The sequence below is a fragment of the Virgibacillus oceani genome (genome assembly GCF_014638995.1).
Classification (GTDB): Bacteria; Bacillota; Bacilli; order Bacillales; family Amphibacillaceae; genus Virgibacillus_E; species Virgibacillus_E oceani.
Genome location: NZ_BMFR01000024.1, coordinates 1 through 40,970 on the forward strand (window position 1 = coordinate 1; position 40,970 = coordinate 40,970).

Here is a 40,970-nt window from a genome sequence, read left to right on the forward strand (position 1 = left end):
TGGCAAGGATAAGTGCTGAAAGCATCTAAGCATGAAGCCCCCCTCAAGATGAGACTTCCCATCACTTCAAGTGAGTAAGATCCCTCAGAGACGATGAGGTTGATAGGTCCGAGGTGGAAGCGTGGTGACACGTGGAGCTGACGGATACTAATCGATCGAGGACTTAACTATCTATTTTGATTCGTTGATAATCAAACTCTTATTTAGTTTTTAGGGTACAAAGTGTATGACTATAAAGATATGTCTGGTAGCAATAGCGAAGAGGACACACCTGTTCCCATACCGAACACAGCAGTTAAGCTCTTCAGCGCCGATGGTAGTTGGGGCTTTGCCCCTGCAAGAGTAGGACGCCGCCAGGCAATTTTTATATACTTTTTTGTTATAGAATGATTTAAATTGTACATAATATACTGAGTACATAGTAAAAATTCAACAATGACTTTTAATAATTTTCTTCAAAACTGTTAATCAAAATGATATAATTATTTTACATTGTTCCACAGTAGCTCAGTGGTAGAGCAATCGGCTGTTAACCGATCGGTCGTAGGTTCGAATCCTACCTGTGGAGCCATTTTATGCTTCCATAGCTCAGTCGGTAGAGCACTTCCATGGTAAGGAAGGGGTCAGCGGTTCAAGTCCGCTTGGAAGCTCTAGAGAAAACGCCTGTCCTGCAAGGGATTGGCGTTTTTATTTATTAAGAACAATTACAGATTTTCCGAACGAGAAAGCCCATTACGGTCTGATAGCACCTCCTTTAGGGGGGATAGTGAGGCCAAAATACGGAGTACCACCTTTAATCGTAAGGTTTTGTGGTGCTTTAAGTATTTGAAAATTCCACAATCTATTCATTTCCCACAAAAACTGTTATTCCACAAAAATGGTCAACCAGAAATAAATTCTAATTGACCTCATAATACGAACTGGTCAGTTACTTGGACACATTCGTTCGATAAATGCGCCCTTTTCAGGAAGACTGTTAAAGACAACAACTATTCAGTGAAAGCCAAACCATATCGATGACCTGGATGCCATTTTCGTAAATAGGTTGGTCTTAATGCCCAATAAAAAAATCCGGTCAATAAAAGTCATAATGAACCTGCATTTTTGATATAATGCTAATTGGATGACCCCTATTTCAAGAGTTTTATAACCTTCACCTCTTGTAGTTTATCAGAATAGCAAATACCTTTCCCTAAAACCTGAATCCGGATTAAAATGATGTTTATCATCTGCAAGTAATGATATTTATCACTACAAAATTAACCGTCCGGCATTTATGCTGTTTACAGGTTATAAATTGAGGAGAGATGAAAAATGAAAAAGGGTTTAAAGATCGGACTGTTCGTGGGAATCATCGCTGGAGTGGCGGGTATTCTGTTGAATATATTAATTGGTGCTTCGACAGGTCTTAATTTCGAGCAGATAAATCCAGTTTCGATTTTGATTGCTTCCATTGTATCAAATCTAATCGGTGCGATTATTTTTATAAAATGGCTTCAAAAAACAGGAAGGCCTGCATTGAATTACATTATGCTGACTGCCGTGGTCACCATATTGCTTACCTTAATGGATACAATCAGTCCCCCGGCACCAAAGTTTTGGATTATGGCATATCCGCTCCACCTTGTCGTCGCTTTATTTTCAATTTTCCTGATTCCAAGATGGCTGGGTGATAAAAGAGAGAGCACCACTCAGGCCGTTTCCGGGTAATCAATTTTCACAAAAGAAAAAAACAGGAATGACACTGTTGCACGGCCTCTTTCGTTGTATGATCACCATAAATTAAAAACAGGAAGCGATATATGATGAGAAAAAAGTTTCCACGTGAATTAATGACATTGGTTCTTCCGTTTATTTATCTGTTATTCGGACCATTCAATCAAGCATGGTTTGTGAATATGCTTTTATTCCTTGTCCTTGCCGCCAGTTTTTGGCAAGGGCTCGAGCATTCGAAGTATCGGCAGATTTTTATTGTCATTCAGCTTGTTTCAGTTTCTCTGATGGGGGCACTCTATTCGCCATGGAGCTTAGTTATGGGGTTTTATCCGGCCTTGGTCATGGGGATGCTCCCTTCCAAACGCCATATTACCCGGATGGTAGGGTTGATGGCGGCGTTCTTTGCCGTTGCTCTCTTTTATTTTTACCAACTGTCACATGTTCCATGGAGGTTCGAATGGGTACCGCTTGTAATTGTTCCTATGATTCTTCCTTACGTCTCAAAAGCAATACAACATTCAGTTGAGGTTAGTATGAAGCTCAAATATGCCAATGAAAAAATCGCCCATCTCATAAAAAATGAAGAACGGCAAAGAATTGCCAGGGATTTGCATGACACCCTGGGACACACGTTATCCATGATTGCGGTAAAAAGCGAACTGGTGGAACGATTAATTTCAGAGCATCCAGAACAAGCCATGGAAGAGGCACATAGCGTGCAGAATATATCGAGAACCGCTTTACTGCAGGTCCGTGAACTTATCAGTGATATGCAGGCGATCGATATCGAGGAAGAAATTGAGCACGCCACAGATATTCTTCAGTCAAAAGGGATTCAATTTATTCAACATGGAACCATTGACAATATGACTGCGGCACCGATTATCCGAAACATACTGGGCATGTGCCTGCGTGAGTGCATAACGAATGTCGTCAAACATAGTCACGCAAAAACCTGTACACTGAGTCTTTATGAGGAGAGAGGAAAATACGTGCTCATCGTACGGGACGATGGCATCGGAATAGCCATCGATAAAAATAGGCTTGAACAATACGGAAACGGGTTATTCGGAATGAAAGAAAGATTGCTGTTAATCGGCGGAAGGCTTGAAGTGAATTCCAATGTGGCGCATGGGACGGAAATTACCATTCATGTGCCCAAGGTTGAGAAGGGAGAGGTACGATGAGAATCGTCATTGCGGAGGATCAAGGGATGCTTCGGGGAGCGATCAGCAAATTATTGGCACTGGAAGAAGATATCGAGATTGTTGGAGAAGCAGATAATGGGGAGCAAGCCTTGGAACTAATTCGTACCGAGAGAGCGGATATCGGTGTTTTGGATATTGAGATGCCTTTATTAAGCGGGTTGGATGTAGCTGAAAAACTTAGGTGTGAAAGCCTTGAATGCCGGATCGTAATCGTGACCACCTTCGCGAGAAGCGGATATTTTCAACGCGCCGTCAAAGCAGGCGTACAGGGTTATTTATTAAAAGATGCCCCGGTTTCAGAACTGGCGGAAGCCCTGCGTAAAATCGATGCAGGCGGACGGGTGTTCAGTCCGCATCTAACCTTTTCCTTGATGGAAGAAAACAACCCGCTTACAAAGAGGGAATCTGAAATTTTGTTGCATCTGAAGAGAGGCGATTCGGTTAAAGAGATCAGCCAAACTCTGTATCTCTCCCCAGCCACGATCCGCAACTACATTTCCGAAATCATTCAGAAGCTGGAAGCAAGGAACCGGATGGACGCTGTCACTATCGCTGAAAATAAAGGATGGTTGGAAAAACCGATTTTGTAAATGAAGGAGGTCAAAGGGATGGAGAAATTTTTTGAAAAAGTTGCTGAAAATGTCTATGCCTTTTTATTATGGGATGATTCCTGGCATTCGTTTAATAACTGCTATGTCGTCATCGAGAAAAACGGTGTGACTCTCATAGATTCCGGAAAAACAGAACACTTTACTCATCTGGAATCATCCTTGAGTGAGATCGGTATCAGGATCTGGGACATCACAAAATTGATTGCGACTCACGGACACAAAGACCATATTGGCGGTTACGCGAATCTTCATAACACAAAAAAGGTCATCCATCCTAATGATTTAGCACTGCTGCCGTCCGATGCACGTTCCATTTTTAACCCCGACCTGGATCAGGTCGGTAACGAATTCGAATGGGTACATCTCGGACATCATACGAAGGGCTCAATTGCGCTTTACCACTGTAAAAGCAAGGTTTTGTTTTGCGGCGACCATGTCTGTTTTTTTGGAGAACCATTGCCGAACGATCAAATTGTCACGGAAAAAGAAATCATAAATGATCATGTGCAATCATTTTTGGCGGGTTTTGCTTCGAATAAAGAAATGAGGGAAAAAGAGGATTTTAAGGGGCTTATGGAAGGATTGAAAGAATTGCTTCGCTTTGATGCCAAATTTCTTTGTACGGGCCATGGGGTGATTGTGCAAGGCGATATCAGGGATTGGATTAACGAAATCCTTAGGAACATCAAATGATTTGGAATCAAGAAGACTTGATTGAGGAGGAATAGCAATGTTTAAAAGCAGAACTCCCCCAATTCGTGATAAAAAGGGAGCGATTTTGGAAAATAGTATGACCACACTGGAGGCTGTTCAAATTGGCGGGGTCAAACAATGGGTTTTGATTCGTGGAGAAAACAAAGATTGTCCGCTTCTTCTTTTTATTCATGGGGGGCCTGGTTCCGCGCAGATCGGCTTTATTCGAAAATATGAACAAGAGTTGGAAAAACATTTTATTGTCGTGAACTGGGATCAGCGTGGAGCCGGTAAATCAGGAAAGAATATCAACCCATCGACTATGAATTTAGCGAGGTTTGTTGAGGATGCCCATGAATTAATTACCTATTTGTTATCAAGGTTTGGGCGGAAAAAGTTATTTCTTGCAGGGCATTCATGGGGTAGTATTTTGGGCACCCTAACATCTCAACAATATCCCGACAGCATTCATGCCTACATTGGTATTTCCCAGCTGGTTCATATCGACTTGAACGAGCAAAAAAGCTATGCTTATGCTCTTAAACGGGCGCGGGAGGTTAATCATCAAAAAGCTGTCTCTGCCTTATCCAAAATCGGAAAACCTCCCTATCCAAACTTCAAAGTAATGATGAAACAGCGAAAATGGCTGCTTAAATTCATCCCTGAGGAACTTTCACCTGATTATTTACTACGTGCAATTCCTTCATCGACAGAATATACATTGAAAGACTGGTACTTCTTTTTCAAAAATGTGATGAAATCAAATAAGATGCTTTGGGATGAATTTCTTGAGGTTAATCTCTTTGATAAGGTTCCCGAAGTAGATGTACCTGTTTACCTGTGCGAAGGATGTTACGACTATCAAGCACCTTTTGAACTTGCGCAGCAATACCTCGAACAATTACATGCTCCAAGGAAGGAAATCTTTTGGTTTAAACATTCGGGTCATTCTCCACATATAAGTGAATCTAAAAAGTTTTCTGATGTTTGTTCATATATTAAACGAGTAAGCTTATGAAGGATTATCAAAGAATATTCGGGAGATATAGGTGAAACGAGATTGTGCCGCAAACAGGCGCGTTTGTTTAACAGTTGGTTTTAAAAAAAACGCTTGGATTATATCCAAACGCTTTTCGGATTGTATGTAACCTATCCTCTGTTTTTGCAGTGCAATCCCACTTACGGCCCAGCTTACTTCTGCCTTTAAAAAGATTACGATAATCTGTTTTGTATAGAATTATATGACTCCCAATCCTGCATCATATTTAGAATCAATCTTATTATATCCCGCATTCTTATTTCTCCGCATTCCTTTTTATCTAACAGGCTGCACAAAGCTATAAGGTCCAGTAATTTTGCCTTTTGAAGCCATTTTTCCGGTAGTATGCCTCTATTATTTTGATAGCTTAGAATGAATGAAGCTAGAAACTGAGTATGTCTTACATCTTCATATCTAAGCATATTGCCTATATCCATTAAGGGTGTACCACTGAAAGCATATTCCCAGTCCAGCAGACCAGTAATACTTATACTCCTAGTACTAGTTTCAGCCAAGATATTTAAAGGGTTAAAGTCACCATGTACGAGTGAGTTTTGAGTATTGAGACAGTCAATTAAATGGGCATGCTTTTTGGCAAATTGATAAATTCTCTTAGCTAAATCTGGGCTCAGACGTGTAGCGGCACGACCTTTTATAATACTATCTTTTATGTACATTAATAAATGATTTGCATCCAGTTTTACGTGATCCTGTATATGCAGGTTTTCATTAAAGAAGCCCGACGATGGAAATGTGACACTATGTACTTTTGCTAATAAACTCCCCGCTTCTTTCGCTGCATTTGAAATTAAATTTTGATTCCCCTCATTTAGTAATTCGGAAAGCTGGTATCCTTGAATCCAGCTTAATAAAACGTATGGATAGTCTAAATTTGTGCAAGAAGAATCAGAATAAAGCGGATTAGGTACAGGAACTTTGTCTTTTAAAATAGTTAAAATTTCCCTTTCAATCTCCATGCTGCTGTTATTTTCTTTACTATATATGCGAAGTACATAACTTTCATTTGCGTCTGTTGTTATTCTCAAATTAGAATTATTTAGACCTCCACTTAATACTTGGATTTGAAGGATCCTTTGATCTTTAAAGAATGGTTTTAACATCTTATGAACTGTAGCTTTATCAGGGGTTATCAATGGGTACGTGCGCTCCCAAGCAGTCTTCATCTGAATGCCTCCGATTTAGTTTGTTTCTTAATATATTAACACAGGACCCCTACTATAAAATGTTCTCCCTTGATTCTTCTCACTAAGAACGAATATAACTAAATGCTAACAGACAAAGATTACTAAAATAATAACTTTCTGAACTAAGTCAATTCCAATTGAACGGAAAAGTGGTAGCCTAATTTTTGTTATAATCTTGAGAATGTAAGTAGCCAACATTATTATTTGACTTAATTTTAATGTTTGGAATGGGTAATCCCCAACGTTTATAACCAAATTTCATCCTTTATAAAACTGTGTAGAACTTAAATTCTTGCACATTCGCCGGAATTAATGTTTTGAAAATAAAAATATTAATTTAGCCCTTTACAAAGATGTTAAATCTGTATATAATAAAATTCGTTGGTTTCTGACAAGATAGCTTAAAATGTTTTTAATTCGACAATTAGCCAATTATGGCCCGTTGGTCAAGCGGTTAAGACACCGCCCTTTCACGGCGGTAACACGGGTTCGAATCCCGTACGGGTCACCAAAAACGGAGGATTAGCTCAGCTGGGAGAGCACCTGCCTTACAAGCAGGGAGTCGCAGGTTCGAGCCCTGCATCCTCCACCATGCCGGCCTAGCTCAATTGGTAGAGCAACTGACTTGTAATCAGTAGGTTGGGGGTTCAAGTCCTCTGGCCGGCACCATTTTTCCATGTATAAAATAGAAAAAGTTAGATAGAATAAATGCGGAGGGGTAGCGAAGTGGCTAAACGCGGCGGACTGTAAATCCGCTCCCTCAGGGTTCGGCAGTTCGAATCTGCCCCCCTCCACCATATGATTGTTGGGCTATAGCCAAGCGGTAAGGCAGCGGGTTTTGATCCCGTCATTCCCAGGTTCGAATCCTGGTAGCCCAGCCTTTTTTTATTTTTACGGGTTATTTGAAACCATACATGTAAATATTACCGGACTGCATAATGACATTCTGAAAAGTCATCTTAATATGTGCGGTAAAGCAGCACAGTTATATTGACCGAAAATTCTTTACGTAATACAGGCAATCATTACATTTTTGAATTTACTGGAATTAGACTTGATGAACAATCTTATTATGGAAGCAATACTAACTTCAATGAGCCATTAGCTTAGTCGGTAGAGCAACGAGCAATGCTTCTGCCGGAATGTTCCGCGAGTAACCCCGATGTACATTACTTCCTAGAATATGCTAGAAGAAGCAGGGGTCCGACTAAATGTGCATTCTTTATATGAAAGTGAGTTTAAAGTTTAACTTCAATGAGCCATTAGCTCAGTCGGTAGAGCATCTGACTTTTAATCAGAGGGTCGAAGGTTCGAATCCTTCATGGCTCACCATTTATAGTAAAAGAATTCTAGCATATGTACAAAATCCATAGTATAATTAGAGAAACAAGGTCGTTATGATAATCAACAACCTTGTTTATTTGCATTTTATGCTGTTTTTTTACATAATAGATACAGTAATTTTTTTATAAAAAATATATATTTAAAATAAAACACATTTAATCTTGGAACACTAAAGGATGATATGCAATGAAAACTTCCAGAATCCCTGGGTTTTATAAAAAGACCGTCGATGAACGCAGAGAATTGATATCCACAATTCATTCGATCGATGAAAAGGATAAAAGCAATTTTACAGAACCATTACCACTGGCTACAGCTGATAATATGATTGAAAATGTTATTGGAACTTTTCCATTACCTTTTGGTTTAGGATTGAATTTTTTAGTTAATGGGAAAGAATACGTAGTACCGATGGCGATTGAAGAACCATCAGTTGTTGCGTCGGCGAGTTACATTGCTAAAATAGTTAGGGATGCTGGGGGGTTCACTGCAGAATCCACAGGGAGAACTATGATAGGCCAAATACAAGTTGTTGGCTGTTCAGATCTGGAATCCGCAAAAAATTCTCTATTGAGTGAAAAAGAGGCATTATTGAATGATGCCAATGCGTCCTATCCCAGCCTTGTTGCAAGGGGTGGCGGTGCTGAGGATCTAGAGGTGCGGATCATAAATGAAGATTCCGATTCCAGGTACGGTCAAATGCTGGTTGTTCACATATATATAAACACATGTGATGCAATGGGAGCTAATATCATTAATACGATGGTTGAATCATTAGCACCTACTGTAGAGCAATTGACGGAAGGAAAAGTATATTTACGTATTCTTTCCAATTATGCTGATCGCTGTCTTGCCCGCGCTAAGTGTGTGATTCCGCCAGAATTGCTTGAGACTGGTGAATTTACAGGGGAAGAAGTACGTGATGGTGTCGTTCATGCATATGAATTTGCTGCATCTGATCCGTATCGTGCGGTTACCCACAACAAAGGAATCATGAACGGAATTGATCCAGTTGTTATTGCAACGGGAAATGACTGGCGTGCAGTGGAAGCGGGGGCACATGCATATGCCTCACGCCATGGACAATACAGCTCCATGACAATGTGGTCTGTTGATGGGGAAGGTAATTTAGTCGGTGAACTTGAATTACCTATGTCTGTTGGAACAGTAGGTGGATCCATTCGTGTTCATCCAATGGCGCAGCTTTCCCATAAATTATTAGATGTGGAGTCAGCAGAAGAATTGGCACAGGTAATTGTTGCGGTTGGACTCGCGCAAAACTTAGGTGCGTTAAAGGCACTTGTGACCGATGGTATTCAAAAAGGTCATATGGCATTACATTCTCGGTCTGTTGCGATGGCGGCAGGTGCTACTGGGGAGATGATTGATATTATTGCTGAACGATTAATTCAAGAAAAACAAATCCGTGTTGGAAAAGCTAAAGAATTGGTGGCAGAATATATAAAATGAGTGCAGAAAAAGCAACAACGTCAGAACAAACAGCTATAGGAATAGCTCATAGTAAATTGATTTTAATTGGGGAACATGCAGTTGTACACGGACAACCTGCTATCGCAATCCCTTTTCCATTAGTAGGTGTAGAATCGGTAATCGATAATGTTCCAGGAGCAGTAAAAATTGATAGTACATTTTATCATGGACCGCTTGAATCCGCTCCAGAATCATTAGCAGGGATTGTGAACTGCATTAAGGCAGCCCTTAGAGAGTTAAATTTACCGTGCAAGGATTTACTTATTCGTATTAAATCATCCATACCGCCTGGCAAGGGTCTTGGATCTAGTGCTTCGGTGGCTATTGCTGTGATTAGATCATTATACGCATATGCCGATCAGCAATTGTCTGAGGAAGAATTATTAAAGCTTGCTAATATATCAGAAACGTATGCACACGGGGCTCCGAGCGGGATTGATACCTTAACGATTACCTCTGGTTCACCTGTCTGGTATGAGAAAGAACGTCCGTTTTATTTTATACAGCCTAAAACAGACTTCCATTTCGTTGTAGCTGACTCCGGAAGAATGGGTGATACAAGGCTTGCGGTTGAGTCTGTTGCGGATTTGTTTAAGTCTGCTCCTAAGAAGATCCAAGCAAGCCTTAACAAGATTGGGGAAATCACGCATCAGGCTAGAAGAGCATTGGAAAAGGCCAGCAAACATCTTTTAGGAAAGACGTTAAATGAGGCACAAAAAGAACTGGAAGCACTTGGGGTTAGTGACGCTGGACTGAACAGACTGATCTACCTTGCCAGAAGAGAAGGTGCATTAGGTGCGAAGCTTACTGGAGGCGGAAATGGTGGCTGTATTATAGCTCTAGCACGAAATGAAGAACATTCCCGTCAGCTTTCGGATAAGTTAAGAAAATTTGGAGCACATGCAGTATGGCCGTTTGTTTTAAGAAAGCAAAATTAATTGTATAAAGCTAGCAGTGTTGAAAAGGGGATACGTAATGAAGGCAACAGCTAAGGCACATACAAATATTGCCTTGATCAAGTATTGGGGAAAGCGTGACGAATCATTGATATTGCCTATGAACAATAGTCTTTCTTTAACATTGGACGGATTCTACACAACGACTACCGTTTCGTTTAAAGAAGAGCTTACAGAAGATAGGTTCTTTTTAAATGATCACCCCATTAAAGGTGAACAGTATAATCGTGTTACTAAATTTCTTAATCTGATTAGGGACTATGCACAAAGGACAGGTCTTTATGCTGAAGTTTCATCGACTAATCACGTACCTACAGCAGCCGGTTTTGCGTCTTCTGCTTCCGGTTTTGCTGCATTAGCTGCGGCGTCTACTCGTGCGCTTGATATGCAAATTACTGAACAGGAGCTTTCGCGATTAACCAGGCAAGGTTCGGGCTCTGCCTGCCGTTCTGTATATGGAGGTTTTGTTGAGTGGGAACAAGGAATGGAAGATGACGGCTCTGATTCTTATGCGGTTCAGGTAGCACCTAAAGACCACTGGGATGTTCGCGTTGCAGCAGTAGTTTTATCAGATACAATGAAAAAAGTATCCAGCCGGGCTGGTATGAAACGTACAGTTGATACATCGCCTTTTTATTCCAGCTGGGTGAGCAGCATTCCGGATGACCTCACACAAATCAAAAAGGGTATTGATGATTGTGATTTTGAAAAGGTGGGCCAGATTGCTGAAGCAAATTGTCTTAAAATGCATGCCACCACACTTGGGGCGAATCCTCCCTTTACTTATTGGCATGATACTACAATGGCAGTAATGCAGGAAGTAAGAGCGATGAGAGAGCGAGGAATTCCGGCATTTTTTACAATTGACGCTGGTCCTAATGTAAAGGTGCTTTATCTGCCGCAGCATGAAGCGGCAGTTCAAAAATATCTCCGAGAAATACCTGGTGTACATGATGTAATTGTAAGTCGTTCAGGTCAAGGAGTAACCTATTTATAGGGGTTGAAATTATTGTCGAATTTACCATTGACCATTCAAGTGCCAGGTAAATTAATGATTGCAGGGGAGTTTGCCGTTCTTGAACCTTACCATAACCTAGTTGTAATGGCGGTTAATCGTTTTGTATATGCAACAATTTCACAAAACGATGCTAATCGCCTTTCCTTATTGGATTTTCAGCTTCTTGACCTTGAATGGAATTATTCAGATAACAGAACCAATATTGTAACTAATGACGAACGGGTCCGTTTTGTCGAAGAAGCTATGACAATCGCACTTAACTATCTGAAAGAGAGCGGCATTACGCCTGGAAAGTTTAACCTTTCTATCAAAAGTGAACTAGATGACGAGTCGGGGGTTAAGTATGGGCTAGGGTCAAGTGCTGCTGTCGTAACATCCGTTATTTCCGCTATCTTACATAAATTTCTCCGCAATGAGCCGTCAGCTGCGTTAATATTTAAGCTTGCCTCTATTTCCCATGTTAAAACACAAGGGAACGGTTCGGGAGCTGATATTGCTGCTTCATCCTATGGCGGATGGCAGCGTTATACGTCATTTCAGGCTGAATGGCTAGCAAATCAATATAAACAGGCAGGTTCACTTACAGGTTTGCTGGGAGAAGATTGGCCGTATTTTTCTGTTGAGCCAATAGTGTTTCCAGAAGATGTATATATGTGTATTGGCTGGACTGGAAAACCTGCTTCGACAGCAAATCTAGTTACTGAAATTCGCAAGCTAAATGAGAATAATGCTACTTTGTATAAGCGGTTTTTACAGGGTAGCACAGATGCTGTAGAAATATTTTTGCAGGGCTTTCGGAAAAAAGATGTTGACCTTCTGTTAAAAGGTACGAAGCTAAACAGAAATGTACTTTCTGCTTTAGGCAAAAATGCTGGGGTAGAGATCGAAACCCCTTTATTAAAAACGTTATGTGATTTAGCAGAGCAACATGGTGGAGCTGGAAAGCCCTCGGGAGCCGGTGGCGGAGATTGCGGGATTGCATTTGTTCCAAGCAAGGAAAAAGCAGAGCAATTAATGATGGCATGGCAGGAAGTGGGTATAAAGCCATTAGAAATAAGACCAAATCCCCATGGTGCTAGAGTAATTAAATAGAAACTTAGGTATTGTCGAAATAAGACAGTACCTATTTTTTTTATGTTAAACTAATTACAAAATTGTCTGATAGGGAGATGGATCAATGGAATTTAACGTAAATACAACTGCTTTTAAAAATGCTGTTTTTAGCGTTAGCCGGATTATCCAGGCAAAAACTGCACAATCTGAATTAGCTTCTTTAAAAATTTCAGCTGACACAGAAGGAATTATCATCGAAGCTGTTAATTCCGTGCTTACTATGAAACGATTTTTACCATGTATGGATAATGAAGGTCAAATTATTCACGTTATCAGATCAGGAAGCATACTTATTTCTCCTGCATATTTTGTTGAACTCCTTAAAAAACTTCCCGGGAAAATACATATGAAGGTAAATGAGAACTTTCAACTAAAGATTGAATCGGAAAATATTAGTACAACATTAAGCGGAATGGACCCTTCTGCATTTCCTAATCAACCGTTTTTAGAACAGGCGACCATGATTCAAATTCATACAGATACGCTAAGGAAAGTGATTGAACAGACACTATTTGCTGTGTCGCATCATGATGCAAATCCGGCATTAACAGGTGTTAACTGGGTTTTTGATAAAAAGAAATGGTATTCCATAGCGACTAATTCTCAAAGGCTAGTATTAACTAGACAATCCCATGCTGGAAAAGAAATTAATGGTTCGTACACAATACCTGCAAAGGCTTTAGCTGAGTGCCTGCATTGCTTTAAAAACGATGACAAAGAAATTACGATTACTTTTTCCAATCGGTTTATTCTTTTTCAAGGGGGAGATATTCAATTATATTCAAAACTAATCACAAGCTCATTTCCTAATGTTGGAAAGCTTATTCCTGCAGAAACAAATACAGAGATTATTGTTGAAACAGCTGAATTCTTAAAAGGAATTGACCGTATGATTTTATTAGCTTCTTCAAAGAAAAATCATAATGTTGCAATGAAGGTCGGTGGGAAAAAGACAATTACACTTAAATCGGATGCGGGAGAAATAGGGGAAATTAAAGAGAGTCAAGCAGTGATTCAAGTAGCTGGAGATACTGATTTTCATATTATTTTTGACGGAGAGTATATGAAACAGTCACTTCAGGCAATAGAAGATACGTCTATTAAATTAATCTTGTCAGGTCCCTATCGTCCAATTCGCATAGAGCCTTTGGAGGGTGATTCATATCTTCATTTGATTTCTCCCTTAAGGGGATAAAATTAGTTTGGAAGGTGATGCAATGAGTATTGTAAAAGGAATAAATCATTTGCTTTTCTCAGTATCGGACCTGGACACATCTATCGAATTTTATGAAAATGTGTTTGCCGCAAAATTGCTCGTAAAAGGACGAACAACCGCGTATTTTAATGTGAATGGTATTTGGCTTGCATTAAATGAGGAAAAGGATATCCCAAGAAATGAAATTAAGGAATCCTATACACACCTTGCTTTTTCAATCGATGAAGCGGACTTTGAGATAGTCTATGAAAAGCTGCAAATGCTAAATGTTTCTATTCTTTCTGGAAGAGAACGTGATAAACGGGACAGGAAGTCTATCTATTTTACTGATCCGGACGGCCATAAATTTGAGTTTCACACAGGAACATTGCAGGATAGGCTGGATTATTACAGGGAGACAAAACCGCATATGGAATTTTTCTGATTTCTGACTTCCTGCCTCTAACCACTGTATATATATACACCAAAATGTCGAGTTGAGTCATTCGCTATTTTTTGGCTAAAATAAGGGATAGAGGAGGGCTATAAACTATGAATAGGAATATGTCTATTATTGGCGTGCCAATGGATTTAGGTCAAAGCAGACGCGGTGTCGATATGGGACCTAGTGCAATACGCTATGCTGGTGTTGTTGAAAAATTAGAACGCTTACAATTTGATGTTAATGATTTAGGAGATATTACGATCAATCGTCCAGACAGTAAGAATGATAAACAAGAAGGCAATTTACGTAATTTACCCCAGGTAGCGGAGGGAAACCAAAAGCTAGCAGAAATGGTTGATCAGGAAATAGAAAAAGATCGTTTTCCATTAGTATTAGGTGGAGATCATAGTATTGCAATCGGGAGCTTAGCTGGTATTTCCAAGCATTACGAAAATCTTGGTGTGATCTGGTACGATGCACACGGTGATCTGAATTCCGGTGAAACTTCACCTTCAGGAAATATTCATGGCATGCCGCTTGCAGTTAGCTTAGGTATTGGCCATGAAAAGCTGACGAACATGCTGGATTATCAGCCAAAAATTAAACCAGAAAATATTGTAATTGTCGGTGCTCGCTCCCTTGATCCGGGTGAAAAAGATCTCATTAAAGAAAAAGGAATCAAAGTATATTCAATGCATGAAATTGACCGCATGGGAATGACAAAGGTAATGGCTGAAACAATTGATTACTTGAAGGATCGTACGGATGGTGTTCATCTTAGCCTTGACTTTGATGGATTGGATCCTTCTGAGGCACCAGGCGTGGGAACTCCAGTACTTGGCGGAATGACGTATCGTGAGAGTCATCTAGCAATGGAAATGCTAGCAGAGTCGGATATTCTAACATCCGCGGAGTTTGTCGAAGTAAACCCAATCTTGGACGATAAAAATAAAACAGCGACAGTTGCTGTCGGATTAATGGGATCTTTGTTTGGCGAAAAATTAAAATAGGTATAACAAAAGACAACAAATTTCTATTATAATGATATTTGTTGTCTTTTGTTGTAATTGGATTAGTTTATATTTCGTGATAGAAAATTGGCGCTTCATCCGTTAGGGCTTAATAGCCAAAATGAAGGTCAAGCACTTACTTCCCCGATATATTCATTCAAAAGCTTGTCAAGCTGTTTACTAGATTGTACGACAACATCTGCGGTTAACCCATAGGAACAACTTAAAGTGATCATTTCTTCACGACATTGCTCTATTTTTTCCAATAATATAGATTTATTCACAAAAATGTCCTCCTATCTAGTATAATATAGTATGAAAATACCCATATATTTGAAATTGTAAACTCAGAAAATAATTTTAAAAATAAGTGAAACCTTTTTGCAGTATTATTCGTAACATAAATACCGCATTGTTAGCGGAGGTACTTAGCATGGAATTTATGATTAAAGAGAAAATTAAACAGGTGAAAAAGGGCGATCAGGCAGCATTTGAAGATGTTGTCGCCTTTTATCAGAATAAAATTTACCAGCATTGTTACCGGATGCTTGGTAATGTACACGAGGCGGAGGATATAGCGCAGGAAGCTTTTGTTCGGGCATATGTTAATATCCATTCGTATGATGACAAACGAAAATTCTCTACGTGGCTATATCGTATCGCCACTAATTTGACAATCGATCGCATACGAAAACGAAAACCGGATTATTATCTCGATGCTGAGATTAAGGGTGCAGATGGTTTGGATATGTACTCACAGCTTGAGACGGATAGTCCATTGCCGGAAGAGGAAGTGGAAAGTCTGGAATTAAAAAGCTATATTCATCATGAAATTTCCGAGTTGCCACCCAAATATCGGACAATAATTATATTACGATATTTAGAGGACTTTTCACTAAAGGAAATTAGTGACATATTGGATATTCCACTTGGAACAGTAAAAACTCGGATTCATCGGGGACGGGAAGCATTACGGAAAAAGCTTCGTCACGTGTAAAGGAGTGAATTCACTTGAATTGTAAAAAAGAAGCAGTCGAGCTTATGCATAAATATTTAGATGGGGATTTGACTAAAGCGGAAGAAGCAGGTCTCATTCAACATCTCGAAACATGTGAGGATTGTCAAAAGCACTTTCATGAATTAAAACGGACTATTACATGGATTCAAAGTACGGGGCAAATAACGGCACCATCCAATTTCACACAAAACGTTATGGCCAAATTGCCTAAGGAAAAGAAACGTGTCAGTTACATGCGTTGGTTTAAAGCACATCCGGTACTGACTGCAGCTGCAATATTTTTTATCTTTATGTTTAGTGGCGTATTTTCTGCTTACAACCATGACAGTCAATTAATTGTATCGAAACAGGATGACTTAATTATTAAAGGAGATACCGTGGTCGTTCCTGAAGGTGTAACTGTTGCAGGTGATTTAGTAGTTAAAAATGGCGATTTGAGAATTGATGGTACGGTAGATGGCAACGTTACTTTAATTAATGGGAAGCTTCTTGACAACTCGATTGAAGGAGAAGGCCTCATGGCTTCAGTTGGTGAGGTTAACGGAAAAATAGAACAAGTTGACCAGGTGTTTGAATGGATGTGGTACCATTTGCGTAACATATTTGAAAGCATTTTTTCCGTAGACAACAAGTAAATGCAGCATATAGATTTTTAACCTAGGTATCCCTAGGTTTTTTTGTTTCAATCTCCCATAAAGTTTGTGAAAATATGGTATAATATATACTGTTATTATATGCAGATAGGAAGAATTCTTATGGACAGAAGGAAGTGTGAACATGCTTGATGGGGGATTTGAATTATTGGACCTTCTTAGAATTGGTGTTGATATTGCTCTCGTCTGGTATGTTTTATATAAATTAATCATGCTGATCAGAGGAACGAAGGCAATACAGCTCCTTAAAGGAATTATTGTAGTTTTGGCTGTGTGGTTGTTAAGTATTGTGTTTAACCTCCAAACCATTCAGTGGATCACAAGTAGGGCGATAACATGGGGGATACTAATAACTGTAATATTGTTTCAGCCAGAACTTAGAAGGGCCCTGGAAACGCTTGGTCGGGGAAATATATTTGCCAGAAATACGAAATCGGAAGAGGAAATTCTGGAACAAAGGGTAGAGGCAATCGTGCAGGCTGCAAATTATATGGCAAAGCGGCGTATTGGAGCACTGATTACCCTTGAACGTGAAACTGGCATAGGTGATTATGCAGAAACAGGTATACAAATAAATGGCAGTCTGACACATCAGTTACTTACAAATATATTTACACCAAATACACCATTGCATGATGGCGCTGTTATTATGCGCGGTGATGAAATTGTAGCAGCTGCCTGTTATTTACCGCTATCTGAAAGTCCATTTATCTCTAAAGAACTAGGAACAAGACACCGTGCAGCAATGGGGATCAGTGAGGTAACAGATGCTATTACGATTGTGGTATCAGAGGAAACAGGGAATATTTCCTGTACCAAAAACGGTGAGTTACATAGGGATTTGGATCAAGAGAACTTAAGAGATTTCCTGCGCGAAAATTTATTGTTAACATTAAAAGCCCCTGAAGGAAAGTTATGGAATAGAAGGGGGAGAAAAAATGGATAATTGGTTTAAAAGCAAATGGTTTGTCAGAGCTGTTTCTCTAGCCTTCGCGATAGTACTTTTCATTTTTGTGAATGGTACTATAAATAATGAAGGTGATGATAAACGATTTGAATTACCAGGGACTTCAAGCGACCTGCAGACTGTAAAAGATGTGCCAGTAGACATCCGCATTGACAAGAATTTTGTCGTGAGCGGTGTTCCAGAGTTTGTAGACGTTACCTTTGAAGGCTCTGAGAGTGATTTGGCAACAACAGTAAAACAAAAAAGCTTTGATATATATGTTGATTTACAAGGTCTTGGTGAAGGAGAGCATTCGGTTGAGATTCAATATGAAGATGTTCCGGATGATTTGCAGGTATATATTGAGCCAAAGACAATTGATGTTGTAATTGAGGAACGTGCTTCAAAAGAGTTTACTGTTAATGTAGATTATATCAATATGGATCAGCTTCCCGAAGGATATGAAATTGGTGAAGCGGAAGTAAACCCATCGACAGTTACCATAACAAGTTCGAAAAGTGTTGTCGAACAGATTGCAATTGTGAAAGTATTTGTCGATGTGAAAGATCTAACTGAACCAATTAATAATCGGGAGGTTCCCGTAAACGTATATGACAGTCAAGGGAACGAATTAAATGTAAATGTGGAGCCTCAAAATGTTGAGGTGTCTGCAGATGTGGACAACCCAAGCAAGACAGTTCCTGTTAGTGTCGCAACAAAAGGAAAACTGCCAGAAGGTTATTCATTAACGACCATATCCACTGATACAGAGGAAGTTGAAGTATTTGCGACAAATGAAGTATTAGCAGATATAAAAGAAATTTCCACAAAGGATATTAATTTATCGGAAATAACCGAGTCAGGAACAATGGATGTAGGATTGGAATTGCCGGATGGTGCAACGATTCCTGATAAAGAAACGATAGAGGTCACTGTTGAGCTTGAACAAACAAAGACGATTGAGGATATCCCGGTTGAAGTTCAAAACACGAACGATGGACAAGAAGTATCGTTTGTCGAACCAGAAAGTCCAAGCATGAATATTACAGCTATTGGCGATCAAAAGGATGTAAGCAAGCTATCTGCTGAGGATGTTACGTTAACTGTAGATGTAGAAGGTTTAAAAAGCGGTGAACATACAATTCCAATCACAATAAAAGGTCCAGAAAATATAACATATGAAAGTGAATTTGGAGAGATCACTGTTAGGATTGCTTAACTGCAGCGGTAGAAACGTAACTTTAAACATCAGGATCGTTGGTAAAAAGACATTGCTCTCACTTTGTAAGAGTTGGTTAAATGGGAAAGAAGGAGAGATACAACATGGGTAAATATTTTGGAACAGACGGTGTTAGAGGAGTTGCCAATAAGGAGTTAACACCTGAATTAGCATTTAAATTAGGACGATTTGGCGGATATGTTTTAACAAAAGAGACGGAAAAACCAAAAGTGTTAATTGGCAGGGATACACGAATTTCCGGCCACATGCTTGAAGGAGCATTGCTTGCGGGATTGCTGTCGATTGGCGCCGAAGTGATGCGCCTAGGTGTAATCTCTACACCGGGGGTTGCTTACTTAACTAAAGCAACAAAAGCCGAAGCAGGTGTGATGATTTCTGCTTCTCATAACCCTGTTGAAGATAACGGTATTAAATTTTTCGGACCAGACGGTTTTAAACTAACGGATGCACAAGAAGATGAAATTGAGCTGTTGATGGATGGGGAGGATAACCTTCCTCGACCAGCCGGTGCTGATCTTGGGCAGGTGAATGACTATTTTGAAGGCGGGCAGAAGTACATATCCTTCCTAAAAGATTCCGTTGACAATGACTTTGCTGGGTTAAAAATTGCCTTGGATTGTGCGCATGGTGCAACTTCCAGCTTGGCTCAACATTTATTTGCTGATTTAGAAGCGGATATTTATACAATTGGTTCGTCCCCGGATGGATTGAATATCAATGATGGGGTAGGGTCAACACATCCGGAAACATTACAAGCCTTCGTTATGGAAAAGGATGCCAACATTGGACTTGCATTTGATGGTGACGGAGACCGTTTAATCGCTGTTGATGAAAAAGGTAATATTGTTGACGGAGATCAAATCATGTACATTTGCGCAAAGTATATGAATGAGAAAGGATTCTTGCGCCATAATACAGTTGTTTCAACGGTTATGAGTAACATTGGTTTCTATAAAGCGTTAGAAGCTAATGGAATGCGCAGTGACAAAACAGCTGTTGGTGACCGCTATGTAATGGAAGAAATGCGAAATGGCGGATATAATCTTGGCGGAGAACAATCTGGCCATATTATTTTCCTTGATTATAATACAACCGGAGATGGCATGTTATCAGCGCTTCAGTTAGTAAATGTAATGAAAGAAACTGGAAAGCCATTATCCGAGCTAGCTGGAGAGATGGAAATTTATCCGCAGGTGCTGAAAAACGTAAGGGTAACTGATAAGCAAAAAGCATTGTCCAGCCCGGAAATACAAGCGGCAATCAATTCAGTTGAAAAGGAAATGGCTGGTCAAGGACGTGTTCTTGTCCGCCCATCTGGAACAGAGCCGTTAGTTCGTGTAATGGTGGAAGCAGAAACAAAGGAAGATTGTGAACGCTATGTAGATCAGGTTGTGAAGGTTATTGATGATTTACTGGGGATGAAGGAATAAATTCGGAATAAACTGCCCTTATCGTTATAAGGGCAGTTTTTTTGTAAGCAAGGAGGAATGGGTCGGCTTGATTACGATATTAATAGTTGATGATGATGTACATATTCGAGAATTATTACGATTTTATTTGCGGAAAGAAGGCTACAATATAATAGAGGCTGCCGATGGTCTAGATGCTTCAGGTCTTTTGGAAAAGGAACATATTCATCTGGCAATTGTCGATGTAATGATGCCAAATATGGATGGTTATCAGCTTTGTGAAGAAATTCGTACTGTTTATGATATTCCCGTTATTATGCTTACTGCAAAGGGTGAAGTCACAGACAAGGAAAAAGCCTATCTAGCAGGTACGGACGATTATGTCGTCAAACCATTTGAGCCAAAAGAGATCTTATTTCGTATAAAGGCGCTGCTCAGAAGGTTTCGAATGATTAATGAGGAAATAATCAAGTTAGGTAATACTGTAATTAATCGCAACAGCTATGAAGTTCAATCACAAGGAAAAACGTTAATCCTGCCTCTGAAGGAATTTGAATTATTAGCCCAATTGGCAAGCTATCCAAATCGCATATTCTCCAGGGAACAATTGATTGAGCTTGTTTGGGGCAATGATTATGAAGGAAACGACCGGACTGTTGATGTTCATATTAAACGACTTCGTGAACGCTTTGCAGGAAATACAAAGGATTTTACCATTCTGACAGTCAGAGGAATGGGTTATAAACTGGAATTAGCTGATTAAGCATGGTTGTAATTACATGTTCATCTTCTGTTCATAAATGAAACATACACTTAAACTGAAAGCGGCCGTTAATTGGTCGCTTTTTATATAAAGGCTCGGAGGAAGTTATGATGAAAACCTTGTATGTAAGAATTATTGTTACAACAATGATTATTATGATCAGTAGTGCTTTAATAGCATTTGTCATTTCAAATGTATATTATCACTATTACTTAAAGCCAAAGAATGATCAAAAAATAACTCAAATTGCAACGAATATTGTGGACATTTATAAACATAACAATAATGAACGAATCGAGAATTATTTAGGGCAAATGACAGACTTGGGTTACACATTCTATCTTGTTGACGAAGCTGGAAATGAAACGCATATTGGTATGAAATTTGATGACGAATCGATTGAGCATGAAAAGGTAGTCGATGTGCTAAATGGAAAAACGTATCACGGAATTGCTAATTACCCGTGGAAACTATTTATTACTGGTTTTTTTAGTAATGAATTAAAAAATACTGTCGGGGTTCCAATTACCATCGATGGAGAAAATCATGCACTGTTTGTACGGGCAAATACACAGCAGCAATTTGGAGAAATTCGAAAGCTTCTAGCCATATTGCTTGTGCTGCTGTTGTGCATCAGCTTTATATTAGTGTTATTGAGTACACGTTATATTGTGAAACCAATCCGAACACTGACAGAGGCAACAAAAAAAGTTGCTGGAGGAAATTACCATTTAAAATTACCGGTTAAACGACAAGACGAAATAGGAGATTTGGCAAACCATTTTTCACAAATGAGTAACAGCTTAGAAAAAGTAGAAGAGAAGCGCCAGGAGTTTGTTTCAAATGTATCACATGAAATTCAGTCTCCATTGACTTCGATTCAAGGTTTTTCCCAGACATTAAGACAGGAGAATCTATCGGAGAATGAGCGTATTCAATATTTAGAGATAATTGAAAAGGAAACAAAGCGACTTTCTTTGTTAAGTAAACAGTTACTTACTTTATCTGTGCTGGATAAGGATTTAAAAACGGAAACACTTTTGTTTAGTCTGACAGATCAGATTAAAGAAGTAGTTTTAACAACACAATGGCAGTGGCGGGAAAAGGAACAAGCCATTGAAATGGAGCTTGATAGCGCGAATGTCTTTGGCGATCAGAAATTACTGCATCAAGTATGGATGAACTTACTTGCAAATGCAATTCGCTACACAAATCCAGGTGGCACGATAACGATTAAAGCAAATGAGGACAGGGAGGGTGTGCACGTAGTATTCTCAGATACGGGAATAGGGATTGAAAGCACCGATCTTCCTAATCTGTTTGATCGCTTTTATAAAGCGGATAAGTCACGTAATAGAGCAGACTCAAGTACAGGACTTGGATTAGCAATCGTTAAAAAAATAATTGAGTTGCATGATGGAACAATTATGGTTGAAAGTGAACCTGGAAAGGGATCGGAATTCCGCGTGTTTTTGCCTAAACCGTAACCACCTGTTCATATTCCATTCATATTCGTCCTTTATAGTAAAGGTATAGAAAAGGAATGGAGGTAATCACGATGTTTTTGGCATTACGTGAATTAAAATATGCAAAGTTACGTTATGCGTTAATAGGGCTTATTATGGTTCTGATTGCGGGTTTAATTTTCATCATTTCAGGGTTGACGAAAGGACTTGCTGCAGACAATGCATCTTCTATTCAAAATTTACAAGCGGATTACCTTGTGCTTGAAGATAGTATTGAACAGCAATTAAATCGTTCATCCATTCCAGCATTGGCGGGGGATGATATAAAAAATATAGATGGAGTAAAAGATGCAAGCCCACTGACATTGCAAATGATGTCAGTTGGATTTCATGGTTCCGAACAGAAACTCGATGTTGCAATGTTCGCAACTGAAGCGAATGGTATGCTTGTTCCACCTGTTGCAGAAGGAAATGGTTTAGATCAAGACAACGGAATTCTTATTGATAGCTCGTTAAAACGTGAGGGTGTAAAAATCGGTGACACGTTAACTGCAGGAAATAATAATACAGAATTGATTGTCAAAGGGTTTGTTGAAGGACAGCGTTATAGCCATACTCCTGTCGTTTTTATTTCCGAGGAAATATTTTATCAAATGATGGGGAATAATGACGATTCAGCAAATATGGTAAATGCAATTGCGCTGAATTTTGACGAAACAAATGGCGATGCAATTCAATCTAAACTATCAGATGATTTTGTACTAACAAGTAAAGAGGAAGTACTTACTAATGTTCCGAGCTATTCTCAGGAACAGGCATCACTGACAATGATGATCGTATTCCTGTTTGTTATATCTTCGTTTGTACTTGCTGCATTCTTTTATGTCATTACATTACAAAAACGTGATCAATTTGGAGTATTAAAAGCATTGGGAGCTAGAACAATGTACTTAATACGCAGTTTAGTTGGCCAAGTACTTTTTCTCTCCGTAATATGTATCGGGTTAGGAATACTTGTGACATATGGGATTAAACTGGCACTACCAGCTGGCATTCCGTTTCAATTAACAGCAGAGGGTATGATGCAATATTCATTGTTAATTTTAACGATGGCAGTTATTGGTTCACTGCTATCGCTATTTCAAATTGCAAAAATTGATCCAGTTGAAGCAATTGAGGGGGGAGCAAATTGAGTTATACACTTAAATTGGCAAAAATCTCAAAGGTATATAAAGATGGCCCAAAGGAATTTAAGGCACTAGATTCAATTTCATTAAATGTAAAGGCTGGTGAGTTTGTTGCTGTGATTGGACCATCAGGGTCAGGAAAGAGTACATTGCTATCCATTGCAGGGGCATTGTTATCACCGACAAGCGGGACAATTGCAATAGATGGTGAGGATTTATCGGAGCTTACCCAAAAACAGATTACAGCACTGCGATTGAAAAAGTTAGGATTTGTATTTCAGGCGGCTAATCTTATTCCGTATTTAAAAGTTCGTGATCAATTAGGGCTTATAGGGAAGCTTGCGAAAAACAAAAGGGCATTCACAAAACAGCAGTAGCTTCTGAAGGACTTTGGTTTAGATGAACGGATGGAGCACTATCCAAATGAACTTTCCGGGGGACAGCGGCAGCGTGTAGCGATAGCCCGTGCGCTGATAAACGACCCAAAACTGATTTTTGCAGACGAGCCGACAGCAAGTCTTGATTCCAAGCGTGGTCGTGAAGTGGTGGAGATGCTTGCTGACGAAATAAAATCCCGTGGAAAGTCAGGAATTATGGTTACGCATGATGAGCGTGTGCTTGATTTGTGTGACAGGGTGATTGAAATTAGAGACGGGAAATTGGTCAGCTAGATTTAAATGTGCCGGGAAGTATCATTACTTCCCGGCACATTTTTTTCGTTGTTCGTGCTATGAGTTGTTGAATGCTTGTGCTATTTCCTTTTCCGCTAATTCCTCATTAGCGGATTCCAATTTTTTGTGTTCATCTACCGAATCTCCAGCAAAATTATCCTCTGACTGAAAGGGATGATTGGCATTTAAGCCATTATGAATTCCAATTTCCCCATCGGTATTTGCCTTTGTTGGAATTGGGAATTTCTTTTTGGGCATGTCCTTCATTAGCTTCACCTCACAAATAGTTTGTGTTTACAAATCTTAATTATGATTTTTTCCTATCATCCTGTCATAAAATAAGATATAATTTAATTATCATACAATGTAGACTATTCAAAAATTAAATTAGGGGGAATATGATGCTACAGTTTCCAAAACCAACCGTTGAGCAATTTTTTAGAACGTATGCAATCACAAATTTTGCAGTAAGTAAGGATGAGAAGCGAATTGTATTCAGTTCGAATTTAAATGGAAAAATGAACCTTTGGGGAATGAATTTGCCTGACAGGTTTCCTTATTTATTTGCGCATGTTGACCAGTCTTGCAGTTTTATTAAATTTGATTCGGAAAATCGTTTTGTTTTAGCGGGATTTGATAATGACGGGGATGAAAATCATCATATTTATGCAATTCCTGCTGATGGGGGACTTCCACAAGCATTAATCACTGGTGATGCAAATGAAAAGTATTTCTTTTCCCATTTAAGTGATGATGGTGAGCGGGTTTACTACATAACATCTGAGGAAAATCCATCGTTTTTAAATGCACGGGTACGTAACTTAGGAGATGGCTCTGACAAACTATTGAATACGGGAGAAATATCGCCAACCGAACTGGCAGCGGTATCAGATAATGAAGAAGCGTTTGTATATTTGCGTGCGTTTGCTAATACATACGTGACCGGTGTTGTGAAATCCGATGGTAAAGAACATAGCTTAACTCCCGATCCGAAAAACGTCCACGTAACTTTTGATCCGGTTTTTGTTGATGATACAACAGTTTACTTTATCACTAATTATGAAAGTGAATATAGCTATGTGGCAAAATTTGATCTTGCTGCAAAACAGTTTACATCTGAAGTAACAATTGACCATGAGAGTGTACAGACATTGAAATATGATAAAAAGCATCATGCACTTTACCTTGTAACAGAGGATGGTGTTCAAGACAGACTTTATCGGTATGATTTGTCAGATGGCGATTTGAAGAGTTTATCATTGCCTATTGATGTGGTTAGTCAAATTCAAATAACACCATCAGGTTCATTATATGTTTTGGGAATTAGTGCTACAATTTCCCATAATATTTATCATTCAAACGATGGAGAAAAGTGGCAGCGTTTGACGAATAATACGGTATTAGGAGTAACCAGTGAAGACATGGTAGAGCCTGAGGTTGTCTCTTATAAATCGTATGATGGCATGGAAATTGAATCGTTATTATTTAAAGCTAAGCCTGAAAATGATAATGGGCATACAATCTTTTGGCCGCATGGGGGACCGCAAGCCGCTGAAAGAAAAACATTCCGTTCGATGTTCCAATGTTTTATTAACCGTGGGTATAGCATTTTTGCACCGAATTTTCGGGGCAGCACAGGCTATGGCTCATCCTTTGTAAAATTAGTTGAACAGGATTGGGGAGAAGGACCACGACTGGATTGTGTTGCTGGAATTGAATGGCTGTTCGCTAATAACATTGTCGATCGCGATAAATTATTCCTTGTTGGCGGAAGCTATGGCGGCTATATGACGTTGCTGCTGCATGGCCGCCATTCTGAGTATTTTAAAGCATGTGTTGATTTATTCGGGCCATCCGATTTATTTACATTTGTGAACTCAGTGCCTCCACACTGGAAACCAATAATGGATCGCTGGCTTGGCGATCCTGAGCAGGATAAAGAACGGTTTATACGGGATTCACCTGTAACATATCTAGAAGGTATGACGAAACCGATGCTTGTTATTCAAGGGGCTAAAGATCCTCGGGTAGTAAAAGAAGAGTCAGATCAAATTGTTGCTAAATTACAAGAAAAAGGCCGTGAAGTTGAATACCTTGTGCTGGACGATGAGGGACATGGATTTTCCAAAAAAGAAAATGAAATTGAGGTTTACATGAGAATGCTTGATTTTTTAGCGAAATACCAAGATAAAGAACAATACGTATAGGATTAAGTTTGCAGGAGGGGCTTGGTTGTTTGGTTCCTTCTGCATTTTTGTTTGAATTAATATGGAAAAATAAGTTAATACGATCCGATTCTGCATAAATACGATCCAAATTCATGAAATACGATCCGATTATAGTGGAATACGATCCAAAAAAGGAAAATACGATCCAATTAACCTGTAATACGATCCAAACCTTAAAATGATATGAACATTTAAGTCGGTAATTACATACATTAAATAATACCACCCCTAAAAATAATGATTGACCAACTTATTTATTATCGGTTAAAATGATATGGACGCTTTTTGAAGTTGTTTCATTATGTGGAATGAAGTAAATCAAGAAGGGTGGACAATTCAGTCAAATATAGAAAGGTGGATAGATGTTACAAATGAATGGAAAGCGCCTGAACTATTTTCTGGACGGTGAGGAAGATAGTTGACGAGGTGGAGGCTAATCGAAATTCTCGGCGGATTCCTCCCGATTGCACATCTCAATCGATACGTTTTTCCTTCAAAGCAATGGGGCAACCTGTTGTACAAAAGGAGAGGCAAGATGATAGATAAACAATCACGAGAAAGGGGCAGCAAAACGCTCCGGAACAGAAATAAGAGGCGGAAGGTCGAAAGCGGAATGAAAAGGGCTAATCGCTGCTTTTCTTCCTTATTGACTTTTGCCTTCTCGATTTACAAAATATTAGTCGAGTCATCTATGGTCGTTTGTTGCCCCTTTATTACGAGGAGGAAACAACGATATGTGTGGAATTGTAGGATATATTGGACAAAATGATACTAAAGAAATATTACTAAATGGACTAGAAAAATTAGAATATCGTGGCTATGACTCAGCTGGAATCGCGATGTTAAATGATAATGGAATGAACCTTTTTAAGGTAAAAGGGCGCATCGCAGCGCTAAGAGACAGAGTAGATAACAGTATTTCTGCAACAATGGGAATTGGTCATACACGCTGGGCGACACATGGTGTTCCAAGCGAAGGGAATGCGCACCCGCACCAAAGCGCGTCTGAGAGATTTACCCTTGTTCACAATGGTGTTATTGAAAATTATCAAGATTTGAAGAAAGAATATTTGAGTGATGTTACATTTGTTAGTGAAACAGATACTGAAGTAGTCGTTCAGCTAATTGAAAAGTTTTTTGAGAAACATCAGGATACTGTCGAAGCATTCCGCCAAACAATCAGTTTATTAAAGGGCTCGTATGCGATTGGCATGATTGATGCAAAAGATCAGGATACACTTTACGTAGCAAAAAATAAAAGCCCATTATTGGTTGGATTAGGTCAAGGGTTTAATGTTGTTGCAAGTGATGCAATGGCTACTTTAAAAGTAACGGATCAATATCTTGAAATTTTTGACCAGGAAATTGTACTTGTGAACCGCAGCTTTGTTGAGGTTCAAAAGCTTAATGGGACTGTCGTTGATCGTAAACCTTATACAGCTCAGATTGATTCAAGTGATATTGAAAAAGGAACATATCCGCACTTTATGCTGAAGGAAATCGACGAACAACCATTTGTAATGCGTAAAATTATTCAGGAATACCAAGATGAAAACAACCAAATTAAACTTGATCAAGATGTACGCGAGGCAATGAAAGCATGTGACCGTGTTTATATTGTTGCATGCGGCACTAGTTACCATGCCGGTTTAGTTGGTAAAGAATTTATTGAGAAACTAGCAAAAGTTCCAGTTGAAGTCCATGTAGCAAGTGAATTTTCGTACAATATGCCACTTCTATCGGAAAAACCGTTATTTGTGTTTATTTCACAAAGCGGGGAAACTGCCGATAGCCGTGCAGTATTAGTAAAAATTAAAGAAATGGGATATCCAGCACTAACGATTACAAATGTGCCAGGATCCACCCTTTCTCGTGAAGCGGATTATACGTTAAATCTTTATGCAGGACCTGAAATTGCTGTAGCATCAACAAAAGCGTACACTGCTCAAATTGCAGTATTGGCTATTTTGGCTGTAGACACAGCTCAGGCAAAAGGTATTGAATTAGACTTTGATCCATTGCAAGAGCTTGCGATTGTTGCAAATGCTATGGAGGTTTTAACAGATCAAAAAGAGGCAATTGAAGATCTAGCAAGAAATTATTTAGAGACTACACGCAATGCCTTTTTCATTGGAAGAAGCAGTGACTATTATGTGTGTTTAGAAGGTGCATTAAAGCTTAAAGAAATCTCCTATATTCAAGCAGAAGGTTTTGCTGGAGGGGAATTAAAACACGGAACGATTGCACTCATTGAAGAAGGTACACCAGTTATTGCGTTAGCGACACAAACGGATGTAAATTATGCCATCCGCAGCAATGTGCAAGAAGTTGCTGCACGCGGGGCTAATGCTATGGTTATTAGCATGAAGGGCTTAGAGCAAGATAGTGATGCATTTGTTCTGCCGCATGTGCATGAATTATTAACTCCGCTTGCAACTGTCGTACCATTACAGTTATTGGCATATTATGCAGCATTGCATCGAGACTGTGACGTTGATAAGCCTCGTAATTTGGCGAAAAGTGTTACGGTGGAGTAGATAGTACGAAAAAAGGTTTGTTTTTGTGGATTTAAAAAAGTTCGACTGTTTTACCCCTTTGGATATGATTGTCTAAAGGGGTGTTTTTATGTTTAGAGTCTTAGATTCCGGTCTAATGGTATATGTAACAAGCTCCGGTTGGTTGAGTACCACGAATATTATTGGACAATGGCCAATTCAATAAACCTTTATATTTATTGATTCACAGCAAACATCATGGCTTATTCAAGAAGCCCAATTAAAAAAACTAAGGTGCAGATTATAGTAACTGCTGATATAGTTAAAGTACCTTATGCGATCATATGCAATAGTAATAATATCGGGATGTTCTCTAGAGCATCTTTCACATTTCTTTTTTATGGAGGCGATTACGTGGATCATGAAGATTATAAAGCATATTTGAAGCAGCAATTTTCCCATGAGATCCGACCGTTACAATCAGTTAATGAAGTTATCTCCGCATTTCAAAAAAAATTAGATATTGTCGAAACGGAATTATCAGAATCCGAATCTATTTTCTTAAAAATGACAATGATTAACTATATTTATGTACACATAAAAAATTCTATAACATCTAACTTGGGTAACTTAAATTTCATTTCGTATGAAGTAGTAAGAAATGAAAAAAGTGATCATTACTACAATCATATGAGGATTTCGTCTGGTAATGAAAGAATACTTGTCATTATTGAACCCCAGTTAAATGAAATAACCTCCAATTGCGAAGAACTAAAAGTGGATATGATTATCGAACGTGGAATCGACACATCTCATGTTAATCAAGATACAGATGAGTTTTTTGCATATCTAATGCTTTTTGATTCTCATAATGAGAATCATTGACTACGACAGGGGATAAAAAGACAACATTTTATAGAAAAGTGAAAGATTTACAGGAAAGTTAATTCTCGATTTTAAGAGTCTATTCTATGGACTCTTATTTATTTTGGATTTCCCTATCCTGAATAGATAGATTAAGTAGTTCATTGAGTTCCTGGCTTAACTTAATTGTTTTTTTATCCGTAAATCCGTTGGTCAACCCATTTTGGATCATTTCATTTCTCTTCAGTTCTATTTCTAAAGATAATGTGGAAACTTCAATATTGGAAAAGCTGCTCCTTTTCAGACGAAGGCTTAAAAGATGTTGATATTTTCCGATTAAATGAAGGAAGGAATGGCGATTGTTTAACAACATAGGCAGAAAATGATCAATCAACTTTTTTTCAAAATGGATTCCTCTGTTTTTTGTAAAATACGGCTTTGTGAAGTGTTTTTGATTGAACTTTATTATAATTCCTACATTTTATCTGTCCTGGCAAGGAGATTAATCTAAACTGATAAATAGAAGCCGTACGCTCTCCTGCTTACATAGTTTAGATTACTCTCTCGTTCCTCAAGGTTTAAAGTAGTTGTTAGGACATGAATAAAAAAAGCAGGAAATAATGCTTCTTACTTTTCAAATAGCTGGGAAACAAGTTATGATAGTTACTTGTCATAATAAAAGTATCTTTTTTACAGATAGAATGAGGTGGGTATAATGGCATCCCAAACTTATAACCGAAAAACAATTGTATCCTTGTTATTGGCCGGGGCATTTATAGCAATCTTAAATCAGACAACGATGATTACGGCGATCCCTCCGATTATGAAGGAAATGCATATCAGTGCCAACACGGGCCAGTGGTTAACAACTGTTTTTATGCTCGTCAATGGTGTGATGATTCCTGTTACAGCATTCTTAATTGAACGCTTTACAACACGGCAGCTCTTTATTTCCGCAATGAGCATTTTTGCCTTTGGAACATTAATATCCGGGATTGCGCCGAACTTCGGTGTTCTTTTATTTGGACGAATTGTGCAGTCAGCTGGTGCGGGGATTATGATGCCACTGATGCAAACGGTCTTTTTGTTAATTTATCCGATTCATAAGCGAGGTGCTGCGATGGGATTGGTTGGCCTGGTTATCCAGTTTGCTCCAGCAATTGGCCCTGCTCTGTCAGGCTGGCTGATTAGCGCTTATTCCTGGCGCGTCATGTTCTTTGTTATTCTGCCTATTTCCCTTTTGCTTATTGGCATTGCTGCGCGAGTCATGCAAAATGTTACAGAGCTGACACGTCCGAAAGTCGATATCTTATCTATTATTCTATCATCGTTTGGTTTTGGAGGATTGCTTTATGGCTTCACTTGTGCAGGAAACTTTGGCTGGGGAAATTTCACAACCATACTCACCTTAACAATAGGCGTGATTGCTTTGTTTCTGTTTATTGTGCGGCAGCTGCGGCTACCCCACCCAATGCTGGAATTCAGGGTATTTAAATATTTTATTTTCACATTGACGACTGGCATTGGGATGCTCGCGTTTATGGGGCTCATTGGGATCGAAACCTTGATTCCGCTTTATATGCAAAATATGCGGGACTTTACAGCAATGGAGTCCGGGTTGGCTATTTTACCCGGGGCACTCATCATGGGTTTGATGTCACCGATCACGGGACGTATTTTTGATAAAATTGGTGCTAAGTGGCTGTCGATTACGGGATTAATTATCATGACTCTCACGACATTGCCATTTGCATACCTGACGACTTCTACCTCGTTTGCTTATCTCACCATCTATTATGCTATTCGGATGTTTGGATTGTCGATGGTGATGATGCCGGTGACAACGGCTGGGTTGAATCAATTGCCTAAACGGTTAATCGCACATGGGACAGCGATGAATAATACCATGCGCCAGGTCTCTGCTTCGATTGGAACGGCGATTCTTGTGACGGTTATGACTACAACGGGAGAAGAGGCGAAGCTGGACTCTAAGATCTTAAACCCAATGATTTATGGTGTGAATGTCGCCTTTATTGTGATCACTGTGCTTTCCGTTGTTGGCGTCATTTTGGCTTTTTTTATCAAGAAAACCTATCCTTCAGAGGAAGCGGGCAAATTAGTGGATGAAAAAGCCCGGTAAAAGAGGTTAAGTTATATCCTGCTTTAAAAATTGTAGTTGTGAATGAGGTTATAAATGTCACAGCTCCGAACATGTTTTGTTTACGATTTCGATAATATAATGCTATAGGCCAGTTGCAGTTAAAGCATTACTACTACTGGTTTTTTATTATTGAAAGAATACGTTTTCAATCTGCAATTAAAATCCGACGGCACTATAGCTGCAATGGGTTGGAATAATTATGGCCAACGTGTTGCGTCTAACTGCAAAGCAAATACTTTATTTCGTATCTTTTTCATCATTTATGATATCTTTTGTAGCATTTTTAAATTCATTTAATGCCCTGCCAACGGATTTCCCTATCTCCGGCATTTTAGATGGGCCAAAAACGATTAATGCAACTACAAGAATTACAATTAATTCGGAAAAGCCAATATTACTTAACATATATCATCACTCCGAAGGGTATTATTTGCTTACTCCATCGTATTAATAACTTCTAAATTATTTTAACCTTATTTTGCAATTTAATCTACTATTAGAACAGAAGCACAAACAACAAACATAACAATTGCATTTTTCGTTTAAAGAAGTTTAAAGACTAGTTTTTAACTTGTTTCTTAATTAGCTAAACCAAATCGTTTTTTTATTTTACGGCATTTTTTTAAATAATAAATGAACTAATGCAAACAAACTTATATATCCCAATAGTGGGTACAAAACCGTAACTAATTTCCCATACCCCACCTGACTTACTAGAAATATGACAAGCAGGATAATCAATACAGTCTGCTGATAACGGAGACCGAACGTTGACTTTAATTGACGTGTTATCCCAAAAACGTTCCCAACCACGGAATTGAAGATCTCCCCATAAATTACAAATAAAAAGAGTACATGAATAAAAATTCCAAAACGTTTAATTATCCCGGCTATCGGAATTTCATGCGTAAATGTTTCCGGAAATGCAGACAATGAAAAATGATTTATTAATAATAAAAAAAAGAGTATTAGTCCACCCCAAAACCCTCCCCACCTAAGAATACGTTCATCACGTATTTCATTCCCAAGTGGTACAAGCACGACTTGTGCGGTAATAATGTTAAATGCGGAATATGTAAACGGGGAAACAGCCCATGATAAGTCCTCTGATACATGCCCTGGAATGACTTGCTCCATTAGTTTATGAGGGTTTTGGCCGAAAATCGCAAACACCACAAACAGGCTGAAAATAATCATTATAGGAACGGTATACGAGTTGATTGCAAAAATGCCTTTCAAACCCTTCAATATTACGATATAACAGAGAATAAGCGTAACAATAATCCCAGTTTGATAAGGAAGACCAAGTTGTTCATGAAATACAGCACCTGCACCTGACAACAGGACAGAAGTAACACATATAATGACTATAAAAACGAAAATATTAACAATTTTTCCGATCTTTATACCAAATAAGTAATCGTTAAATTCACGAAAAGAATAAGCCTGAATACGGGCGGAAATCACCATAATTTTCGTTCCAGCTATAATAAATAAAATTCCACTTATAGCGATTCCCAGGGTTCCTAACGATCCGTTTAAGCTAAAAAATGTAACAATTTCTTTTCCCGATGAAAAACCAGCACCAACAACTGTTCCAACATATGTTGCTGCCAAAATTAATATAGAAATTCGTTGATTCATTATATATTCACCTCATCATATCTTATCTTATGATGATTAGGGGTATAAAAAGACAAGCTTTCCCTATTTAGATTAAAAATAGGTCCAGCGAAACTTTCATAAATTTTAATGGGCAGAATAAAAAAAGGTTCCCCAAAGTAATGAGATCCTTATGTTAAAATAGCTAGAGAAGAACGTATGGCAGATGTTTAAGGACTAAAAGTATATAAATGGAGGGAACAATATGGAAGTTTTTGCGGAGTTTTTAGTGAATATTGGGAATGTGGAACATAGAAATCGTACGGAGGAAATATTGGATTGGGTAACGAATAATTTCCCAAATTTGAAACCAGAAATTAAGTGGAATCAACCTATGTTTACCGATCATGGTACATATATTATTGGTTTCAGTGTAGCCAAGCATCATTTGGCGGCAGCCCCTGAAAGAGCGGGGATTGTTCACTTTTCCGATGATATTGTGCAGGCAGGGTATACTCACAGTAAAGAGTTAATACGTTTCCCATGGGATCGCTCGGTTGATTTCGCATTACTTGAGAACATAATTGAGTTTAATATTTTAGATAAGGCAAACTGATCAACTTTTTGGCGGAAATAGGCAACCCCCCGTGTACTTTTCAGGAATTTGTGGTATATTTCAAATAGAAGTTCATATAATAAAAAACCATTCTCTCGATAGGGGATTGGCGTTATCTAATGGTTAATTAGAAAAAAATAGCCCTTACCCATCTGCGAACAGGGGGGGCTATTTTTTTGCGTTCAAAATAGCGACAACAACTGCGATCAGCAGGTCGTCCAAAACGTTCAATTCAACTGATTGACGTTAGAGATGCAGCAACATGGGTGTATACAATGGCGGAAAATAGAAAAACTGGCACGTTCAATGTTACAGGACCCGATTATGAATTGACGATGAAGAAGCTTTTAAACACATGTAAATTGATTGCAAACAGTGATACAGAATTAGTGTGGGCAGATGAGAAATTTTTAGTTGATCATCACGTCCAGCCGTGGACAGAAATGCCGTTTTGGATACCTGAACATTTCACTTTAGAAGGAGAAACAGAACCATGGAAAGGTGCGGGGAGTATCAGCATACAAAAAGCACTAGACGCCGGGCTTTCCTTCAGTCCACTTGAAGATACGATTCAGAATGTATATCAATGGGAGAAGGCAAGACAAAATTCAGAATGGAAGGCTGGAATATCACGTGAAAAAGAAAGAGAGCTGCTAGAAGCCTGGTCTAGGAAATAGAAAGCAAAACACGATTAGTAATAGCTAACTGACTGACTTTAGTATTATATTTGGCTATTCCGGATTTATGGCACCAGTATTAATGAATGTCTTTATTTTTGGCAACCGATAAAATTTTGGTATTCTTGATGTTGCGTTATTAAGATAAACTAAAAGAATTGATGTTTTTTGTTCAGTAATATAGAAAACTAAAAGTAAAGATAAAAAGGAGAAAAATAAAATGAATGAAAGTTTCACTAACATGAACGCACCTCCGACACCTAAAGATTATAATAATTTACGATTGGAGGGTGGTATAAGCGGGAAGTCCCAGGATGCTGCAGCAATTGGATTGAAAAATTCTTTGTTTGCTGTGAGTATCTACGATGAAACAATACTAATTGGAATGGGGCGCGTTATCGGTGATGGTGGGGCCTTTTTCCAAATAGTTGATATTGTAGTAAAGCCTAGTTATCAAGGGCGGGGACTAGGAAAAGTCATTATGAAAGAATTAACGAATTACTTGGATAAAAATACATACCCAGGTTCTTATGTTAGCCTAATAGCGGATGACCCAGCTAACAAGCTTTATGAACAGTTTGGGTTTAGGTATACCTATCCAAGGTCACACGGTATGTGCAAAATGTATTGAGTCAGCGGGAGTGAAAATATAATGATATGTTTTATACGTCTGAATTTTTCACAGACTTTTAAAATATATGTTAGGTCAGCTTCGGAACACATAATGCTAAACAACTTTATTTAGTACCAACGATCAATTACATTAGCAGTTTCTATTGGATTATCCCAATGAACCATAGGAAAAACATGCTGACCTTCCACATTAATATTTAACTCCTATTTTTAATTTCTATCCGATTCCAGCTGTATCATTTAATTGGAATGATGTTAACAATAGAAATACTTCGCTAATTACCTTTTCAGAACCGATGCATTTATCAGTCCTCCTATTAATAAAACAACCGCTGTTATATAAAACCACACCATTAATGCGACGATACTTCCGAGCTGACCGTAAAATTCTGTGTAATTACTTATACCAACATATTTTGAAAATCCGATCGATACAACTTGCCAGCCAATCGCAGCAAAAATGGCTCCAGGGAAGACTGTTTTCCAAGGTACTCTTATACTAGGGACAACCTTGTATAAGGTTATAAAGAATAGGAGTAAAAATAGTGTACCTATTCCCCATCTTGTTAAAAACCATAAACGATACCATAATTCGTCAATTGTAACCTTGGTTAGTACAAAATTACGTACAATATCCTCAAGTATTGGGACTAGCAAAGATAAGGACAATATAATCATTAATCCAAGGGTAAGCAATAGATCACTAATAATTCCATGCAAGAACTGCTCTCGTTTGATTTTATACGCTTTGTTTAACGATCGGACTAGCGATTGGATGGCCATCGATGCAAGCCAAAAGGTAGCTATAAGGCTAAAGGATAATAATTCTCCCCGTCCGTTATCCAAAATGTTTTCCAAGGTACTGCGGACAATCGCATACGTTTCTTTCGGTGCAAACGGTTCAATCATTACTAGAATGTTTTCCGGTTTTACATGCAGAAAGCCAATAAGGGAAAAGAGGAAAATAAGGAAAGGAAACAATGATAGCATAAGGTAATACGCCATTTGAGCTGATTGGTCATAGAAACGCTCAGCAAAAAAACGAACAAGTATGTGTTTGGTGCTTTTTATAATATGCACAAATAAATCCCCCTAGTCCTATCGTAACCTTTTTATATGCTTGTCCTTTCCGTTTAATACTATGATGAAAACGATTTTTTTATCCATATCAATTGAATCACAATCGTCTATTGTAAAATAAAGGAATAAAAATTAATATAGTTATAAGTTGAAAATTCGAGGTGATTATGTATGTCAAACGTTAATAAATCCATTGCGTGGCATGGATTCCATCATGTTGCATTAGCTGTCCCAGATCTTGATGCAGCAATAGCGTTTTATACGAAGGTATTAGATATGCAGGCTAGTGAAATTTATCCCGGCAGACATGTTTTTATAAAGCCGGGTACTACTGATGCATGGGGGATTCACTTCTTCGAGAAAAAGGGAGTACAGTTGTTTACTTTCCCGGGTGCACTGGATCCCAAAAAGCTTGAGAGAAATAGTTCAGTAGAAGGCTTTCTGCAGCATGTTGCATTTGCTTTGCCTAATGAGGAAATGGCTATTACGCTTAAGCAACGTCTGAGTAATCACGGGATTCTTACAACGGATTTCACTACAATTGGGCCGATTCGCAATATGTTATTCTACGATATTCATGGTCTGCTATTGGAAGCAACCTGGCCATCAGAATAATCTAATTGACTAAAAGTTCTAATGCAGAGACTAGAACCAAACGGATTTAGTCCCTTCCTTAAAATAGTACCTTGTGTTATTTCATAATACATCTTATTATTATGAAGTACTGCTGAATCGTTTTAAAACAGAAAGTCATGTGGTTCAACGAAAGTACTATGCTGTGAAAGAATAAAGTATCCTGTCATCGGAAAAAGTGAAATAAAATTGAAAGACGGTTGCGGAAATGGTGTCGCGATTCATTTGAGTGGGGCTATATACTTTTATGCTTTTTGGTATTAAGGCAAATTAGTAGTTTACAAGCTGCTTAAAGCAGTTTTATATAAAAAATAAGGGGCGAGAAATTGCTGCCTTAGATTAAGGGGAATTTTTATGAGTGTTTTTTCAGATTTAAATATTTCTTTTTTCAGGGCTATAAACGATCTAGGGAAAGAATTCACGGACTTAAATCCTGTCTTTGTTTTCATTGCTGAATATATGGTTTATTTCCTTGCTTTAGGAGTGGTCATTTATTGGTTTACCCGAAGCAATCAGAACAGAATGATGGTCATTTGTGGGGCAATTACATTTATTTTAGCGGAGATCGTAGGGAAAATCGCAGGAAAAATTCATTCCAATAACCAGCCATTTGCTGAATTGGCGAATGTTAATAAATTAATTGATCATGCGGTGGATAATTCATTCCCAAGTGATCATACCATGTTGTTTTTTGCTTTTTGTGCGACTTTCCTTCTATTCAAAAAGCGGCTTGGTTTATTTTGGATCACATTAGCGTTTATAGTTGCTCTTTCACGTGTTTGGGTCGGGGTACACTTTCCGGCAGATGTCATTGTCGGGGCGATAATAAGTATCATTTCGGCTGTAATTGTTTACCGATTTGTGCCGCAGTGGGATTTTATGAATAAACTGATTGCTGTTTATGACAGGGCGGAACAAAAGATTCTTCCTGCAAAAAACACGAAAAGGGAACAAGATCGCTCAAATTATTTATAAAAAAGATCAAAAAGAAAGGACGGGGATTCCCGTCCTTTTTGCATACAAAAAGGCTCGCAAAAGGGTTGCAAGCCATCAACAAAAATGGTATTCTATTTAAGTTACAGTATTTTTAAATATATGTATAGTATTATACAATAATATTATACCATTTGTAAAATGGGAAGTCAATCAAAAAGCTAAAACTGAATGGGGTTGATTTAATGAGTCATGAAACTGATAGCCGTGTGGAAGAGCAGCAGCGGGTTGATGATGTAATCCAAGAAATTGACAAAAAGGAGGAAAAATTATATTCCAAGACGTCTGGGCTAAAAGAGAGTGTAATTGAACTTCGGAAAAACTTTTGGGAGGATGTCACGGTTAATTTAGAAGAACTCGATGATGTAATTGAAACGCAAGCAAGCATAAAGCAACAGGCAGAATTATTGTCTGAAAGAGAGCGAACACACGGTAAAATTGGTGATGAACTTAAAACGTTAAAAAAACTTAAGGATTCCCCATATTTTGGGCGTATTGATTTTATAGAAGATCCCGGCAAGGAAAAGGAAAAAATTTATATCGGTATTTCATCACTGATGGATACAAATGAGGAAGATTTCCTTGTTTATGATTGGAGAGCCCCTATATCAAGCCTTTATTATGATTACCCTCCAGGTAAGGCTGTGTATGAATCGATTGATGATACGATAACCGGTGAAATTTCATTAAAGCGTCAGTTTATTATCAGGCAGGGCAAGATTAAAGGCATGTTTGATACGGGACTTACAATCGGTGATACGCTGCTGCAGCAGGCACTTGGGAACAATGCTAGTACAACAATGAAAAGTATTGTAGCAACCATTCAGAGGGAGCAAAATAAAATTATTCGCAATGAACGAAGCAATCTGTTAATTGTTCAAGGAGTTGCTGGAAGCGGAAAGACGTCTGCTGCCTTGCAGCGTATTGCGTATTTACTGTATCGGTATCGAAAGGAGCTTCATGCAGATAATGTTGTTCTTTTTTCGCCGAATCCTTTATTTACAAGTTATATTGCCAATGTGCTGCCGGAACTGGGCGAATCAAATGTTAGGCAAACAACGTTTTTGGATTTTCTAAAAACGGGAATTGGGGATGGCTTTTCAATTGAATCTCCATTTGAGCAAATGGAATATGTTCTGACTAAAGTTGGAAGTGCTGATTACCTGATTCGAATGGAAAGTATGGATTATAAGTCTAGTTTGGATTTTAAATATATGATTGATGGATTTATCACACATTTGGAGGATGGTGGTATCCGGTTTAAAAATATTACATTTCGCAAAAGTGTGCTTATTTCTAAAGAGCAAATAAGTGATTATTTTTATTCCTTGGATAGCGACATATCCATCCCTAACAAAATGGAGCTTGTAACAAAATGGTTATTAAAAGAAATTGCTGCCCATCAGAAGAAGGAAAAGAAAAAAGATTGGGTTATGGAGCAAGTTGAACTTTTAGGAAAAGAGGACTATTTAAAAGCATATTATAAGGATCAGGAATATGACCGTGAAGACTCTGGTCTGGAGGAAAAAATCCTGCGAGCGGAGGTAGTGAAAAGGGTTTTTGCAAAGTTAAAAAAACGTGTGAAGCGGCTTGAGTTTGTTAATGCTCTATCAACGTACCGGGAACTCTTTACGGAATGGGTGCCTAAAGAAAAACCTGAACATTGGAAGGAAATCTGTGATCAAACTGCTGCAGATTTAATGTGTAAAAGTTTAACCTGGGAGGATGCGACACCGTATTTATATTTTAAGGATCGTATATTAGGCGGGCATGCGGACCGTTCAGTACGTCATTTGTTTATCGATGAGGCTCAGGATTATTCGGCGTTCCAGTTTGCCTATATAAAGGATACTTTTCCTTATACAAGAATGACGCTATTAGGAGATATTAACCAAGCGATTTATGCGAATACGACTAAGGAAAATCCATTAATACACGATAAACTGCAAAGCAATCATGAACGAATTACGCTTACCAAAAGCTACAGGTCGACAAAACAAATTGTAGCGTTTACGAAATATTTTGCCCCTGGTAAAGAGATGATTGAGCCATTTGACCGTGAAGGGATCAAACCGCAGCTAATTAAGTTAAATAACACGGGAAAATTAGCTGGGACATTGATTGAAGCAGTAAATCAGCTCAAGAGAAAGGGGCATGAAACAATTGCTATAATTTGTAAGACATTGCAGGAAAGTGAACAGATGTATCATTTGTTACGGGATAAGGTATCCGTGAAACAAATGAATGAAGAGACGTATTCCTTTGAGAAAGGGCTGTTAGTACTTCCCGTTTATTTGGCTAAAGGGATTGAATTTGATGCAGTATTGATTCCAAATGCGTCGAGACAGCACTACGCAAGGGAAGCAGACAGAACGCTTTTCTATACGGCGTGTACAAGGGCGATGCATGAACTGACGATGGTAACTGCTGATGAACCATGCATCTTTATTCAAGAAGCGCAAAAAGATAAATATGAGGTAAAATGTTGAGCGGGACACACGGGCAGGGTTTCACTGGGACGAAGGGTCTGACCCACTAGCGTTGCATAACTGTAAATAAATATTATATATGTAAAAATTTTACATTACCAT

The 40,970-nt window shown here is 38.5% G+C and carries 36 protein-coding genes, 8 tRNA genes, 2 rRNA genes and 2 pseudogenes; 41 read left to right on the plus strand and 7 right to left on the minus strand.

The window, feature by feature from the left end; all coding sequences use genetic code 11:
• The 9 genes from IEV74_RS17820 to IEV74_RS17860 form a co-directional block, all read left to right on the plus strand.
• Positions 1 to 171 (plus strand): 23S ribosomal RNA (locus tag IEV74_RS17820); the annotation flags it as partial.
• Positions 172 to 243: 72 nt separating this feature from the next.
• A 5S ribosomal RNA gene (rrf, locus tag IEV74_RS17825) occupies positions 244 to 359 on the plus strand.
• A 137-nt stretch (positions 360 to 496) separates the two neighbouring features.
• Positions 497 to 571, plus strand: a tRNA-Asn gene (locus IEV74_RS17830).
• 6 nt (positions 572 to 577) lie between these two features.
• A tRNA-Thr gene (locus IEV74_RS17835) sits at positions 578 to 650 on the plus strand.
• A 664-nt stretch (positions 651 to 1,314) separates the two neighbouring features.
• Positions 1,315 to 1,710, plus strand: coding sequence for a hypothetical protein (locus IEV74_RS17840; protein WP_188456728.1), 396 nt, complete (start codon positions 1,315 to 1,317; stop codon positions 1,708 to 1,710).
• 95 nt (positions 1,711 to 1,805) lie between these two features.
• The gene (locus tag IEV74_RS17845) at positions 1,806 to 2,903 is read left to right on the plus strand and encodes a sensor histidine kinase (protein ID WP_188456729.1); all 1,098 of its coding nucleotides are present in this window, start codon (positions 1,806 to 1,808) and stop codon (positions 2,901 to 2,903) included.
• Positions 2,900 to 3,514: a response regulator transcription factor gene (locus IEV74_RS17850; protein ID WP_188456730.1), complete on the plus strand. Its 615-nt coding sequence runs from the start codon at positions 2,900 to 2,902 to the stop codon at positions 3,512 to 3,514. Before IEV74_RS17845 ends, IEV74_RS17850 begins: the two co-directional genes overlap by 4 nt.
• An 18-nt stretch (positions 3,515 to 3,532) precedes the next feature.
• Positions 3,533 to 4,228, plus strand: coding sequence for an MBL fold metallo-hydrolase (locus tag IEV74_RS17855; RefSeq protein WP_188456731.1), 696 nt, complete (start codon positions 3,533 to 3,535; stop codon positions 4,226 to 4,228).
• Positions 4,229 to 4,265: 37 nt separating this feature from the next.
• Positions 4,266 to 5,246, plus strand: coding sequence for an alpha/beta fold hydrolase (locus IEV74_RS17860; RefSeq protein WP_188456732.1), 981 nt, complete (start codon positions 4,266 to 4,268; stop codon positions 5,244 to 5,246).
• Between the two features lie 194 nt (positions 5,247 to 5,440).
• Here the strand turns inward: IEV74_RS17860 and IEV74_RS17865 are convergent, their stop codons facing one another.
• Positions 5,441 to 6,388 (minus strand): phosphotransferase family protein, encoded by a 948-nt coding sequence (locus IEV74_RS17865; protein WP_188456733.1) that lies wholly within the window; start codon positions 6,386 to 6,388, stop codon positions 5,441 to 5,443.
• 520 nt (positions 6,389 to 6,908) lie between these two features.
• Here IEV74_RS17865 and IEV74_RS17870 point away from each other — a divergent pair.
• The 13 genes from IEV74_RS17870 (at position 6,909) to rocF (ending at position 15,044) form a co-directional block, all read left to right on the plus strand.
• Positions 6,909 to 6,983: transfer RNA gene (locus tag IEV74_RS17870), tRNA-Glu, on the plus strand.
• A gap of 5 nt (positions 6,984 to 6,988) precedes the next feature.
• Positions 6,989 to 7,064: transfer RNA gene (locus IEV74_RS17875), tRNA-Val, on the plus strand.
• 1 nt (position 7,065) lies between these two features.
• Positions 7,066 to 7,141 (plus strand) — tRNA-Thr (locus tag IEV74_RS17880).
• A 43-nt stretch (positions 7,142 to 7,184) separates the two neighbouring features.
• Positions 7,185 to 7,269 (plus strand) — tRNA-Tyr (locus IEV74_RS17885).
• A gap of 9 nt (positions 7,270 to 7,278) precedes the next feature.
• Positions 7,279 to 7,350 (plus strand) — tRNA-Gln (locus tag IEV74_RS17890).
• Positions 7,351 to 7,728: 378 nt separating this feature from the next.
• A tRNA-Lys gene (locus IEV74_RS17895) sits at positions 7,729 to 7,804 on the plus strand.
• 198 nt (positions 7,805 to 8,002) lie between these two features.
• Positions 8,003 to 9,286, plus strand: a complete 1,284-nt coding sequence (locus tag IEV74_RS17900; RefSeq protein WP_188456734.1) for a hydroxymethylglutaryl-CoA reductase, degradative — start codon at positions 8,003 to 8,005, stop codon at positions 9,284 to 9,286.
• Positions 9,283 to 10,245 carry a mevalonate kinase gene (mvk, locus tag IEV74_RS17905; RefSeq protein WP_188456735.1) on the plus strand — a complete coding sequence of 321 codons (963 nt, stop codon included), beginning with the start codon at positions 9,283 to 9,285 and terminating at the stop codon, positions 10,243 to 10,245. Before IEV74_RS17900 ends, mvk begins: the two co-directional genes overlap by 4 nt.
• A gap of 37 nt (positions 10,246 to 10,282) precedes the next feature.
• Positions 10,283 to 11,260: a diphosphomevalonate decarboxylase gene (mvaD, locus tag IEV74_RS17910; RefSeq protein WP_188456736.1), complete on the plus strand. Its 978-nt coding sequence runs from the start codon at positions 10,283 to 10,285 to the stop codon at positions 11,258 to 11,260.
• Positions 11,261 to 11,272: 12 nt separating this feature from the next.
• Complete coding sequence (locus IEV74_RS17915; protein ID WP_188456737.1) at positions 11,273 to 12,373, plus strand: phosphomevalonate kinase; 1,101 nt, start codon at positions 11,273 to 11,275, stop codon at positions 12,371 to 12,373.
• An 85-nt stretch (positions 12,374 to 12,458) separates the two neighbouring features.
• The gene (dnaN, locus tag IEV74_RS17920) at positions 12,459 to 13,589 is read left to right on the plus strand and encodes a DNA polymerase III subunit beta (RefSeq protein WP_188456738.1); all 1,131 of its coding nucleotides are present in this window, start codon (positions 12,459 to 12,461) and stop codon (positions 13,587 to 13,589) included.
• A 28-nt stretch (positions 13,590 to 13,617) separates the two neighbouring features.
• On the plus strand, positions 13,618 to 14,034 hold the full coding sequence (fosM, locus tag IEV74_RS17925) for a FosM family fosfomycin resistance protein (RefSeq protein ID WP_373284370.1): 417 nt from the start codon (positions 13,618 to 13,620) through the stop codon (positions 14,032 to 14,034).
• Between the two features lie 107 nt (positions 14,035 to 14,141).
• On the plus strand, positions 14,142 to 15,044 hold the full coding sequence (gene rocF / locus IEV74_RS17930) for an arginase (RefSeq protein WP_188456740.1): 903 nt from the start codon (positions 14,142 to 14,144) through the stop codon (positions 15,042 to 15,044).
• 128 nt (positions 15,045 to 15,172) lie between these two features.
• On the opposite strand, the gene IEV74_RS17935 is transcribed toward rocF, so the two are convergent.
• Positions 15,173 to 15,328: an aspartyl-phosphate phosphatase Spo0E family protein gene (locus tag IEV74_RS17935; protein WP_188456741.1), complete on the minus strand. Its 156-nt coding sequence runs from the start codon at positions 15,326 to 15,328 to the stop codon at positions 15,173 to 15,175.
• Between the two features lie 149 nt (positions 15,329 to 15,477).
• Between IEV74_RS17935 and sigW the strand changes: the two genes are divergently transcribed.
• The 9 genes and pseudogenes from sigW to IEV74_RS17980 all read left to right on the plus strand — a co-directional run bounded on the left by sigW (position 15,478) and on the right by IEV74_RS17980 (position 24,397).
• Complete coding sequence (sigW, locus tag IEV74_RS17940) at positions 15,478 to 16,041, plus strand: RNA polymerase sigma factor SigW (RefSeq protein WP_188456742.1); 564 nt, start codon at positions 15,478 to 15,480, stop codon at positions 16,039 to 16,041.
• Positions 16,042 to 16,055: 14 nt separating this feature from the next.
• The gene (locus tag IEV74_RS17945; RefSeq protein WP_188456743.1) at positions 16,056 to 16,697 is read left to right on the plus strand and encodes a zf-HC2 domain-containing protein; all 642 of its coding nucleotides are present in this window, start codon (positions 16,056 to 16,058) and stop codon (positions 16,695 to 16,697) included.
• A gap of 142 nt (positions 16,698 to 16,839) precedes the next feature.
• Positions 16,840 to 17,661: a diadenylate cyclase CdaA gene (gene cdaA / locus IEV74_RS17950; protein ID WP_188456763.1), complete on the plus strand. Its 822-nt coding sequence runs from the start codon at positions 16,840 to 16,842 to the stop codon at positions 17,659 to 17,661.
• Complete coding sequence (locus IEV74_RS17955) at positions 17,654 to 18,880, plus strand: CdaR family protein (protein ID WP_188456744.1); 1,227 nt, start codon at positions 17,654 to 17,656, stop codon at positions 18,878 to 18,880. Before cdaA ends, IEV74_RS17955 begins: the two co-directional genes overlap by 8 nt.
• Positions 18,881 to 18,984: 104 nt before the next feature.
• A complete protein-coding gene (glmM, locus tag IEV74_RS17960; RefSeq protein ID WP_188456745.1) occupies positions 18,985 to 20,331 on the plus strand; it encodes a phosphoglucosamine mutase in 1,347 nt (448 codons plus the stop codon).
• Positions 20,332 to 20,398: 67 nt separating this feature from the next.
• Positions 20,399 to 21,073, plus strand: coding sequence for a response regulator transcription factor (locus IEV74_RS17965; protein WP_188456746.1), 675 nt, complete (start codon positions 20,399 to 20,401; stop codon positions 21,071 to 21,073).
• 110 nt (positions 21,074 to 21,183) lie between these two features.
• Positions 21,184 to 22,560 (plus strand): HAMP domain-containing sensor histidine kinase, encoded by a 1,377-nt coding sequence (locus tag IEV74_RS17970; RefSeq protein WP_188456747.1) that lies wholly within the window; start codon positions 21,184 to 21,186, stop codon positions 22,558 to 22,560.
• 71 nt (positions 22,561 to 22,631) lie between these two features.
• Complete coding sequence (locus IEV74_RS17975; RefSeq protein WP_188456748.1) at positions 22,632 to 23,732, plus strand: ABC transporter permease; 1,101 nt, start codon at positions 22,632 to 22,634, stop codon at positions 23,730 to 23,732.
• Positions 23,729 to 24,397: pseudogene (locus IEV74_RS17980) on the plus strand (ABC transporter ATP-binding protein). Before IEV74_RS17975 ends, IEV74_RS17980 begins: the two are co-directional and overlap by 4 nt.
• A 57-nt stretch (positions 24,398 to 24,454) precedes the next feature.
• Here the strand turns inward: IEV74_RS17980 and IEV74_RS17985 are convergent.
• Positions 24,455 to 24,664, minus strand: coding sequence for a hypothetical protein (locus IEV74_RS17985; protein WP_188456749.1), 210 nt, complete (start codon positions 24,662 to 24,664; stop codon positions 24,455 to 24,457).
• Between the two features lie 134 nt (positions 24,665 to 24,798).
• Between IEV74_RS17985 and IEV74_RS17990 the strand changes: the two genes are divergently transcribed.
• The 3 genes from IEV74_RS17990 to IEV74_RS18000 all read left to right on the plus strand — a co-directional run bounded on the left by IEV74_RS17990 (position 24,799) and on the right by IEV74_RS18000 (position 30,005).
• On the plus strand, positions 24,799 to 26,604 hold the full coding sequence (locus tag IEV74_RS17990) for a S9 family peptidase (RefSeq protein WP_188456750.1): 1,806 nt from the start codon (positions 24,799 to 24,801) through the stop codon (positions 26,602 to 26,604).
• A gap of 755 nt (positions 26,605 to 27,359) precedes the next feature.
• Complete coding sequence (gene glmS, locus IEV74_RS17995; protein WP_188456751.1) at positions 27,360 to 29,162, plus strand: glutamine--fructose-6-phosphate transaminase (isomerizing); 1,803 nt, start codon at positions 27,360 to 27,362, stop codon at positions 29,160 to 29,162.
• A 372-nt stretch (positions 29,163 to 29,534) separates the two neighbouring features.
• The gene (locus tag IEV74_RS18000; protein ID WP_188456752.1) at positions 29,535 to 30,005 is read left to right on the plus strand and encodes a hypothetical protein; all 471 of its coding nucleotides are present in this window, start codon (positions 29,535 to 29,537) and stop codon (positions 30,003 to 30,005) included.
• 94 nt (positions 30,006 to 30,099) lie between these two features.
• Here the strand turns inward: IEV74_RS18000 and IEV74_RS18005 are convergent, their stop codons facing one another.
• Positions 30,100 to 30,357: an aspartyl-phosphate phosphatase Spo0E family protein gene (locus tag IEV74_RS18005; RefSeq protein WP_188456753.1), complete on the minus strand. Its 258-nt coding sequence runs from the start codon at positions 30,355 to 30,357 to the stop codon at positions 30,100 to 30,102.
• A 342-nt stretch (positions 30,358 to 30,699) separates the two neighbouring features.
• Here IEV74_RS18005 and IEV74_RS18010 point away from each other — a divergent pair, with 342 nt between their 5' ends.
• The gene (locus tag IEV74_RS18010; RefSeq protein ID WP_188456754.1) at positions 30,700 to 32,124 is read left to right on the plus strand and encodes an MDR family MFS transporter; all 1,425 of its coding nucleotides are present in this window, start codon (positions 30,700 to 30,702) and stop codon (positions 32,122 to 32,124) included.
• A 258-nt stretch (positions 32,125 to 32,382) separates the two neighbouring features.
• Here IEV74_RS18010 and IEV74_RS18015 read toward each other — a convergent pair whose 3' ends face one another.
• Positions 32,383 to 32,550, minus strand: coding sequence for a twin-arginine translocase TatA/TatE family subunit (locus IEV74_RS18015; protein WP_188456755.1), 168 nt, complete (start codon positions 32,548 to 32,550; stop codon positions 32,383 to 32,385).
• Between the two features lie 204 nt (positions 32,551 to 32,754).
• Positions 32,755 to 33,789 carry a YkvI family membrane protein gene (locus tag IEV74_RS18020; RefSeq protein WP_188456756.1) on the minus strand — a complete coding sequence of 345 codons (1,035 nt, stop codon included), beginning with the start codon at positions 33,787 to 33,789 and terminating at the stop codon, positions 32,755 to 32,757.
• Positions 33,790 to 34,012: 223 nt separating this feature from the next.
• On the opposite strand from IEV74_RS18020, the gene IEV74_RS18025 reads away from it, so the two are divergent.
• The 3 genes and pseudogenes from IEV74_RS18025 to IEV74_RS18035 all read left to right on the plus strand — a co-directional run bounded on the left by IEV74_RS18025 (position 34,013) and on the right by IEV74_RS18035 (position 35,671).
• Positions 34,013 to 34,363, plus strand: a complete 351-nt coding sequence (locus tag IEV74_RS18025; RefSeq protein ID WP_188456757.1) for an iron chaperone — start codon at positions 34,013 to 34,015, stop codon at positions 34,361 to 34,363.
• A gap of 212 nt (positions 34,364 to 34,575) precedes the next feature.
• Positions 34,576 to 35,040, plus strand: a pseudogene (locus IEV74_RS18030) (NAD-dependent dehydratase); the annotation flags it as partial.
• 220 nt (positions 35,041 to 35,260) lie between these two features.
• Positions 35,261 to 35,671 carry a GNAT family N-acetyltransferase gene (locus IEV74_RS18035; protein WP_188456759.1) on the plus strand — a complete coding sequence of 137 codons (411 nt, stop codon included), beginning with the start codon at positions 35,261 to 35,263 and terminating at the stop codon, positions 35,669 to 35,671.
• Positions 35,672 to 35,952: 281 nt separating this feature from the next.
• Here the strand turns inward: IEV74_RS18035 and IEV74_RS18040 are convergent, their stop codons facing one another.
• Complete coding sequence (locus IEV74_RS18040; RefSeq protein WP_229683246.1) at positions 35,953 to 36,753, minus strand: YihY/virulence factor BrkB family protein; 801 nt, start codon at positions 36,751 to 36,753, stop codon at positions 35,953 to 35,955.
• A gap of 171 nt (positions 36,754 to 36,924) precedes the next feature.
• On the opposite strand from IEV74_RS18040, the gene IEV74_RS18045 reads away from it, so the two are divergent.
• The 3 genes from IEV74_RS18045 (at position 36,925) to helD (ending at position 40,868) form a co-directional block, all read left to right on the plus strand.
• The gene (locus tag IEV74_RS18045; RefSeq protein WP_188456760.1) at positions 36,925 to 37,368 is read left to right on the plus strand and encodes a VOC family protein; all 444 of its coding nucleotides are present in this window, start codon (positions 36,925 to 36,927) and stop codon (positions 37,366 to 37,368) included.
• 372 nt (positions 37,369 to 37,740) lie between these two features.
• Positions 37,741 to 38,361: an undecaprenyl-diphosphatase gene (locus tag IEV74_RS18050; protein WP_188456761.1), complete on the plus strand. Its 621-nt coding sequence runs from the start codon at positions 37,741 to 37,743 to the stop codon at positions 38,359 to 38,361.
• A gap of 203 nt (positions 38,362 to 38,564) precedes the next feature.
• Positions 38,565 to 40,868: an RNA polymerase recycling motor HelD gene (gene helD / locus IEV74_RS18055; protein ID WP_188456762.1), complete on the plus strand. Its 2,304-nt coding sequence runs from the start codon at positions 38,565 to 38,567 to the stop codon at positions 40,866 to 40,868.
• Positions 40,869 to 40,970: the final 102 nt, after the last annotated feature.

Excerpts from the sequence above, each read along its gene's own strand:
- IEV74_RS17990 (WP_188456750.1), top strand. The coding sequence starts at position 24,799 with ATGCTACAGTTTCCAAAACCAACCGTTGAGCAATTTTTTAGAACGTAT.
- dnaN (WP_188456738.1), top strand. The coding sequence starts at position 12,459 with ATGGAATTTAACGTAAATACAACTGCTTTTAAAAATGCTGTTTTTAGC.
- IEV74_RS17850 (WP_188456730.1), top strand. The coding sequence starts at position 2,900 with ATGAGAATCGTCATTGCGGAGGATCAAGGGATGCTTCGGGGAGCGATC.
- helD (WP_188456762.1), top strand. The coding sequence starts at position 38,565 with ATGAGTCATGAAACTGATAGCCGTGTGGAAGAGCAGCAGCGGGTTGAT.
- mvk (WP_188456735.1), top strand. The coding sequence starts at position 9,283 with ATGAGTGCAGAAAAAGCAACAACGTCAGAACAAACAGCTATAGGAATA.
- IEV74_RS18050 (WP_188456761.1), top strand. The coding sequence starts at position 37,741 with ATGAGTGTTTTTTCAGATTTAAATATTTCTTTTTTCAGGGCTATAAAC.
- IEV74_RS18025 (WP_188456757.1), top strand. The coding sequence starts at position 34,013 with ATGGAAGTTTTTGCGGAGTTTTTAGTGAATATTGGGAATGTGGAACAT.
- IEV74_RS18035 (WP_188456759.1), top strand. The coding sequence starts at position 35,261 with ATGAATGAAAGTTTCACTAACATGAACGCACCTCCGACACCTAAAGAT.
- IEV74_RS18010 (WP_188456754.1), top strand. The coding sequence starts at position 30,700 with ATGGCATCCCAAACTTATAACCGAAAAACAATTGTATCCTTGTTATTG.
- IEV74_RS17855 (WP_188456731.1), top strand. The coding sequence starts at position 3,533 with ATGGAGAAATTTTTTGAAAAAGTTGCTGAAAATGTCTATGCCTTTTTA.
- IEV74_RS17970 (WP_188456747.1), top strand. The coding sequence starts at position 21,184 with ATGAAAACCTTGTATGTAAGAATTATTGTTACAACAATGATTATTATG.
- glmM (WP_188456745.1), top strand. The coding sequence starts at position 18,985 with ATGGGTAAATATTTTGGAACAGACGGTGTTAGAGGAGTTGCCAATAAG.
- IEV74_RS17900 (WP_188456734.1), top strand. The coding sequence starts at position 8,003 with ATGAAAACTTCCAGAATCCCTGGGTTTTATAAAAAGACCGTCGATGAA.
- rocF (WP_188456740.1), top strand. The coding sequence starts at position 14,142 with ATGAATAGGAATATGTCTATTATTGGCGTGCCAATGGATTTAGGTCAA.
- IEV74_RS17975 (WP_188456748.1), top strand. The coding sequence starts at position 22,632 with ATGTTTTTGGCATTACGTGAATTAAAATATGCAAAGTTACGTTATGCG.
- IEV74_RS18005 (WP_188456753.1), bottom strand. The coding sequence starts at position 30,357 with ATGTTGTTAAACAATCGCCATTCCTTCCTTCATTTAATCGGAAAATAT.
- IEV74_RS17985 (WP_188456749.1), bottom strand. The coding sequence starts at position 24,664 with ATGAAGGACATGCCCAAAAAGAAATTCCCAATTCCAACAAAGGCAAAT.
- IEV74_RS18045 (WP_188456760.1), top strand. The coding sequence starts at position 36,925 with ATGTCAAACGTTAATAAATCCATTGCGTGGCATGGATTCCATCATGTT.
- IEV74_RS17845 (WP_188456729.1), top strand. The coding sequence starts at position 1,806 with ATGAGAAAAAAGTTTCCACGTGAATTAATGACATTGGTTCTTCCGTTT.
- IEV74_RS17860 (WP_188456732.1), top strand. The coding sequence starts at position 4,266 with ATGTTTAAAAGCAGAACTCCCCCAATTCGTGATAAAAAGGGAGCGATT.
- mvaD (WP_188456736.1), top strand. The coding sequence starts at position 10,283 with ATGAAGGCAACAGCTAAGGCACATACAAATATTGCCTTGATCAAGTAT.
- IEV74_RS18020 (WP_188456756.1), bottom strand. The coding sequence starts at position 33,789 with ATGAATCAACGAATTTCTATATTAATTTTGGCAGCAACATATGTTGGA.
- sigW (WP_188456742.1), top strand. The coding sequence starts at position 15,478 with ATGGAATTTATGATTAAAGAGAAAATTAAACAGGTGAAAAAGGGCGAT.
- IEV74_RS17955 (WP_188456744.1), top strand. The coding sequence starts at position 17,654 with ATGGATAATTGGTTTAAAAGCAAATGGTTTGTCAGAGCTGTTTCTCTA.
- cdaA (WP_188456763.1), top strand. The coding sequence starts at position 16,840 with ATGCTTGATGGGGGATTTGAATTATTGGACCTTCTTAGAATTGGTGTT.
- IEV74_RS18015 (WP_188456755.1), bottom strand. The coding sequence starts at position 32,550 with ATGTTAAGTAATATTGGCTTTTCCGAATTAATTGTAATTCTTGTAGTT.
- glmS (WP_188456751.1), top strand. The coding sequence starts at position 27,360 with ATGTGTGGAATTGTAGGATATATTGGACAAAATGATACTAAAGAAATA.
- IEV74_RS17865 (WP_188456733.1), bottom strand. The coding sequence starts at position 6,388 with ATGTTAAAACCATTCTTTAAAGATCAAAGGATCCTTCAAATCCAAGTA.
- IEV74_RS17840 (WP_188456728.1), top strand. The coding sequence starts at position 1,315 with ATGAAAAAGGGTTTAAAGATCGGACTGTTCGTGGGAATCATCGCTGGA.